Origin of the sequence: Paenibacillus sp. FSL R7-0331 (genome assembly GCF_000758645.1) — a bacterium.
Lineage (GTDB): Bacteria > Bacillota > Bacilli > Paenibacillales > Paenibacillaceae > Paenibacillus_AQ > Paenibacillus_AQ camerounensis.
On the sequence record NZ_CP009284.1, the window covers coordinates 6,886,716 to 6,931,967 of the forward strand.

The 45,252-nt window shown below is 49.4% G+C and carries 44 protein-coding genes and 1 tRNA gene (1 of these 45 cut by a window edge); 3 read left to right on the forward strand and 42 right to left on the reverse strand.

What is annotated here, in order from left to right:
• The 6 genes from cydD to R70331_RS29995 all read right to left on the reverse strand — a co-directional run.
• Positions 1–1,562, reverse strand: partial view of a thiol reductant ABC exporter subunit CydD gene (gene cydD / locus R70331_RS29970; protein ID WP_042181864.1) — the 5' portion only. 196 nt of this gene lie to the left of the window's left edge; the window shows 1,562 of its 1,758 coding nt (coding positions 1–1,562); its start codon is at positions 1,560–1,562; its stop codon lies off the left edge, out of view.
• Positions 1,562–2,578, reverse strand: a complete 1,017-nt coding sequence (gene cydB, locus R70331_RS29975) for a cytochrome d ubiquinol oxidase subunit II (RefSeq protein ID WP_042181869.1) — start codon at positions 2,576–2,578, stop codon at positions 1,562–1,564. Before cydB ends, cydD begins: the two co-directional genes overlap by 1 nt.
• Positions 2,565–3,971, reverse strand: a complete 1,407-nt coding sequence (locus R70331_RS29980) for a cytochrome ubiquinol oxidase subunit I (protein WP_042181871.1) — start codon at positions 3,969–3,971, stop codon at positions 2,565–2,567. Before R70331_RS29980 ends, cydB begins: the two co-directional genes overlap by 14 nt.
• 223 nt (positions 3,972–4,194) lie before the next feature.
• Positions 4,195–4,425: a cold-shock protein gene (locus R70331_RS29985; protein ID WP_042181873.1), complete on the reverse strand. Its 231-nt coding sequence runs from the start codon at positions 4,423–4,425 to the stop codon at positions 4,195–4,197.
• 219 nt (positions 4,426–4,644) lie between these two features.
• Entirely contained in the window at positions 4,645–4,845 is a 201-nt protein-coding gene (locus R70331_RS29990; protein ID WP_039878010.1) for a cold-shock protein, read from the reverse strand.
• A gap of 402 nt (positions 4,846–5,247) precedes the next feature.
• Positions 5,248–6,498, reverse strand: coding sequence for a S1C family serine protease (locus tag R70331_RS29995; protein WP_042181878.1), 1,251 nt, complete (start codon positions 6,496–6,498; stop codon positions 5,248–5,250).
• A gap of 375 nt (positions 6,499–6,873) precedes the next feature.
• Here R70331_RS29995 and R70331_RS30000 point away from each other — a divergent pair, with 375 nt between their 5' ends.
• The gene (locus R70331_RS30000; protein ID WP_042181880.1) at positions 6,874–7,080 is read left to right on the forward strand and encodes a hypothetical protein; all 207 of its coding nucleotides are present in this window, start codon (positions 6,874–6,876) and stop codon (positions 7,078–7,080) included.
• Here R70331_RS30000 and R70331_RS30005 read toward each other — a convergent pair.
• From R70331_RS30005 to rpsF, 20 genes are all read right to left on the reverse strand, one after another.
• Complete coding sequence (locus R70331_RS30005) at positions 7,049–7,855, reverse strand: MBL fold metallo-hydrolase (RefSeq protein ID WP_042181882.1); 807 nt, start codon at positions 7,853–7,855, stop codon at positions 7,049–7,051. The two genes, R70331_RS30000 and R70331_RS30005, sit on opposite strands and share 32 nt — an antisense overlap.
• Positions 7,856–7,869: 14 nt before the next feature.
• Positions 7,870–8,625 (reverse strand): two-component system regulatory protein YycI, encoded by a 756-nt coding sequence (gene yycI, locus R70331_RS30010; RefSeq protein WP_042181884.1) that lies wholly within the window; start codon positions 8,623–8,625, stop codon positions 7,870–7,872.
• A 41-nt stretch (positions 8,626–8,666) separates the two neighbouring features.
• Positions 8,667–9,944, reverse strand: coding sequence for a YycH family regulatory protein (locus tag R70331_RS30015; protein WP_042181886.1), 1,278 nt, complete (start codon positions 9,942–9,944; stop codon positions 8,667–8,669).
• On the reverse strand, positions 9,941–11,779 hold the full coding sequence (walK, locus tag R70331_RS30020) for a cell wall metabolism sensor histidine kinase WalK (RefSeq protein WP_042181888.1): 1,839 nt from the start codon (positions 11,777–11,779) through the stop codon (positions 9,941–9,943). Before walK ends, R70331_RS30015 begins: the two co-directional genes overlap by 4 nt.
• Entirely contained in the window at positions 11,779–12,510 is a 732-nt protein-coding gene (gene yycF, locus R70331_RS30025) for a response regulator YycF (RefSeq protein WP_042181889.1), read from the reverse strand. Before yycF ends, walK begins: the two co-directional genes overlap by 1 nt.
• Before the next feature lie 172 nt (positions 12,511–12,682).
• Positions 12,683–14,230, reverse strand: a complete 1,548-nt coding sequence (locus tag R70331_RS30030) for a M23 family metallopeptidase (RefSeq protein ID WP_052419274.1) — start codon at positions 14,228–14,230, stop codon at positions 12,683–12,685.
• 339 nt (positions 14,231–14,569) lie between these two features.
• The gene (locus R70331_RS30035; RefSeq protein WP_042181891.1) at positions 14,570–15,202 is read right to left on the reverse strand and encodes a hypothetical protein; all 633 of its coding nucleotides are present in this window, start codon (positions 15,200–15,202) and stop codon (positions 14,570–14,572) included.
• A 168-nt stretch (positions 15,203–15,370) separates the two neighbouring features.
• Complete coding sequence (locus R70331_RS30040; protein ID WP_042181893.1) at positions 15,371–16,657, reverse strand: adenylosuccinate synthase; 1,287 nt, start codon at positions 16,655–16,657, stop codon at positions 15,371–15,373.
• 214 nt (positions 16,658–16,871) lie between these two features.
• Positions 16,872–18,233, reverse strand: a complete 1,362-nt coding sequence (gene dnaB / locus R70331_RS30045) for a replicative DNA helicase (protein ID WP_039878022.1) — start codon at positions 18,231–18,233, stop codon at positions 16,872–16,874.
• Between the two features lies 1 nt (position 18,234).
• Entirely contained in the window at positions 18,235–18,681 is a 447-nt protein-coding gene (gene rplI / locus R70331_RS30050) for a 50S ribosomal protein L9 (protein WP_042181895.1), read from the reverse strand.
• Positions 18,678–20,687, reverse strand: a complete 2,010-nt coding sequence (locus tag R70331_RS30055) for a DHH family phosphoesterase (RefSeq protein WP_042181897.1) — start codon at positions 20,685–20,687, stop codon at positions 18,678–18,680. The genes rplI and R70331_RS30055 overlap by 4 nt, the downstream gene beginning before the upstream one ends.
• An 11-nt stretch (positions 20,688–20,698) precedes the next feature.
• Positions 20,699–21,616, reverse strand: coding sequence for a DUF2232 domain-containing protein (locus R70331_RS30060; protein ID WP_042181899.1), 918 nt, complete (start codon positions 21,614–21,616; stop codon positions 20,699–20,701).
• 6 nt (positions 21,617–21,622) lie between these two features.
• The gene (locus R70331_RS30065) at positions 21,623–21,925 is read right to left on the reverse strand and encodes a MazG-like family protein (RefSeq protein ID WP_197071551.1); all 303 of its coding nucleotides are present in this window, start codon (positions 21,923–21,925) and stop codon (positions 21,623–21,625) included.
• Between the two features lie 272 nt (positions 21,926–22,197).
• The gene (locus R70331_RS30070; protein ID WP_042181903.1) at positions 22,198–22,629 is read right to left on the reverse strand and encodes a CBS domain-containing protein; all 432 of its coding nucleotides are present in this window, start codon (positions 22,627–22,629) and stop codon (positions 22,198–22,200) included.
• A 176-nt stretch (positions 22,630–22,805) separates the two neighbouring features.
• Positions 22,806–23,843: an LCP family protein gene (locus R70331_RS30075; protein WP_042181905.1), complete on the reverse strand. Its 1,038-nt coding sequence runs from the start codon at positions 23,841–23,843 to the stop codon at positions 22,806–22,808.
• A gap of 399 nt (positions 23,844–24,242) precedes the next feature.
• The gene (gene opp4A, locus R70331_RS30080) at positions 24,243–25,961 is read right to left on the reverse strand and encodes an oligopeptide ABC transporter substrate-binding protein (RefSeq protein WP_042181907.1); all 1,719 of its coding nucleotides are present in this window, start codon (positions 25,959–25,961) and stop codon (positions 24,243–24,245) included.
• Between the two features lie 280 nt (positions 25,962–26,241).
• Positions 26,242–28,200 (reverse strand): endonuclease MutS2, encoded by a 1,959-nt coding sequence (locus tag R70331_RS30085; RefSeq protein ID WP_042181910.1) that lies wholly within the window; start codon positions 28,198–28,200, stop codon positions 26,242–26,244.
• 626 nt (positions 28,201–28,826) lie between these two features.
• Positions 28,827–29,099, reverse strand: a complete 273-nt coding sequence (gene rpsR, locus R70331_RS30090) for a 30S ribosomal protein S18 (RefSeq protein ID WP_019914552.1) — start codon at positions 29,097–29,099, stop codon at positions 28,827–28,829.
• Positions 29,100–29,120: 21 nt separating this feature from the next.
• On the reverse strand, positions 29,121–29,627 hold the full coding sequence (gene ssb, locus R70331_RS30095) for a single-stranded DNA-binding protein (protein WP_042181912.1): 507 nt from the start codon (positions 29,625–29,627) through the stop codon (positions 29,121–29,123).
• A 48-nt stretch (positions 29,628–29,675) separates the two neighbouring features.
• On the reverse strand, positions 29,676–29,960 hold the full coding sequence (gene rpsF, locus R70331_RS30100; protein ID WP_025706808.1) for a 30S ribosomal protein S6: 285 nt from the start codon (positions 29,958–29,960) through the stop codon (positions 29,676–29,678).
• A 219-nt stretch (positions 29,961–30,179) separates the two neighbouring features.
• Here rpsF and R70331_RS30105 point away from each other — a divergent pair, with 219 nt between their 5' ends.
• Positions 30,180–30,377, forward strand: a complete 198-nt coding sequence (locus tag R70331_RS30105; RefSeq protein WP_042181915.1) for a YjzC family protein — start codon at positions 30,180–30,182, stop codon at positions 30,375–30,377.
• Between the two features lie 488 nt (positions 30,378–30,865).
• Here R70331_RS30105 and R70331_RS30110 read toward each other — a convergent pair.
• The 4 genes from R70331_RS30110 to R70331_RS30125 all read right to left on the reverse strand — a co-directional run bounded on the left by R70331_RS30110 (position 30,866) and on the right by R70331_RS30125 (position 32,529).
• Positions 30,866–30,956, reverse strand: a tRNA-Ser gene (locus tag R70331_RS30110).
• A 43-nt stretch (positions 30,957–30,999) separates the two neighbouring features.
• Complete coding sequence (locus R70331_RS30115) at positions 31,000–31,224, reverse strand: DUF951 domain-containing protein (RefSeq protein ID WP_042181917.1); 225 nt, start codon at positions 31,222–31,224, stop codon at positions 31,000–31,002.
• Positions 31,224–32,252 (reverse strand): mechanosensitive ion channel family protein, encoded by a 1,029-nt coding sequence (locus R70331_RS30120; RefSeq protein WP_042181919.1) that lies wholly within the window; start codon positions 32,250–32,252, stop codon positions 31,224–31,226. Before R70331_RS30120 ends, R70331_RS30115 begins: the two co-directional genes overlap by 1 nt.
• A gap of 19 nt (positions 32,253–32,271) precedes the next feature.
• Positions 32,272–32,529 (reverse strand): putative Se/S carrier protein, encoded by a 258-nt coding sequence (locus R70331_RS30125; RefSeq protein WP_042181921.1) that lies wholly within the window; start codon positions 32,527–32,529, stop codon positions 32,272–32,274.
• A gap of 193 nt (positions 32,530–32,722) precedes the next feature.
• Here R70331_RS30125 and yyaC point away from each other — a divergent pair, with 193 nt between their 5' ends.
• Entirely contained in the window at positions 32,723–33,331 is a 609-nt protein-coding gene (gene yyaC, locus R70331_RS30130; protein WP_042181923.1) for a spore protease YyaC, read from the forward strand.
• Here yyaC and R70331_RS30135 read toward each other — a convergent pair.
• From R70331_RS30135 to rpmH, 12 genes are all read right to left on the reverse strand, one after another.
• A complete protein-coding gene (locus tag R70331_RS30135) occupies positions 33,303–33,803 on the reverse strand; it encodes a DUF4446 family protein (RefSeq protein WP_042181925.1) in 501 nt (166 codons plus the stop codon). The two genes, yyaC and R70331_RS30135, sit on opposite strands and share 29 nt — an antisense overlap.
• Positions 33,804–33,824: 21 nt before the next feature.
• The gene (locus R70331_RS30140; protein ID WP_042181928.1) at positions 33,825–34,991 is read right to left on the reverse strand and encodes an aminotransferase class V-fold PLP-dependent enzyme; all 1,167 of its coding nucleotides are present in this window, start codon (positions 34,989–34,991) and stop codon (positions 33,825–33,827) included.
• A 93-nt stretch (positions 34,992–35,084) separates the two neighbouring features.
• A complete protein-coding gene (locus R70331_RS30145; RefSeq protein ID WP_042181929.1) occupies positions 35,085–35,927 on the reverse strand; it encodes a ParB/RepB/Spo0J family partition protein in 843 nt (280 codons plus the stop codon).
• Entirely contained in the window at positions 35,920–36,681 is a 762-nt protein-coding gene (locus R70331_RS30150) for a ParA family protein (protein ID WP_042181931.1), read from the reverse strand. Before R70331_RS30150 ends, R70331_RS30145 begins: the two co-directional genes overlap by 8 nt.
• A gap of 196 nt (positions 36,682–36,877) precedes the next feature.
• A complete protein-coding gene (noc, locus tag R70331_RS30155) occupies positions 36,878–37,696 on the reverse strand; it encodes a nucleoid occlusion protein (protein ID WP_042183503.1) in 819 nt (272 codons plus the stop codon).
• Between the two features lie 270 nt (positions 37,697–37,966).
• The gene (gene rsmG, locus R70331_RS30160) at positions 37,967–38,689 is read right to left on the reverse strand and encodes a 16S rRNA (guanine(527)-N(7))-methyltransferase RsmG (protein ID WP_042181933.1); all 723 of its coding nucleotides are present in this window, start codon (positions 38,687–38,689) and stop codon (positions 37,967–37,969) included.
• Positions 38,690–38,692: 3 nt separating this feature from the next.
• Positions 38,693–40,579: a tRNA uridine-5-carboxymethylaminomethyl(34) synthesis enzyme MnmG gene (gene mnmG, locus R70331_RS30165; protein ID WP_042181935.1), complete on the reverse strand. Its 1,887-nt coding sequence runs from the start codon at positions 40,577–40,579 to the stop codon at positions 38,693–38,695.
• A gap of 55 nt (positions 40,580–40,634) precedes the next feature.
• Positions 40,635–42,011, reverse strand: coding sequence for a tRNA uridine-5-carboxymethylaminomethyl(34) synthesis GTPase MnmE (gene mnmE, locus R70331_RS30170; RefSeq protein ID WP_042181937.1), 1,377 nt, complete (start codon positions 42,009–42,011; stop codon positions 40,635–40,637).
• A 112-nt stretch (positions 42,012–42,123) separates the two neighbouring features.
• Entirely contained in the window at positions 42,124–42,858 is a 735-nt protein-coding gene (gene jag, locus R70331_RS30175) for an RNA-binding cell elongation regulator Jag/EloR (protein WP_042181939.1), read from the reverse strand.
• Entirely contained in the window at positions 42,855–43,757 is a 903-nt protein-coding gene (locus R70331_RS30180; RefSeq protein WP_042181941.1) for a YidC/Oxa1 family membrane protein insertase, read from the reverse strand. The genes jag and R70331_RS30180 overlap by 4 nt, the downstream gene beginning before the upstream one ends.
• Before the next feature lie 86 nt (positions 43,758–43,843).
• Positions 43,844–44,194: a ribonuclease P protein component gene (gene rnpA, locus R70331_RS30185; RefSeq protein ID WP_042181943.1), complete on the reverse strand. Its 351-nt coding sequence runs from the start codon at positions 44,192–44,194 to the stop codon at positions 43,844–43,846.
• Between the two features lie 337 nt (positions 44,195–44,531).
• Positions 44,532–44,666 (reverse strand): 50S ribosomal protein L34, encoded by a 135-nt coding sequence (gene rpmH / locus R70331_RS30190; protein WP_019914530.1) that lies wholly within the window; start codon positions 44,664–44,666, stop codon positions 44,532–44,534.
• Positions 44,667–45,252 lie beyond the last annotated feature (586 nt).

Sequence of the window (45,252 nt, forward strand, 5' to 3'; positions counted from 1 at the left end):
TTAAGCTCATATTCCGTCTCAATATCAAGATGGGCTGTAGGTTCATCGAGCAGCATAACCGGACGGCTGCTGAGCAGTGCCCGGGCAAGCGCAATGCGCTGCTCCTGCCCCCCGCTGACCGACCGTCCTCCGCTGCCGATCATTTCGTTTAATCCGCCCGGTAATGACGAGACAAGCTGTGATAACCCTGCAGCCTTAACAACTGCAGCTACATCCTCAAGCGTTGCCTCCGGGTAATAGAACCGCACATTATCAGCCAGCGTTCCGCTGAAGATGTAAGGCCGCTGCGGAATATATGCTGTCTGTTTACGCCACTCCTCGTCCGTAAGCGCACTGACACGGTTTCCGTTAATAACCAGACTCCCTGAGGTCGGGTGCAGGAACCCGCCCAGAATATCGACCAGCGTCGACTTACCGGCACCGCTCTCCCCGATAATTCCAATCTTTGCAGCACTAGCGAAGGCAAGGTTTACCTCTGCCAGTGACGAAATGCCGTCTGCTTCATACTGGACACCAATACCCTCAAGGACCAGAGTACTGCCAGGCTTCCAGTTAAATCCCCCCGTCTGGAGCGGCTTGTTTGCTGTATGCCCTTCAGCCGTGAGCGGCTCAGCCTTCACCGTCTCACGGTCAATGATGTCCTTCATCGCTTCACCGGCCTCCTTGCCGTCCAGCGTAGCATGGAAGTCAGCGCCCACCAGCCGGACCGGCAGGAAATATTCCGGTGCCAGAATCAGAATAGTCAGCCCGGTAACCAGGGTCATCTCTTCATTAATCAGCCGCAGGCCGAGGCTTACAGCGACTGAAGCGACAGATAACATAGTGAAGAAGTCAAGCGCAAACGATGACAGAAACGCGACACGAAGGGTGCGCATCGTTGCTGAGCGGTACCGGTCGCTGACTGTGGCAATACTTCCGCTGTGACTGCGGCTGCGCCCGAGGAACTTCAACGTCTCCAGCCCGCGCAGGGAATCGACGAAATGATTGGACAGTGTCCGGTAGGACTTCAGCTGGCGGTCCATCTGCTTGCGCGCCGTCATTCCGATCAGAATCATAAATATAATAATGATCGGCATTGTTAAGGTTAGAATGATCCCGCTCGATGTATCAAGCATGAAGATATAAGCCAGCAGCAGCCATGGTGTAACGCCCATGCCTACCATTCTTGGAATAATCAGCTCCAGATAGGTGCGGAACTTGGTCACACCCTCCAGCACGATCGTAACCAGCGTACCTGTTCCCCGGTCGCCCGCCAGCCTTGGTCCCAGCTGGAACAGCTTATCCATCATTTGTCTCCGCATGCTGCTGCCGGTAGTCTCCGCGAAGCGGTAGGAGACACGGCTCATCAGCATGGCGCAGGCATGGCGCACAAGAAACGCAAGAAGGAACAAGAGCATTCTTGCCCCTTGTTCCTTCAGCGGTTCTCCCGCAAACAGCGCCGAGACAGCTTCAGCCAGCGACTTAGCCAGCAGAAGAATGGACAGGCTTTGCACCAGGGTAAGGAAGCCTACGATCAGAAAGACCGGCTTAACTCCTTTATACCCAAGCAAATTTTTATCCATTAGTATTCAAGATGCTCCTTCTCGTGAACCCGTTTGTGGAAAATAAAGTAACTCCAGATCTGATAACCAAGCACGAACGGCAGCAGGGTCAGCGCGACAATGGTCATCACCTTCAGCGAATACTGGCCGGATGCGGCATTGGTGATCGTCAGGCTGAATGCTTCGTCAATAGAGCTGATCATCACACGCGGGAACAGTCCTACGAAGACGGACAGTACAGACAGTGCCATTACAGCACCCGTCATTCCGAACGCCCAGCCGTCTTTCTTCTTGCTCATGAAATAACCGGACAGTACAAAAGCGGCAACTCCTCCTACTACGAGAATCATCAGCAAGGTTCCGCGCTGCTCAAAGATATCGGTCATGAAATAAGTCATAACAACAAAAGCAGTCAGCAGTGCCGCCAGCGGAATCAGCAGTGTCCGGCCCAGCTTGCGGGCCCGCACCTGCAGATCGCCAACCGTGCGAAGTGTAGTGAACATCAGTCCGTGCACCAGGCAGAGCATAACGACTGTAAGTCCTGCTACTACTGTATAAGGATTAACGATATCGAAGAATCCGGCATACATCTGCATGTCGCCGTCAATCGGCAGCCCTTTGATGAAGCTCGCGAAGACCACTGCCAGCAGGAACGGCGGCAGGAAGCTGCCGAAGAAGATGCAGACATCCCAGGTTTTTTTCCAGACTTGCGAATCGCGTTTGCCTCTGAATTCAAAGGCGACACCGCGGGCGATCAGCGCCAGCAGAGCGAATACAAACGGAATATAGAATCCGCTGAACAGTGTTGCATACCAGTTCGGGAAGGCGGCGAACATGGCTCCGGCTCCCGTCAGCAGCCATACTTCATTCGCATCCCAGAAAGGGCCGATCGAGTTAATCAGCAGCCGGCGTTCTGTATCATTTTTAGCCAGAATCTGAGTTTCCATGCCGACGCCGAAGTCAAAGCCCTCAAGGAAGAAGAACCCGATAAACAGAACCGCAATCAGCACAAACCATAATTCATTAAGAGAAAGCATGCGTGGTTCCCTCCTTGCTATACGGGTCATGGTCTACGCCGTGATCGTTATCCATGTTATAAGGGCCCTTTTTAATTACTTTAATGAACAATCCAACCAGAACAATGCCCAGAATGGCATAAATAGCGTTAAACGTAATCACCGAGAACAGAACGGAGCCTGCAGAAACGTTAGGCGATACACTGTCTTCTGTCGTCATCAGGCCGAATACGGTCCATGGCTGACGTCCGATTTCTGTCATAATCCAGCCTGCCGTATTGGCGATAGGCGGAAGCAGCAGCCCCCAGAACATGAAGCGCAGGAACCAGGTGTTTGGACGCTCCATCTTTTTACGCCACATCAGGTACATCGCATACAGGCCAAACACTACCATCAGTGAGCCGGCGGCAACCATAATCCGGAAGCTCCAGAATGTAGTCCGTACAGGCGGAATATAATTGCCCGGTCCATACGCCTCTTCATATTCAGCCTGCAGCGTATTCATCCCTTTAACATCACCGGAGAATTTACTGTAGGACAGGAAGCTGAGCAGGTATGGAATTTTGATTTCGCCCGAGTTCACTTTATTGACCGGATCAATAAAAGCGGAAACCGTCCACGCCGCAGGATCACCGCTGTCCTCCCAAAGACCTTCGGAGGCCGCCATCTTCATTGGCTGTGTCTCTACCAGATATTGTGCCTGGGCATGACCGGCAACAGCAACACCTACAGAGGATACAATCCCGACGATGGCTGCAATTTCAAAGGATCTTCTGAAGAACGGCACATCCTGCTTCTTCAGCATTTTATAAGCACTGATCCCTGTTACCAGGAACGCACCTGTTGCATATGCAGCCAGCAGGGTATGCGGCAATTCAACAAGCAGTTGTCCGTTAGTAATCAGAGCCAGAAAATCATTCATCTCAGCCCGGCCGTTATTAATCTCGAACCCGACAGGGTGCTGCATAAACGAGTTAGCTGTGAGAATCCAGAACGCCGACAGCGTTGTTCCCAGTGCCACCATCCAGATGGACAGCAGGTGAATCTTCTTGGAAACCTTGTCCCAGCCGAAGATCCAGATTCCGATAAAGGTTGATTCCAGGAAGAAGGCAAGCAGTGCTTCAATTGCCAGCGGAGCTCCGAACACATCACCTACAAAGCGGGAATAGTCAGACCAGTTCATTCCGAACTGGAACTCCTGTAGAATTCCTGTTACTACACCTACTGCAAAGTTAATAAGGAAAAGCTTCCCCCAGAACTGTGCCATTCTTTTGTACTCTTCGTTGCCCTTTCTGACATACATCGTCTCCATGATCGCAATCATCAGAGCCAGGCCAATCGATACCGGTACAAAGAAATAATGAAAGATCGTCGTCGACGCAAATTGTATACGCGACAGCATTACTATATCCATATTTCTCCCCTTCCCTCTCCCCATTCAATACGTCTATTCTGTCAAAAATGAAGGGATTAAAGTGTGACATATATCACATTAAAGGCCGGGTTTTGCGCAAAACTTTAATAAATTTGTGACAAATATCACAATATTCGAGTTAGAAAGCAAAAAAAATAAGACGGTTTCACCGTCTTGGATTTGTTCATCATTCTATTTTAGATTGACTTATAAAAGGTGATGGTTAGGTAATGGAAATACCCTTCTTCAGTGATTTCAGATCGCCGTTGGAATTCACCAATTGCGGCAGCATCTTCATATTACGTGCCATCGGAGCATGACAGAGGGGGCAAGAAGGCGCATGTTCAAATGCGAAATTGTCCCTCATCCATCCATTACAGTCATCATTGGTGCAGGCCCAGATTGCGGTATTCTCTTCCGGTATTTCCTCGACAGGCTTTTTCCGGTAGTTCATTGCCATTCCTCCCTTCCTAATATGCCACATGCCTAGACAACAAGTAAAAAAGCATCTAACGATGCTCTTACAGGTTGCTGACTGACAAATCCTTTGTTACAGAACGTGTGCCCAGCATTATTCTGCTTAGATCAGGTGACTAGACAAGGATGAACTTACATCTGATCTTATAAAAAAAGACCGCCCCGACTTACGTAAGCAGGGACGGCGCTTCTATTATTACAGTTTTACAACGTTTTCGGCTTGTGGTCCACGGTTGCCTTGAACAACGTTGAATTCAACGCGTTGGCCTTCGTCCAAAGTTTTGAATCCTTCGCCAGTGATAGCGGAGAAGTGTACGAATACGTCGCTTCCGCCTTCAACTTCGATGAATCCGAATCCTTTTTCTGCGTTGAACCATTTAACTGTACCTGTTTGCATGTGTGTTACCTCCACAAATTTAAATTAATATGTTCTTTTTATCTTCAAACAAAGAAAAAATTCACACATTGAAAAGGGTTGTATTCCATTTGACAGCCCTTTTCAATACGAGAATTAGGTATCAGATGTATTAATATTTTCATGTTACCACACCCGCGAAACAAAGGCAAGCTGTTGTATCCGATTATCTCCGTATTTTCCCTTATAAGGTACACTTTCCAATGTAAGGGCTCCCAGAAGGGTTAAATTCTAACTTTTGAATCGGTATAGACCTTATTACCCCGGATATTTAGCTTTGAAACGAAAGAAACGGAGCCGTCCCAAAAAAAGTTTTGCTCAGGACGGCCGGGCCGCTTCGCTCTTTCATGACTGCCTCTTCATTATATACAGGCCTTGCTGATTTTATTCCTCCGGCTTCTCAAGAAGTTTCACAGTAGCCTGTTTCACTTCCCCGTTCCGGTAATAGGTAATCTTGAGCTCGTCACCGATCTTTGTCTGCTCATACAGATACCTGCGCAGCGATAAGGTCGAAGTAATAGACTGATCGTCAAACTTGGTAATCACGTCATTGAACTGGAGCCCCGCCGCCTCAGCCGGACCGACGGCATCAAGAACAACTACCCCTTCTTTGACCGAAGCAGGCAGATTAAGCTCCTTCACCTGATCTTCAGCAAGCGGAACATAAGGATTGTTCAAATCAACAGAATAGACGCCCAAGTAGGAACGGGATATCTTGCCCTTCGTTGCCAGCTCATCAGCTGTCTGGATCACATGGTTGGCCGGAATGGCAAATCCCAGCCCTTCCACGCCGGTATCAGAGATCTTCATTGTATTGATTCCAATGACCTTGCCGTTCAGATCAACAAGTGCCCCTCCGCTGTTGCCTTCGTTAATTGCAGCGTCAGTCTGAATAACCTCCTGCTCCCAGTCATAGACCCCGTCCTGATTGAGCGATACCGGAATAGTACGCTCCGTATAGCTGACAATCCCGGAGGTTAAGGTATCCCCGAGCCCGAGCGGGTTGCCGATTGCAATAACGGTTTCCCCGAGCCGCAGCTTGGAGGAATCGCCGATCTGGGCTACGGTTGTGACATCCTTGGCATCCATCGACAGCACGGCAATATCCGTAACCTTATCTGCGCCGACCAGGGATGCTTTGTGGGTCACACCGTCCACGGTAACCACTTCAAGCTTACCCGAGCCTTCAATAACATGGTTATTGGTAATAATAAAGGCCTTATTATCGTCTTTCTTATAGATAACTCCCGATCCGAGTGCGGATTCATCGAGAATATTTAGTTCCTCGTTATCTTCTTTATGGTTAATAATGCTCACGACTGCAGGACGCACCAGTGCGGCAGCCTGAACAATCCGTTCAAACGGATCACCGCTGCTTGCAGTAACGTTCTGTACTACCTGCGGGACATAAGCTTCCTTCTCGTCAGTGAACTGGCCTGTAACAAAGCTGAACAGAAGCACGGCAACTACTGCACTGACTGCTGAGCTGATTACGGACACCTGCCATGTCGCCATCGTACGGCGGGATTTGTGCACCGTCCATTTACGGCTGGTGAGAACCTTGCTCTCCTCCAGCTCTCTCCGTTTGCGGCGCGGCACTTTCGTTGAATAGAAATCATCATCAAACAATCCCACGGGTACATCCTCTCCCCTCTATTGCTACTGCATTCAAGACTGAACGCCAAGCAACTGCGACCGAGCTTCTCGCTTCTCTCTTAGACTCCGGAAAAGGCTAAAAGGTTTCACTTTATTTATATACCGCCAAAGATACGGTTTATAAGCGCATGGACAACCTGTTTCTTGCAACATACCACCAAAAATACCGCTAGTCTCAGGAATATTTTGCAGCTTAAAAGACTACAATAATAGAAGTACTGCATGAACGCAGCTCTATCTGTCTGCGCTTTATAATTGTATCATAAGCAGGCTTGCCGCCCGCATTTTTTCTGAAGCAATTTTCTAGAAATATTTAACTGTTGTTACCAGGAAATCCGGAAAGGAGTAGAATGTATGGAATCTTTTTCATCCAGTATGGATCTTGTCCAATTTATCGGTAAACTCGGTGATTTGAAGGACGAACACTATCATATACTGCTGGTGCAGAGCGCGCTTATTGAACTCATGATCGACAAGGGCTTATTCTCACGGCAGGAGCTTGACCGTAAAATGGCTGAGCTTGACCGGCTTATGGCTGGCTCACCTTATCCCATGGCGTAGGCCTGTCATAGTAAGTGTTGCATAGCTTAAATTCGCTGTCCTTGTAAAAGCAGCCCCGGTCCTCCATTGCCCCGCGCACCGACATTCTGGCCAGGTCTATCATATTATGATCCAGGCTGAGATGTGCCAGATATGTCCGCTTGGTCCGTCCGGTCAGAATCTCACTCAGAGCTGCACCGGCCGCCTCATTGGACAGATGGCCCATATCACCGAGAATCCGCCGCTTCGTATTCCACGGGTAACGCCCCATCCGCAGCATCTCGATATCATGATTGGCTTCAAGCACCAGCACGTCTGAGCCCTCGAGCGCCATCCTCACCTTATCGCTGACATACCCAAGGTCTGTTGCTACGCACAGCTTCTCATTCCCGTCATAAAAGTTATAGCCTACCGGCTCCGCTGCATCATGAGAGATTGCAAAGGATTCTACTCTCATACTGCCAAAATCACGGTGCGTACCGGTCTCCAGAATAATCCGGTTATGCTCGGCAATGTTGCCGATTCCCTTTTCTATTGCTCCCCAGGTCTTGGTATTGGCGTAGATCGGCAGATCATATTTACGCGCTACCGCCCCCAGCCCTTTGATATGGTCAGAATGCTCGTGTGTGACTAATATTCCGTCTATATCCCTGCCTGTAAGCTCACGCACCGCCAGCAGCTCATCGATCCGCTTGGCGCTGAACCCCGCATCTATCATCAGTGTTGTTTCCCCGTTGCGTACCACTGTCGCATTGCCGGTAGAACCGCTGGACAGCACTGTAAATGAAATTCCCATCTCTCCTGCTCCCTCTACTCTGTTGTCTTCGGACTGATTATGTCCGCGCTGATGGCGTCTACGTAGTACGCACTGCCATCCTCCAGCCAGAACCTCCACATGGGCGAAGCCACCTGGCTCTCGGAATTGAATACTTCCCCGTAATAGCCCAGTTCAATCTCCTTCACTACCGCATCCGCCGGAAAATATTTCTCGATCAGGCTGCTTAGCGCCTGGGATGCGGGAAGCACCTTCTGCACATCCCCGTTCCCGCTTTCGCCAACCGGCGGTGCTACAATTTCAATCTTCGAATAGCGGTAAGCAACGATTTTTTGGTTGCTGTTAATCAGCTCCAGCCTTACCCGGAACAAGGAGTACTTCTGGTCTACCAGCGGATGAAGGACGAACTTGCCGACCTCGCTCTCCTGGGAGTCAAAACGGTAATTCGCAATATCCGGAATCTGTCCCTGCAGCGCACTGCTGAGCTCAGAGAACGAGGAATACATCAGCCCGCTGTCCACCGGCTCAGTAAGCAGTACCGGCGGAGCGTCCTGCTCTTCACCGGAGTAGATATAGGTGATATCAGGCAGCTGCGGCGTAGCCGCCGGAATCGGGCTGAGCACCCGGATGCCCTTCTGCTCCATAACCGCCTGCGTCTCTGCCGAGAGGGAAGTAAAGTCCAGGCTGGCGCTGGCCTGATCGCGCAGATCCATCCACAGCTGATAGCACAGCAGCAGATTCAATACCAGAAAAGCGAATATCAGCACACTTTTTGCTCTGCCCCAGTCCATACTTTCCCTCCTTGTTGTTTCGCGAGACTCTATTATACCGCCTAGCTGACCGTAAGCACACTTCCATCATTTAGGGTTACCCGCCATACCGGCGTAAGGCGCAGGGTATCCCTCTGCAATACGGGAATATAGGCCGGAATAAGATCCTTAACTGCAGATCCGGAGCTGATCTGGGCAAGCTTGGCTTTAAGCTCGTCTCCGCCGGGAAGCTCTACGATTCGTTTTACTGCCTGCTCATCCTCCATATACATCAGCGAGCGCTCATAGGAGGAGACTGTACCCTGCTGCAGCTCCAGGTTAATAACCCCGTACTGCAGCTGCGGCCGGCTCATAATCGGGTAAGAGCCGTAATACTGCTGGAAGGATACCTTGCGTTCCTGCTTCTCCTCTTCCGTGGAGGCCAGCCGGTAGGTCCCGTTCCAGCCTCCATGCTCATTAACAAATTCAACGGCCTCCAGCGCATCCTTTGCAGGCGTGCTCTCTCCGGCCGGCAAGGCCGCAGGGTCGCTGTAGCTCATCCAGTTCAGCTCCTGATCCACCTGGAGGCTCCGCTTGCTGTCGGTATAGATTTTGGAGCCGTCTTTTTCCGGAATATACCGGGTGCTTCCCGCGTCAAAGAAAAGATTGCTCTGCATCTGTTCAATGGTATACATTCCCGAAGGGATTTCAGCCTCAACCGCGTCCAGCTTCTCTTCGGGCACATAGTAATCGCCGTTCACCACCGTATATGGCGTCCAGTTCACACCGAAATCAACATGCTGCTGCACGTCCTGTACGGTAAGATCCGCTTTGGCCGCCTCATACACAATGTCTCCTCTGGTGCTGAAAAAAACGGCATGCGCCTTGGAGTCATTTTTGACATTATAAATCCAGACCCGGTCGATACTCTCTCCCTCGAACAGCGAATCCGGTGACAGCTGCATCACCCGCTGCAGCAGGGTTACCGGAATGCCTGCACCGAAGCTTAGCTCAATGCCGGCATTCTCGCTGCGGATTTTGTCCCAGTCGAAGTCCTCTACCGGGCGCCGCTGAAAGCTTTCAAAGCTGCGGCCCTTGAGACGGTTAAAGATCAGCTCATAAAAGGTCGAGTCCGGATAGAACAGCGTGTGCCTGCCCCCGCCCATATGAATAATCATCCGGTCAGGATAGAGCAGGTTCTCGACTTTTTCCTTAGGGCCCATATTATCTGTTTTTACATAAAGGTCCTCAGACTTTACCGCAGAATCGCTGCCCGGCAGCCGGTAGATCAGATAATAGCTTTCTATCAGGCTTCCGGCTACCAGAATGGCAAGAATCCAAGTCTTTAGTTTCTCTTTCATCCTTCACTCCCCCCTTGCTGATGCAGCAGAGGCAGCGTAAATGTCACTAATGAGCCCTCGTTAAGCTCCGACTGCAGGGAAATAGAGCCGCCATGCGCTTTGACAATTTCCCGGGCAATGGACAGTCCGAGACCTGTCCCCCCCATGTTGCGTGAACGGGCCTTGTCCACCCGGTAGAAGCGTTCAAAGATACGCTCTATATCCTTCTTCGGAATCCCGATTCCGGAATCACGGACGGAGACGGCCAGCATTCCTTCTTCACTTTTGACAGCCTGCAGGCTGATTGTACCGCCCTCCGGCGTATATTTCAGCGCATTGGAGACCAGATTGCCCAGCACCTGATCTATCTGGTCACGGTCCAGCCAGGCCATGGCGACCTCCTTATGCACAATTGTGTTGATATGAATCCGCTTCTGGCGGATCTGAAACGAGAAGCGGTCAGCAACGTCCTCCAGCATCTCGGAGATATCAGTCTGCTGGATACGCAGGCTTGATTCCTTCGAGTCGAGCCGCGACAGATGCAGCAGATCGGTGACCAGCCGGATCATCCGCTCGGTCTCATTGCGGATGACGCCGACGAACCGTACAGCCAGCTGCTGGTCATCCAGCGCCCCGTCATCCAGTGCCTCCACGTAGCTCTTAATCGTCGTAAGCGGAGTCCGCAGCTCATGCGAGACGTTGGCTACGAACTCGCGCCGCGATTCCTCCAGATTCTCCTGCTCGGTAACATCCTGCAGTACGGCAATCGTTCCGGAAATCCCTCCGCCCTCCCGGCGGTGGATCGGGGTAAACGTCACCCGTACTATGTTCGGATCTCCGCCGCCCATCGGCGACAGATGAATCAGCGCTGACTGGGCATTGCCCTCGGCCAGTGCACCTGTCTGCTCATGATCCAGACCGAGCAGCTCGTCAAGCGGAGCGCCCTCCGGCAACGGTCCTTCCGCTCCCAGCATATCAGCAGCACGGGTGTTCATCAGAATAACCATGCCGCTCTCGTCGGTAGCTACTACACCGTCACTCATATTGGTCAGAATAGAGGCAAGCTTCTCCTTCTCTTCCTCATTCTGCGACAATGCCTCCCTTAACCGGCCTGTCATGTAGTTGAAGGCCTGGCTCAGCTGGCCGATCTCATCATTGCCGAATTCCGGCATCTTGCGGTGAAACTTGCCTTCGGCAAGCGCAGTCGCATGCCGGGTCATCTCCTTGATCGGATGGGTAATGGTATGGGCCAGAATGACGCATAATACCGCCGTCAGCGCCAGGGCAAGCAGCAGCCCCGAAAGAAATACGCTGTTGATCCGGCTCATCGTGGCATAGAGATCCTTCATATCAGCGGCAATATAAATCGCTCCAACAACCTTATCACCGGAGAGCACAGGCTTCGCTACTACTTTCTTGCGCACATTGTCATCGGCAATAATATATTCCTCGTTGTCACTGATACCCTGCAGTGCGCGGCTAACTACGGTCTGGGTATTGCGCTGCCCGACATAATCATTCTGGGAAGGAACCGAAGTTGTAATGATCTTTCCGCTCGCATCCAGCACCTGAATCTCCGCACCGTTAATATAGAGATTGTTGACCATGCCGCGCAGGCTCTCCACTGCGGTCTCTTCATCTGCCGTTCCGGTTTCGCTGCCAAGCTTGTCTGCTGTCAGTATAGACAGCATCTCAGCCCGTGCCTTCAGATCCTTGGTGAAATTATCGGTCAGGGAATTCTTCATTGAGCTGACAAAATAAACCCCGATCAGCTGCATCGCCACCAAGATCAGCAGGACATAGATGATAGTCAGCCTGGCCTGAATCGTCCGGAAAAAGGACAGCCCTTTTTTCATCACAGGCCCCCGCTTTTGGGGCTGTGCATCAAATAGCCGAGCCCACGCCGGGTGAAGATATATTCCGGCTTGCTTGGATTCTCCTCAATTTTCTCTCTCAGCCGCCGGATCGTGACATCCACGGTACGCACGTCGCCGAAATATTCAAATCCCCATACCGCCTGCAGAAGATGCTCCCGTGTCATCACTTTGCCCGCGTGACGGATCATATAATAGAGCAGCTCATATTCACGGTGGGTCAGATCCAGCGGCTCGCCGTCCTTATAAACCATGTACATATCGGTATCGACGAATAACCCGAAATGATGCACGCCCTGCTTGCTCTCCGCTGTATCGCTCAACGGACCTGAAGATACCGGCTTATGCTGCCGCCGCATCTGCGCCTTGACTCTGGCCAGCAGCTCACGCGTACTGAAGGGCTTGGTCACATAATCATCGGCACCAAGCTCCAGGCCCAGCACCTTATCAATCTCCCCGTCCTTGGCGGTCAGCATGATGATCGGAATATCAAGATGGGCCTGGCGCACCTCACGGCATACATCCATTCCGTCCTTGCCGGGAAGCATCAGATCGAGCAGCATCAGATCAGGGCGTTTAGATAGCGCAAGCTCCACTGCACTGTTGCCGTCAAAAGCGCAGATTACCTCATAGCCTTCTTTTTCTAGATTGAATTTCAAAATATCAGCAATAGGCTGTTCATCGTCAACTACCAGGATCGTTCCCATCTGCATATGCTCAGCTTCACCTTTCTCGCCATACTTTTCATTGATTCCTTTATTTTAACATAATAGTTGTCAGAACACTCCACTTCTAAAGTGTCATTATGTCCTGGTGCCACATCCTACTTCGGGTAAATATAAAGCCGCCCGAAAAGGTTTCGGACGGCTGGATAGTAAGAATGAATTATTTCAGATATTTCAACGGGTTAACAGCAGTACCATTCTTACGGATTTCAAAATGCAGGTGGGTACCGGTCGAACGCCCCGTGTTGCCCATAATCCCGATTTTGCCTCCCTGCTCAAGCCGCTGTCCCACAGATACAGAAATGCTGCGCAGATGCCCATAATAGGTTACGTACCCGTTCTTGTGATCAACAATAACGACATTGCCGTATCCGCTCTGCACACCGGCAAAGGTTACTGTACCGGCATCAGCAGCTTTAATCGTGCGGTTGCCGGATACAAGATCGACGCCTTTATGGGCACGTCCCCACCGTTCGCCGAAGCTGCTGGATAATGTTGCACCGCTGACCGGCCAGGCAAACATCCCTGTTCCCTCGCCGACAACCTTGGTACCCTGATAGACGACCTCCGGCAGCGAAGCCTGCAGCACCGTCTGTCCCAGCCACTCTTCCTTAACCACCAGGCCGTTCTCCTTTGTTAACCGGTACTGCATTTCTTTAAGTCCGGTCTGGCCCGGCCGTACAACCTTCCGCTTGCCTGCAGCCAGCTGATCGCTAGTACGCACAATAACCTCAGGCTCAGTAACCATCTGCTCAGTTACCTGCTCAACGGTTACAACGGTAAGCTCCGGCTGCGGCACAGTCAGCTGCAGCTCATCCCCGATCTGCAGGGTAAGCTCTTTGACCGAAGGGTTATTCCGGAAAATATCTGCCTGCGTAATACTGAAGCGCGTAGCAATTCCGGAAACAGTGTCACCTTCCTGAACGGTATAGACCAGCGGCTCTTCCTTTCCTTCAGTCAGCGCCTTAACCGCTTCCTCCACCGTGAGTACCTTATTCGGGTCTGCCTTAACGGGGACAATCGTTACGTCTTCCTCAATGGAAGCTGAATCTGCCTGTCCCGCACTAGTCGAAGCTGCTGCCTTACTGGTTGCTGCCGTTCTCTTCAGCTGTGCACCTGCCGGCTCTGCTGCCTCCGGCAGATAATGAGCCTTCACACCCTCCAGGACGGCAGCTGCCGTCTCCTGATCCTTCACAATACCGATAGATTTGCCGTCTACAGTCAATTGTACGCCAATCGCGTAGGCCTTGAGCATGCCGTCCAGCTTGTCCAGTGTGGCTGCACTATCCACCTCAGGCTTGTAAGCTGACTCCTCTTCGGTAGTAATACCGTCTGTCTGCAGGATCATGACCGAATCCGGATACTTGGTCTGATATTCCTCCTGTTTCTGATCAAACAGCTGATCCAGTTCGGCTTGCTGGCTGATCTTTCCGATCTCTTCGCCCTTCACCAGTACCTTGTAATAGGTTACCGTATTTCCAGCTACATACTTCTTCTCTGCCCCGATCAGGAAAGCAGACAAAAGCACAAGCCCGGCAGATGCCGTAATCCAGGAACGCCGTAATCTCCGTGGCTTGAGCTCCTGATGAAAGACATTAGCTTCGCCGGAGGCACGAATGCCCTGTTGACTCTCTGCACCAGATCCTGTGGAGGCTTCATCGCTGCCCCGCAGCTTCCCCATCCGGCGCATGAACTTAAATCCCTTCATGAAACTCTCCCTTTCAATCCGCCCATTCAGTCCGCTCATAGAAAGCGGCCAAGCTTGTTATGCGACCCCTTTTATATATTCTGCTGCATCCATGTCTCTATTTGCGTTAGTGTGAATGATCTATGTTGTCGGTTATAAATAATGCCTAAAAACTTAAGCTTTTTGTCCCTGAAAAGGTTACAAAAAATTAACCCCTTCTAGTCCTTTTTTACTGTAACATAGCCGGGAGAAAAATTTCAACTTTGTGTACATGGCAAAACCCGCGTTTATCGCGGGTTTTTATTGATAAAATGCGGTTTAAACATCTTCCCTGTGTCCAAAAAGTGACATTTTTTATTATTATGGATTGCTGTCCGTTTCCGGTGTAAGCATTTTCATTAGCAGCTCATATTCATCCTGATTTACGTATTTGGCAATAACCTCCTGTATTTCCTTAACCTCTGTTTCTGTTAAGCCATCCTCCATCGCTGTAGAGATTGCCTGCATCTCTTCCTGCGGCAGCTTGGTCATTAAGATATTAAAGATACCCACTTTATCCTCTTCCGGTATGTTATCCTTCATCTCACTCATGTCACCGGGAGTCATTACAAGCTGTCCGTCCCGTTTGCTTGTATCCGTATCCTCCTCAGCCGCCGGCTGTCCCATAACAGCTAACGCATCCTCAGGCACCTTCTCTTCTACCGGCTTGTCACTATCTTGAGCAGGATTGCCTTCCTTGTTCTCTCCGCCACCGTCTGCAGCAGGCTCCTTAGTCTTGTCAGCGGTACTGCCGGTGTCCGTTTTGGCATTCATTCCGGTCAGACTTTTGACAAACCCGCCGATGCCCGGTGCCGGGCTGTCCAGCTTAATATCAAAGCTTGCCAGAACAGACTGAATATAGGTATTCACTACAAAAGCAGTGGTTAATACCGAAAGTGCACTGGCCATTACAACGATTAGGCATACGCCGATTGCATATTTAACGATTTTCATTTTCATCTCTCCCTTGCAATCTGTCATTTCCAGTATTGACCATAAAGTGCACCGGGAAACATGCAGCAGACGGTCTGTGAAGGCTTAACTGGAGATGCAGCATCTGCAAAGAGCAGAGTCAATGTACGCAAAAAAGACCCCGGAGGGGTCTTTTAGTATATCAGCATATTAAATGTAGATCGGCAGCACCTGATTAGTCTGCTCGCGGTTACGTCCCACGGAGAAAATAGCAATTGGAATACCTGTCAGCTCAGCCACACGTTCAACATAACGGCGGGTGCTCTCCGGCAGATCGTCCAGCGTCTTGGCTGCAGTAATATCTTCGCTCCAGCCCGGAAGCTCTTCGTATACCGCTTCACATTCAGCCAGCATTTTGAGGCTTGCCGGATAGTGGGTAATGATCTCGCCGCGGAATTTATAGCCTGTGCAGATTTTGACGGTTTCCAGCCCGCTCAGCACGTCCAGAGAATTAAGCGACAAGCCGGTAATTCCGCTTACGCGGCGGGCATGACGTACAACTACACTGTCGAACCAGCCGACACGGCGCGGGCGTCCGGTTACTGTACCGTACTCATGACCGGTCTCACGGATGTAATCCCCGGTCGCATCCCCAAGCTCTGTAGGGAACGGGCCGTCTCCGACACGGGTAGTATAAGCTTTGGCAACACCGATAACCTGTTTGATCTTCGACGGGCCTACACCGGAGCCGATGCACACACCGCCTGCAGACGGATTAGATGAGGTTACATACGGATACGTTCCCTGATCGATATCAAGCATTACGCCCTGCGCGCCTTCGAACAATACTTTGGAATCTGCATCGATCGCATCATTCAGAATAACGGAGGTATCCGTTACATAACCGCGGAGAACCTCTGCATATTCCAGATACTTAGCCAGAATCTCTTCCACGTTCAGTGCTTCTGCCCCGTAGACCTGGGTAATTACCTGATTCTTCTCTTCCACCAGATGACGCAGTCTAAGCTCGAATTCCTCAGCGTCCATCAGATCAGCGATCCGGATGCCGTTGCGTGCAGCCTTGTCCATATAGGCTGGGCCGATCCCCTTGCGGGTTGTACCGATTTTGTTCGGGCCTTTACGGTCTTCTTCCAGCGCATCCAGCAGCATATGGTATGGCATGATGACATGGGCGCGGTCACTGATGACCAGATTCTTGGTGTCGAAGCCGTTCTCGTGAATATAATTAATTTCTTGGATCAAGGCTTCCGGATTAATAACCATTCCGTTGCCGATTACGCAAGTTTTCTCTTTATAAAATACACCAGATGGGATCAGGCTCAGCTTAAATTTCTTACCGTCAATCAGAATCGTGTGACCGGCATTGTTGCCCCCCTGATAACGGGCGACCACATCTGCGCTCTCTGCCAGAAAGTCTGTGATCTTCCCTTTGCCTTCGTCTCCCCATTGTGTTCCCACGACGACTACCGTTGACATATTCATTCCTCCGTTGGTGCCAGCTTTAGCACCATTATTTATAATAATATGGGCTCTGTACAGCTTTCTTATGTACGCTGCCCTCCGGACGCTATGCGGGTTTAACCCGCTAAAGCACAATAACCAGTGTAACAGCGGTACTTTTTAAAGTCAAATAAAAACGAACGATCACACAATGAAATGTATGATCGTTCGGATATTGTGCTTAATTTGCCTAACCTGCAAACGGTTCGGAGTGTGCCCGCTCGTAGTTGACGAACTTGTTAAAGTTCTTCAGGAATACAAGCTCTACCGTGCCTACCGGGCCGTTACGCTGCTTGGCAATAATAATTTCGATAATATTCTTCTTCTCCGTGTCCTGGTTATAGTAGTCATCACGGTACAGGAAGGCTACGATATCGGCATCCTGCTCGATCGAACCGGATTCACGAAGGTCACTCATCATCGGACGCTTATCCTGACGCTGCTCCACACCGCGGCTGAGCTGGGATAGGGCAATAACCGGAACATCCAGCTCACGGGCGATCTGCTTCAGGGTACGGGATATTTCGGAGACCTCCTGCTGGCGGTTCTCGCCTGCCTTACCGCGGCCCTGAATCAGCTGCAGGTAGTCGATGACGATCATACCAAGGCCTTTTTCCTTCTTTAGCCTGCGGCATTTAGCACGGATATCCGTAACTGTAATTCCGGGGGTATCGTCAATGTAAATTTCCGACTCACCCAGGGCCTGTATGCCCATCGTCAGCTTCGACCAGTCATCATCATTCTTGAACTCACCTGTACGCATAATATTAGCATCCAGATTAGCTTCAGCACAGATCATACGCTGGACCAGCTGCGCCGCCGACATTTCCAGACTGAAAATCGCAACAGTCTCTTTGGCCCGGACCGCTACATTCTGGCATATATTCAGTGCAAACGCCGTCTTGCCTACAGAAGGGCGCGCAGCAACGATAATCAGGTCATTGCGCTGAAAGCCGTTGGTCATATGGTCAAGATCAACGAAGCCGCTTGGAATCCCCGAGGTACCGCCTTTATTCTGATGGAGCAGCTCCACCCGGTCAAATACCTCCATTACTACATCGCGGATAGCAATGAAGCCGCTGCCGCTGCGCCGGTTGGAGATTTCCAGGATGCGCCGTTCGGCATCACTCAGCATGATGCCTACATCCTCGCCGCCGGTATAGCCCTCGCTGACAATCTGAGTAGCTGTGCGGATAAGCCGCCGCAGCATCGCCTTTTCTTCGATGATCTGTGCATAATAGTCCACATTGGCTGCAGTCGGCACTGCATGGGCCAGCTTAGCCAAATAGCTGACACCGCCGATATCCTCAAGCTCTCCCTTATCCTGGAGCCGGGAGGTCAGTGTAATCAGGTCAATCGGCTGGCTCTCTTCTCCGAGCTGCACCATCGCCTCAAAGATCATCTGATGCGGTTTGTCGTAGAAGTCTTCGGTGTTCACCCGCTCCATCGCCGTAATCAGCGCTTCATCATTCAGCAGAACAGCACCTAATACAGCCTGCTCCGCTTCCAGGTTCTGCGGGGGAATCCGATCGAAAAAGAGATCTCCGCCCATTCTACTCCTCCGTTACCTGAACCGTGAGGTTAGCCTTTACTTCAGTATGCAGCTTCACATGAATCTGGAATTTGCCGACATGGCGGATCGGATCATTCAGCTCAATTTTGCGTTTATCAATAACGATGCCCTGTGTAGCTGCCAGTGTCTCAGCAATCTGCTTGCTGGTAATTGCCCCGAACAGACGGCCGCCTTCACCTGATTTGGCTTTCAGCGTCAAGGTCAGCTCGTCCAGCTTCTTGCCCAGCTGTACAGCCTCCTCTTTCTCCTGCTCCTTCTTGCGCAGCTCAGCAGCAGCCTGGTTCTCCAGTGTCTTTACATTACCGTCCGTAGCCGGACGCACGAGTCCGCGCGGCAGCAGGAAGTTTGTTGCATAGCCTTCTGATACCTCTTTAACCTGTCCCTTTTTACCTTGACCCTTAACATCCTTTAAGAAAATGACCTTCATTCGAACAGCCCCTCTTTCGCTTCAATTTCAGCCAGTACTTCCAGCAGTCTGGCCTCTGCTTCCTTGCATGTTCCTTCAAGCTGCACAGCCGCGTTGGACAGATGCCCCCCGCCGCCCAGCTTTTCCATTACAACCTGCACATTCATTCTGCCGAGTGAACGGGCACTGATGCCGATCAGGCCGTCAGGCCGCTCGCTGATGACAAAGGATGCCACCACATTCGTCATGCCGAGCAGAGTATCTGCAGTCTGGGCAATAAGCAGCTGCGGAATTTTCATCCCGGGTGCAGTTACAACCAGCGCTATGTGATCATAGACCATCCGCGCATGCTTAATGATTTCGGCTTTGGAGATATACTCCTGAAGATCCTCCTTCAGCATACGCTGAATAAGAATCGTATCGGCACCGATCCGCCGCAGGAAGCCTGCCGCCTCAAAGGTGCGCGATCCGGTATGGAGGGCAAAATGCTTCGTATCGACTGTTATTCCAGCCAGCAGCATCGTCGCCTCCAGCGGGGTTAGCTTAATTTTGTCGTGGATATACTGCAGCAGCTCTGTTACCAGCTCACAGGTTGAAGAGGCGTAAGGCTCCAGATAGACCAGCACGGCATCATTGATAAATTCCTCACCCCGCCGGTGATGGTCCACCACAACGATCCGGCTGGCATACTGCACAAGACGGGGCTCCATTGTCATTGAAGCCTTATGGGTATCCACGACGATAAGCAGCGTGTGCTCCGTCATAATCTGCAGTGCCTGCTCTGTGCTGATAAAGCTCCGGTGCAGCTCCTCGTCCCGCTTGATCTGCTCCATCATCCGGGTAATGGAAGGATTGGGCCCTTCCATGACAATGCTTGCTTCCACATTGTACATCTGTGCTGCCTTAAGCAGCCCGATTGAAGCGCCTATAGCATCTATATCGGGCGTACGGTGGCCCATAATCAGCACTCTGTCGCTTTCCTGCATCAGGTCGCGCAGCGCATGGGCAATAACCCTGGCCCGGACTCTGGTCCGCTTCTCGGCAGCATTACTCTTGCCGCCGTAGAAGGACAGGCGTTGTCCGGCCTTCACGGCAGCCTGATCACCGCCGCGTCCCAGCGCCATGTCCAGGCTGGACTGCGCCAGCGCCCCCAGCTCACTGGCTGATTCGGAGCCGTACGCCAGCCCGATGCTCAGCGTCATCGGCACCTTAAGATCAGCTGTCATTTCGCGCACCTCATCAAGGATGACAAAACGGCTCTCCTCCAGCGCCTGCAGGCTGCGGTGATTGAGCAGCATCAGATAACGCTCTGAAGACAGCCTCCGCAGATATACCTCAAACTGTTTGCTCCACTCTGTAATCTCGCTGGCCACCTTGGCAATCAGCGAGGTGCGCTGCTGGTCATCCATGCCCTGGGCTGCCTCATCAAGATTGTCCATCATGACAATGCCGATGGCCAGCTTCTCTTCCTCATAACGTTCGCGAAGCACAACAAGCTCCGTAATATCGTACAAGTACAGCATTCGTTCACTGGGAATAATTACGGCCTGGTAATAGCGGTCATCTACGCTAATCTCCTGCCGGACATCCTTTAGTGTCCCGATATCCCTAGCAGCTTCACGTTTCACCGGTCCGCCGCTGGCCAGCGAAGGCACGATATCCGGCAACAGCTCCTGCAGCTCCCCGCCTACCAGCGTTTTGCGGCTGAAGATGTCACTGGCATTGCGGTTATGCCATTCCACAGTACGGTCTTCACTGTACAGGATGATACCGAGCGGAAGCAGGCTGACCGCCTCACCCTCCACCCGCTTGATCCGGAAGGACAACCCGTTAATATACTCCACCAGATTACGCCGGAACGAGAGCTCCGCCTGCAGCATCGAGAAGCACAGAGTGCCTGCCAGAAACAGGCTGGCTACACCCAGAACCCAGTTATAGATGCTGACGATGATAATAAGGACCAGCATCAGCAGGAACGCCCAAACGGTATGATAGCCGTGCCAGCGTCTTTGCAGAAATTTAGGCATGACCTCTCACCCTATCGTTTCGATTTCTTCACAAGCTCCCGCAGCGGGAACGCAATGTCGATCACACCGATAATCCAAAGTCCCGGCACCCAGAGCACCAGCAGTGACAGCACAATCGCCACAACCTTGCTCCACTTGAGCTTATGGACGATAAAGAACATGAACCCGATAGTCTGAATGATGAATACAGCCTGCAGCAGCGGAAGCAGGTTCGCGCTGATCATCGGCATAAAACCGCTGTCTGAATTCCCGAAAATAAAGGTGATTACAACACCAATCAGATAATACCAGATAAACGATCTTGAAAGTTTCCAATCCCGTGCAGGCTTCAGCCTTGGAACCGCATATTCCATACTGTTCAGAATAGGACGGACGATGGAATGGGTAATAACCGCCATTACGAAAGAGCTTATAATCAGCGTGATCGGAATGACCTGAATGGTCCGGAAGCTGATGTCACTTATATCCTTTGAGGTAAGGACAAACTCGCTTGCGAGCGGGTTGCCAGTGCCAAGGTCAGCAAACATGGCAGCAACCATTTCCACTGTGTCGGTTACGTAGCCGGACAGGTCAAAATTAAACAGGGCCGCCCCTACGACCAGAAGCAGCAAAAACTCTCCCAGAATCGTAATAGTGCCGGCAAGGATGGTTGACAGTGCCGAGGCGCGTTTCTTGTACCATCGCCCCATGACCAGCGCAGGAATCAGAAAATAGAGCGCTAACAGCACATAGATAGGTGTAATCAAGCCAACAATCAGCAAAACGGGCAGCAGATGCAGAATAAACTGTTTAGTGTTCAGGGTTGTGAACAGTACTACAGCCGGAATAGTCAGGAACAATGTAGTAATGATTAGCAGCGGAGTCGATAAGGATAGCAGCAGCAGTAAATATGCAACGCTCCATGCCACAGATGTCCAGCGGAATTTCAACAGTTTTCACCTCTTACGCATATGTTCTTCTAGTGCAGATATATCCTGGTACCATTCTTCAAGCTGATGTCCTTCCTGTTTATGCTTCTTCAGCTTCTCCAGCAGAAGATCATCAAGCTCACGGTAAGGGAGACCCAGCCGGCGCCCCAGTATATAAGAGCTCATAATCAGGCTGGCCAGACTGTCGCCGACCCGGGCGGTACTGCCTTCCCAGAGTGCCTTAAACAGCCGTGACACCTGGTCAATCACTTCGGTCTTCAACCACTCAATTACCTTGGCGCGTTTGGCCACATCCAGATCCTTAGGCACATTGGGCACGTCTCTCTACCTCCGGCAAAAAGCATTATTCTCCATTATAGCATAAATATTTCGCGGTCACACAAGGCCCCTGCCCCTTAAGGCTCACAGTCCCTTAGCCCTTCCGAATAACATCACAAAGCGGGCTTTAACATTGAAGCTGATTCAGGTAAATGGCGGGGGACCCGAAGCGTGTCTTCAAAAAAGGCCCGCATTCCGTTATACCGCCGGAAATACAGGCCTTGGTGTGCCGTCTGCTTCTAATCTGCCGGGCAGTCCATCGTTTACAATGATTCCTGTGTCTGCGACTGCCTGGAAACAACCTTCTCGCAGTATTCAATAATCTGGCTCCGGCGGACAATACCGATGAACCGGTTCATATCATCGACCACCGGCACAAAATTCTGCACCTTGGCCAGATTAATCAGATCTTCCATATCTGCATCAATCGAGACCGGCAGATTATTCATCCGCAGCGGAACATCCTTAAGCAGAAATTTGGAAGCATTCTCAAAAGTGACCGTCCCGCCTGAATCCTTCATATACCAGAGCAAGTCGCCTTCTGTAACTGTACCGGCATACTCTCCGTTCCTGTTCAGAATCGGTACTGCGGTATATCGGTGATATTCCATCCTCTCCAGAGTCTGGCGCAGCGTCGAATCCAGCGTAACGCAGGCCACCTCCTGCTTAGGAAGTAAAAAAAACGCAATATTCATCTCCTGATCCTCCTCAAAGAATTCCGAAGGAATTAACCCTGCTTCTAAGGGCACCCGTAATAATACGCTTTACCCGGCAAGTAGTTCCACCTCATTATACCACGAAGACAGTAAGCAGCAGCCACTAACATTACACATGGCTGCTGCTTTTATCATTCTATGGAATTTACGTGCCGTTACTCCGCTGTTGCTGTAGCCTTTGGCTTCAGCGCATTTTCGGCTTTTCCAGGCTCAATCAGCTGGCTGACCGGCGTGCCGGCATTCATCCAGTTGTCGATCATTGCCTGTGCCTCACTAAGATCTTCTTCATCAACAATGTCATAATACACACCGTCAATTTTTTTGCCTTCGCCCATGACTGTAAAGCTGGAGATATCCATGTCCTTACCGCCCATGAACTTCTTGGCCAGGCTGATAATCAGCGAAGGCTCCATGTCCGTCTTGAAATTCTCGCCCATAATATCAAGCAGCTCAGGAATTTTACCAATCTGGCTGATTGATAACATTTTATTCGCAACGACATCAATAAAGACCTGCTGCCGCTTGGTCCGGTTGAAATCACTGTCCTCCCGGTAGCGGGTATAATTAAGCGCTTCTTCACCGTTATAGCTCGACTTGCCGCCTACAATGGTGAATTTTTCATGATCAGCACCTTTATTGACGATATCCTTTTTGATCGGAAGCGGAACTCCGTCAATAGCATCGACAGCATCCTTCAGTCCCTGAAAGTTAATTGTGGCATAGTACTGGATATCATGCCCAAGCAGGGCCTCCAGCGTATCCTTTGCCATTTGCTGGCCGCCGAAAGCATACGCATGCGTAATTTTGTCCTTTTTGTTATCCCTGTGTCCGATGATCTCCGTATACGTATCACGCGGGATGGATATCAGCAGAAGCTTATAATCCTCGGGACGGACAACAGCATAGATCATCGTATCAGAACGGGCGGTTTCATTCCCGCGCTGGTCTGTACCGAGCAGCATCAGCGAGAACGGGTCACTTTTGAAGACGACGGGTTCAGGCTTAACTGCAGTTGTATTATCCTTAACGAGCGGTACATAAGATTCCTCTTCCAGCTTCGCCTCTACCTGATCCGACAGGAACAGGTCAAAAGCCAGCACCGCAAGCGGCTTCTGGAACAGAAAGCCTCCCAGCAGAATAACGGCAAGCGTTATAAGGGCTATATACCGTTTTTTTAATTTTTTCTTGTTCATAAATGAATTCCTTCTTTATGGTGGAATATAATGATGGCTTGATGGCTTGCGATCTATTTACAATGCCTGCCCGGGTCATACCGGGCACTCATGTCCGGACTTCTCTCAGCTGCTGTTACGTTCTGCCCCATTCGGTCTTAGCGTTCCCCCTTTCAGGAATTAGGGTCGTTCTAAAAATAGAATAAACCTGGAAATCGGCTTTGACACAGACAATATTTCTATTGTAATCACTTGGCCCTCAAAAAGAAATAACAAAAAACGACATTTTTAACGGGCAGCAGCCGGTTATTCCTAAAGTATATGACGCTGTAAATCCGGTTTTGATTCATTTTTCATAAAAAAAAAGAACCATTCAGCCCGCTGCGCTCCGCCGCCGCGACTTCAGGTTCTGCTCTATACTCAGTTAGTCTCCTTGATCCACCATTTTTCAGGCTCATTGATATTGCTGATTGAATTGACCTTCACGCCCTGCAGACGCTTGTTGACTGCTGTAATATTCGTCCGCTCCGCAAAAAAGAGCATCGGGACCTCCTCATTAACCAGCTGCTGCCATTCATAATAAATCTGCTTCCGGTATTCCTTGTCGTACGCCTTGGGTTCTACCCCTTCACGGATCAGCTCATCGCTCTGCTCAGAGAACCACCGGGAATAATTCCACAGATCGGATTGCCGCCACAGCCCCGAAGGATCAGGATCACTGCCCAGCCCCCAGACCCCGTTAAATAATTCAACCGTAGGATCATCGTTCTCCACCGCCTCATAAAAGAGATTCAGCTCCTTCAGCTGGCCGCCGTTAAGCCGTACATCAAGCCCGACATTCCGCCAGTCCTGCATAATGGCCTTCGTCCGTTCCTCAGCCGTTTTGCTGCCGCTCATCGCATCATAATGAATGATAAGCTGCTGCCCCTCTGGGTCCTCACGCCAGCCGTCACCATTAATATCAACATACCCGGCTTCCTCGAGCAGTGCTTCTGCCTTCTGCGGGTCAAAGGGATAGGTGTTGATCTCTGTATCAGGTATCTTCGCCCAGCTTGTACTGGGAACCGGCGTTTCAATCAGCTCACCCAGCCCGTATGAGAAGCGGTTAATGATGCCTTCTCTGTCCAGCGCATAATACATGGCCTGCCGCAGCCTTTTATCAGCAAACTTCGGGTTGTCCATTACATTCTGCTGTGCCGCTTCATCCCAGCGCCCGAATTTGAAGCCTATGTATTCGTATGACAATTCCGCCGACTGCATCAGCGTTATGTTATCAAGCTCTTTTAGCGCAGTGTAAGCATCCCTTGGCACTGTCCCGATATCCAGGCTGCCCGCTTCCAGTAACCCTGTCATTTCACCGTCGCCCACAACGGTATAATTCACTCCGTCCAGCAGCGCTTTGCCTTTGTAATAGTGATCGAACCGCTTCATCCGGACGAGCTGTCCGGGCTGAATTTCCTCCACCTCAAAAGGTCCAATGCCGATCGGCCGCTTACGTACCTGGTCACTGTCTGCCATATCCTTAACCGCGACGCCTTCAAAATACTTCTTATTCATCGGGTACGGCCACAGATTGTCAATCGTATTCACCCGCGCAGCGTTAACAGTAATCTTCAAGGTATAAGGGTCTACAACCTTAACTCCGGTTAATTCGTCCGTTTCCCCCCGGTGGTAGGCATCAGCGCCTTTTATCATCTCGACACTGTAATATCTGGGACCCGTATAGTCAGGGCTCGCAATAGTCTCAAGAGCAAACTTCCAGTCCTCAACCGTCAGCTCGTCACCGTTATGCCAGCGGACACCCGGCCTGATTTTGAAGGTAAACACGGTGTGGTCATCTGATTCCTTCCAGGATGCAATATTGGGCACGGTAGTCAGATCATCCTTAACTGTGAACATTCCTTCAGTAATGAAATCAAGCACATTGGAATCATCCTCCCCTTCAAAAAAAGCCGGATCAAACATCCCCTGAAACGGAGATGTATAAGCATAAGTAACGATTCCGCCCGGAGCAGCCTTTTCCTCAACCTTATTGTAGCGTACCGCGTAAGAATCGCTGCTGCTGCCTCCTGCACCATTGCATGCCGTTAGAATAAAAGTCACCGCCAGCAGCAGTGTGCCGATTTTGGTTTTATGCATGTAGTTCTTCCTTTCTGAGGTACAACCTACTAATGAAAGCGTTTTCTAATCTCTATTTTTGTAAAACACATTGTTTACCAAGCTCATATATATTCCATATTAAGTTATATATCATATAATGCGTAAATTTTTAAATCCTGAATTTGATCAGCTACAACATAGAGAATAACGAATTATCAGCAGAATGGGAAGGCAATAATTGGAGATAGCTGTTATGAAAATATTTCCTGCATCCTAAAAGACCTGCCTTTTCAGGCAGGTCTCAGTGTTTTTCTGGGAGCTATACCTCCTCTTCCGGATGGATAATGCTTAGCCCTTCGACATGCTTTTTCCGCATCAGCTTGCGCTTTTTCCGGTTTTCCTTACTCTCAAAAATGATGTCGAAATCGTAATCCTCCGGATACAGCTCCTCCTTCGATAAATACGGCTTCAGACGCTTATGATTAATCCGCAGTTTTTCCTTCTGGACCATTACGCCGACGATTCCCATGCTGTCCTGTCTGGCATATACAATTCCTGTCCTGTTGATTGAGCTGATATATACCGCATCTCCAATCTCAAAGCTGGAGCCTAGTCCCTTGCTGTCTTTAGCCGAAGCATCCTGCAGCTGATCTCCTTGAACAGACTCCTCTTCGCTGTCCAGAGAGTGCTTATGGCGGTTATGCGCCTTAATAGCCTTCTCTTTCCCCCGGAAGCTTATCATGCCCTCTGGCCTGCGCTGCTGTCCTGCAAGCTCGTGAGAACGCCGGATTACCTCCGGAGGAATACCCAGCTTTTCGGCAATCTGCAGGGCATAGCTTTCGCCTGCCTCGCCGATGGTGAGCTTGTAGAGCGGCTGAAGCGTGTGCTTATCGAACTCCATCCGCGCGTTTTCGAACCCGGGTGCTGCTGCTGCAAATGATTTTAACTCGTTAAAATGGGTGGTAACCACGATATTGGCGCCTTTGCGGCTCAATTCCTCCAGAATAGCAATAGAGAGCGCGAAGCCCTCACCGGGGTCTGTACCTGCAGCCAGCTCATCAATCAGCAGCAGCACGCCTCTTCCGGCAAAGCGCAGCATACCTTCAATACTCTTCATCTGGGCGGAGAAGGTGCTCAGCGACTGTGTCAGGCTCTGTCCGTCTCCAATTACACTGATAATATCAGAGAAGACGGTAAATTCGCTTTGCTCCTCCACAGGGATCAGCAGGCCGGACTGAACCATGGCACTCAGAAGGCCAAGTGTCTTGAGGACCACTGTCTTTCCCCCTGTATTCGGACCGGTGACAATCAGTGACTTGTAGCTTTGGCCGAAATTAAGGCTGACCGGTACCATATCCTTCAGCTCAGGATGTCTGCCCCCGTTCATGCGCAGCACCCCCCGGTCATTAAGGGCTACATTCCGTGCATTCAAAGAGCGTGCATACTTGGCCTTGGCGAAAATAAAATCATAGGCTCCCGTCACCTCAATATTGAGGCGCAGCGATTCCTGCTCCCGCTCCACAAGTCCGCTCAGCGTGCTCAGGATGATGCCCTCCTCCCTTGCCTCATCCGCTGCCAGCAGCTCCAGCTCACCCTGCAGAGCGGCAATTTCATACGGCTCCACGAATACTGTCTGTCCGCTTGTCGACTGGTCCAGCACAGCTCCCTTCACCTGCTTGTGATACTCCCGTTTCACCGGAATTACATACCGCCCGCCACGCATACTGACCAGATTCTCCTGAAGAATAGACTGATGCCTCGACATAATGCTGTCCAGCTTACGCTGCAGCCGGTCCTTGGCTACCGCCAATTGCTTGCGTACCCGTTCCAGCCCTCTGCTGGCCTGAGTCTCAATCACGCCGAACCGGATGCAGCGCCCGATCTCTTCCCGGAGCCCCGGCAGCTCCTGCAGTGAAGACCCGTAAGCGGCAATCCGCGGCGCACTCTGCTCTTTGGAGGCCATGTATTTGCGCAGCTGCCCGCAGCTGTTCAGGAAGACGGCAACCGCCGACAAATCCTGCTCGCTGAACAAATACCCCGTACCTATCAGAGACATAACCCATTCAATCCCCTCCAAGGATGGCAGAGGAACACTGGCACCGCGCTCAAGCAGCTCCTTAGCCTCCTCTGTCTCCTGCAGTGCACGGTGTATTGCCGTCATATAAATCATAGGCTCAAGCTCTTCTGCCAGCCTTTTCCCCTCGTAAGAGACTGTATACCGTACAACCTCCTGTTTTATTTCTTCATAACCAAGTGTGCGCAGGCTTTCAAGATTCACTGATAATCCTCCTCAAAAATAGTTATTTGATTAGGCGGTGTGCCTGTTTCCGGGTAACAAAAAAAGGGCAAAGACTGCACTATGCAGTCCTTGCCCTCACTAAAGCGGAAATGTCCTTTGTGTACTCCAGCCTCCGGCTGCACCCAATACATGCCCGGAAAACAGAAAAAACCATGCTCAAGAGCACGGTTTATCACAAAGGAACATTTGCCGTTCAAGAGGCAATGTTGACGCTTCGCGTGTTCTTAACTAAATCATCCACTCAAAATAAGGGATAGGCATGAATCGCGCATACCTAAACAGAGCAAGCCCTCAGCCTATGCTGGTCCTGCTGCCGCTTATCTTAAAGTGATATGAAATTGCTAGTTAAGAACGCTCACCGACATCAAAATTTCCCCTTTGTTATAGGATACCTGTAATTTACTACATTTTGTTAAGTACGTCAATTGCCGGAGAAACATTTAAATACCCAGGTGATTCCATTCTTATAGTCAGATACTTGTCCATGCAGCGCGCCAAAAAAGGTTGTTATAAGCAATTCAAGCGATTGCTATTAAGCGAACATTAATGTGCACAAGAATACAGCAAAAAAGCAGCCGGCTATGCCGGCTGCTTCATAAAACGTCCTATTCCGTTGTGTAAGGCAGCAGCGCGATTTGACGCGAGCGTTTTACAGCAATGGTCAGAGCGCGTTGGTATTTTGCACTTGTACCTGTTACACGACGCGGCAAAATCTTTCCGCGTTCGCTGATGAACTTCTTGAGAAGCTCAGTGTCTTTATAGTCAATGTGAGTAATTTTATTCACAGTGAAGTAGCACACTTTTTTGCGCTTGTTGCGTCCACCACGACGTGCCGGTCTTTTGTCGTTGTCTCCGCCTTCTCTTTGTTTAAAAGCCATGTTCTTTTCAGTCCTTCCTTATTAAAATGGCAAATCATCATCCGATATATCGATCGGTTTTCCATCGCCCGAAAAAGGATCTTGATTATTGTTGCTGCGCGAGAAATTATTGTTATTTCCGCGTGCACTGTTACCGCCGTTACCGCCGCCAAAGGCTGGCTCTTCAGGCATACTTCCGCCACTCGGTGCATTTCCGCCTTCACGGTTCTGCGAGGATTCCAGGAATCGGACATTATCAGCAATAACTTCAGTAACGTATACACGTTTACCTTCGTTATTCTCGTAATTCCGTACTTGGATGCGTCCTTCTACGGCTGCCAGACGTCCTTTGCGCAAATAATTGGCACAGGTCTCAGCCAGCTGTCTCCAGGTTACTACCGGGATGAAGTCCGCTTCGCGTTCACCGTTCTGGCCCGTAAAGTTACGGTCTACGGCAAGCGTAAACTGTGTTACGGCAACACCAGCAGGAGTATAACGAAGTTCCGGGTCACGGGTCAACCGACCGATCAGAATGATACGGTTCAACAATTCAATCCCCTCCTTATAACGCGATTTGTTACAAAGCTTGTCTCGATCTTAGGCAACGTCGTTCGTAATGAGATAACGAATAACTTCGTCAGAAATCTTCATGATACGCTCAAGCTCAGTAACTACTGCAGGTTCTGCAGTGAAGTTAACCAATACATAAACGCCATCACGGAATTTCTTGATCTCATACGCAAGACGGCGTTTACCCTGCACATCGTGCTTTGTAATTTCCCCGCCGTTGGAGATGATGCCTTGGAATTTTTCGACTGCTGCTTGAACGGCTTCTTGTTCAATATCAGGACGAATAATGTACATCACTTCATATTTGCGCATAAATTTCACCTCCTTATGGTCTTCGGCCCCTGATCATGTCAGGAGCAAGGAACGAGCACAAACATAGACTCGCACCAAATCAGTTTAACAAATTGCACTGCTGATTGCAAGCTATTTCATACACAACAGCGTACAGGTACTTTTTAGCTACATGAAGCCCGGCGGTGCTGCACACAATACATGCGTAATGATCATTCTACATGAAGGAGGATTATCATAATGGGCGAGCGTACAGAATACGAAAAGGGCGACAGGGCACCAAATCCCGGTGTCTATACAGAGGTAGGCGAGGCGCGCAGCTTCCATACCGAAATCCAGAACCCGATGCGGATTACAATGGAGAAGGGTGATATTTTCCCTGAGACCAGCAACAAGGACCGTAAGTGGAAAAAGGTCGAGAAGGCGCGTGTCCATTAATTTAGTGAGGACATGTATAAAAAGCTGACTCAGGCACATAATAAACTCAGGCAGTACAAAAGAGAGGTGTGGTTCCGTTGTACGTCGATGACGAACACAATCACTGGGATTCTGATACAGCAACTATTGTAACCCGGGAACCGTAAGGCTGGCCCATAGCAAGAAACCGGCTTCCCATTCCCTAAGGATGGTACCCGTTTTCTGCAGGAAAGGTAAGGCAAATGTATAGGGCAGCTTATACTTTCTTATCTTTTGAAGTGGGCATCAGCTTTTGCAATACCCATGCACTTTAGCGGCTTTAGACAGACTAATTCCGAACATCATTGATGTACTGCCTCTGGAGAGAGATCCTTGCGGATCTCTCTTTTTGTATTGATATGACGTTCTTGTGCTTAACCTATCTGTTCCTGAATACTTCACAAGTAACGCACAAAAAAAACCTCCGCAGCAGCGGAGGCCTGATTAACGTTATTGGTAAAAAGCTGTGGTGGCGGAGAGGGTGGGATTCGAACCCACGCACGCTTTGACACGCCTAACTGATTTCGAGTCAGCCCCCTTGGGCCTCTTGGGTACCTCTCCGCAGCAAGACCTATTGTATCACGGCGTTTTTACTTTTGCAAGTTTAATTATGGGTCCCCTCTGTTCCTGCCCCGGCACTCTTTGAACGGAGCACTTTCTTGAGGTTCTTCTCGAACTTAGTACGGGGGATTAACACGCTATGCTGGCAGCCGGTGCATTTAATGCGGATATCCATCCCCATCCTGATGATCTCCATCTCATTAGTTCCGCAGGGATGAGGCTTTTTCATCAGCACAATATCTCCCAGTTCAAAAACCTTCCGTTCCATCAGTTATCCCCCTCTTCTCCCTCTTGCGCTGCAGCAATCTGCCGCCTTGGAATTGCCCCTGCCGTCTCCTGGGCTTCTCTGGCCGTCTTTATAAGCTCCGCGTCCATTGCCGCCTGTGCTGCCTGCCCCTCTTGTTCTAGCGCCTTACGCGCAGTTTCAGCCTCTTCCAGTGCAGTCTGCCTCTCCAGCGCCTGTTTGATATCGCTATGGATCTGCCGCTGGGCTGCATCCCGGGCATTTGGCTGGCAGTTGGCAGCTATACGGATGACAAACTCCGATGTGCTCATCGACTGAACACCGAGTATAGTCGGATATGCGATAATGTTGTCACTCCGCTCTTCGATCCCCTTTAATGCCTCGCCGATCAGGGCAAGTGTGTTCTCCAGGCCCCGTTCAATCTTCACCGGCACATCTACAACAGCCATTGCATTAGCCAGCGAGTAGTTCGTTACATTGATAATCGATCCGTTAGGAATAATGTGAACCTCGCCTGTGAAGCTGAGCAGTCTGGTCGTTCTAAGCCCGATCATTTCCACAGTTCCTTTATAAGTACCGGTCTGAATCACATCACCAACTGCGAACTGATCCTCAAAAATAATAAAGAACCCTGTGATAACATCTTTGACCAAACTCTGTGCTCCAAAACCGATGGCCAGGCCGACAACGCCCGCTCCTGCCAGCAAAGGGCCGAGATCAAAATTAAACTCAGAAAGAATCAGCATAATCATGACAAAATTACAGATAACGGTGACTACATTTTTCAGCAGGCCGCCCACTGTAGAAAAGCGCCGGCTATTGGCCAGAATCCGGCTTCCGGTCATTTCTTTTTCCATCGACCGGTCAATGACCTTATACACCAATTTAATAATCAGCCGGGTTAAGAGAAAGATTGCAAGGATTCTCAGTCCCGAAAATAAAACACTTGCCCACATATCTGCATCTGTTACCCAGTTCCACACTTTGTCCTTGAACCGGACAGCTTCATCCAGAGCCTCTATCCCCGTAGTCTCCAACATCCAAACTTGCATCCCGTTTGTTCCTCCCTCACTAAGCGCTTATCTCTATATACCCGCTTCCCTCTTCATTCTTACTGAAGATACCACGAATTTCAACGTTTTGCCCGGTGATGATCTCCTTCACCCCTGAGAGGTCCTCACGAAAGAATTGAATGGACATTGCACAGCCTGCTGTAATTTCCTTAGGAGTCGGGAAGATATCAATTTCGATTTCGGCATATTCCAGCAGCATTTCAGCACGCAGCGCCTGCTGGGTGGAGTCAAATGCAATCAGCAGCTCTTCCTTCATCTCCTTACCTCCCTCTGGGCTTAAGGTCCTATCTCTCGCACCTGTAGTATAAAAAAATTTTTTCATCCATATACTAGGATCATCAACTCTCTCCCGCGGACAATGACTTTACGCTATCAGCACTCTTTGAAACAACAGCAATGCCTGCTGATATTTTTGTAGATGCTCCGCCTTTAAGAAAGGAAGATTAAATATGAATTTATCATCTCAAGCTGCGCCGCTTAAAGAGCCGTCCTGCCTTAAAGTATCACATGCTGATCCCAATATTTACTCTACGATTACTCATCGTTTGCTGTTTCACTTTTCACGGACCCGTCCGGATACACCCATTGTCATCGTCTGCGTCGGGACTGACCGTTCGACCGGTGACTCACTTGGCCCTCTGGTGGGTTCAGCCTTATCCCGTTACCACAGTCCATTATTCCACCTGTATGGTACTTTGGATGAGCCGGTGCATGCCGTTAACCTTGAAGAAACACTCACGCTCATTTATAACAAGCATAATGACCCTTTTATTATCGGGATCGATGCCTGTCTGGGCCATTCCGCCAGTGTCGGCTGCATTCAGGTCGTTGACGGTCCCCTGCGCCCCGGCGCCGGTGTCAACAAGCAGTTACCTCCTGTTGGAGATATCCATCTGACCGGAATTGTCAATGTCGGCGGATTCATGGAATACTTTGTGCTGCAGAATACCCGCCTCAGCCTTGTAATGCGTTTAGCCGATATTATTGCCGTCAGCCTTTTTTCTTCACTGAAGCAGTGGCATCTTCATGCTAACTCTGCTGCTGCGCTTGAGCAATGACTTCCTTTTCTTCCGGCGACAGCGCATACTGTGAGGCTCCGTTTTCAAGGGGTTTAGAATATATATAGGAATTATCCCGGTTATGCAGGCTAGTTAAAACTACACCATTGCTGTTGTCGTCAATTATGGCTATGGAGAAGCTCAGGTCACTCCCTCTTTCTCCAAAAGCATTATAACGCTTTACTGCAACTTTAGATTTCATACCGCGCATTTTATTCTGTGCCGCTTCAATCAGCGCCTTATGCTCACGCTGGCCTTCATCCAAACGCTCGCCCTGATTTTTCAGATCAATCAGCAGACTTTCAAGATCCTCTACACCATTTCCGCTCATCATCACTTCATATTTACGCCGCATCCGGCGCAGCTTGCTGCCTTGTACGATCTGCACAATAACCAGAATTACGATTATAATTACAGCCGCAAACATAACCAGTGAAATCTGTTCATTAATCATCTGATTCAACTCTAACATGTATGGACCATCCTTTTATCTTTATCTGCTGCTGCAGGCACCGCCGTATAATTCCTCCATGGCGTCCAGCATTCTTTTTATATCATGCTCAGTTGAGCTGACGCCTACACTTACTCTGACCGCCCCGCTCTCCAGGGTTGCAGCTGCTTTATGAGCCAGCGGTGTACAATGCATTCCGGCCCGCACTGCAATATTATATTCACGGTCCAGACGATGGGCAATTGCCGCTGACTCCTGTCCCTCAACTGTAAAAGAAACGATCCCGCTGCGCGGAGCCCCGGGTTTTGGACCAAGCATCCTCAGGCCGGGAATGCCAGATAATCCCCCCATCAGCTGCTGCGTCAGAAGCCACTCATGATGATGAATCTGGGCTATGCCTATTGATTTAATTTTACGCACACCAGCCAGCAGTCCGGCTATACCTACTGAGTTCTGAGTGCCTGCCTCATAGCGGTCAGGACGGACATCCGGCTGTTCGCTGCTTTCAGACTGGCTCCCGGTGCCTCCGTGCATCAGCGGCTCAAGCTCAAGCTCAGGAGAAATGTAAAGGCCTCCGGTTCCCTGCGGGCCCAGTAACCCCTTGTGCCCCGGAAAAGCAAGCAGGTCGATATTCATTTCCCGCACATTAATATCCAGCGCTCCCGCACTTTGGGCTGCATCAACCAGATAAACCGCATTATGCGCTTTTGCAATCATACCTATTTCGCTAACGGGAAGGATGCTTCCCAGCAGATTAGAGCTGTGATTACAAATCACCATTTTGGTCGATGACCTAAACAGCTGTTTCAATGCCGTCAGGCTAATTTGCCCCTCTTCATCCACTTGCAGATAATCAACCTCTATACCCATTGTCCGCCGCAGATACTCAAGCGGGCGGCGGACCGAATTATGTTCAGTCATTGTAGATATGACATGATCCCCTGCACGAAGTGTCCCCTTAATTGCCATATTGAGACCCATTGTCGTGTTATGGGTAAATGCAATATCCTGGGCGTTACTTATACCAAATAGCTCAGCAATTTCACTGCGTGCCCTCACAAGCACTCTTCCGGTTCCTATAGCAAGCGAGTGGCTTCCCCTTCCGGCATTGGCACCTGAACGTTCCAGCGCCTCCAGCATCGCTGCAGCCACCTCTGGCGGCTTTGGCCAGGAAGTGGCTGCGTGATCCAAGTAGACTAGTGTGTCCATTCTCTAACCTCACTTTTTAAGTGTAAAAAACATACCCCTCCATATCCGTATTAGGGATACCTCAGGATATGTTTTATCGCACAAGGTTGAAGATCAGTTTCCAAGCAGCTCCAGCAATCTTTCCAGGTCCTGAGCACTGTAGTAATTTATTTCGATCTTGCCTTTATCTTTGCCTTGTTTTATTTTCACTGTTGTTTTGAATCTTTCGCGTAATCCTTCCTCAACGTTGTCAATATACGGATCACGCTTCATTACTTTTGCTTTTTCGCCCGCAGCTGGCTTTCGGTCAAGGTTTTTGACTACCTCTTCCAATTGTCTTACACTCCACTGCTGTTCTACACATTGCTCTGCAAGCTGCTTTACTATTTCAGGATCTTTGAGACCGACAATTGCCCGGGCATGACCCATAGAAATTGTTCCACGTGAAACATAATCCTTTACTTCTTCCGGCAAGGTTAACAACCGCAAAAAGTTAGCAATGTGAGATCTTGATTTTCCTACCTTTAATGAAAGCTCTTCTTGGGTTAACGAGAATTGATCCATTAAACCTTGATAGGCTACAGCGATCTCCATGGCATTAAGATTCTCACGCTGCAGGTTCTCAATAAGAGCAATCTCCATTACCTGCTGATCACTCAAACTTCTTACAACAGCGGGAATGGTTGCTTTTCCACAATATTGCGATGCCCGGAATCTGCGTTCCCCGGCAATGATTTCATAACCCTTTAATACACTGCGGACAATAATCGGCTGGATGACTCCATGCTGTCTGATTGACTCTGCCAGCTCTTGAATCGCATCCTCATTGAAATCCTTACGCGGCTGATATGGATTGGCCCGCAGTTGGCCTAAAGGAATCTCAACAACCTTATCATCTTCATTAATAGATAAGGATGGAATCAGTGCATCTAGACCTTTCCCTAAACGCTTACTCATAAGAGATCACTTCCTTTGCCAGCTCTAAATACACTTCCGCTCCCTTTGAACGTGAATCATACGTAATAATGGACTGCCCGTGTGAAGGTGCTTCACTTAGGCGGATGTTACGCGGAATGATTGTGCGGTATACTTTTTCCTGAAAATACTTCTTAACCTCTTCAATAACCTGAATCCCTAAGTTTGTACGCGCATCCAGCATAGTCAGCAGAACACCCTCAATACTTAAATTAGGATTTAGATTTTTTTGAACCAGACGCACCGTGTTAAGCAATTGGCTTAACCCCTCAAGTGCATAGTATTCACATTGAATAGGTATAATCACCGAGTCAGCTGCAGTCAATGAGTTAATCGTTAAAATACCAAGCGACGGCGGGCAGTCAATAATGATGTAATCGTAATTGCTTTTAACTGCGTTGAGTGCCTTCTTCAGCTTCAATTCTCTGGAAATTGTCGATACTAACTCAATCTCGGCACCTGCCAGTTGAATGGTTGCAGGGATAATATCCAAACCGTCAATCTGGGTATGCTGAATAGTATCCTGTGGATTCACTTCATTAATAAGAATATCGTAAATGCAATTTGCTACATCCGCTTTGTTGACGCCAACGCCGCTTGTAGTGTTGCCTTGCGGGTCAATATCGACAAGAAGCACTCTCTTCCCCAGTGTAGCCATGCCGGCACCCAGGTTGACAGAGGTTGTCGTTTTTCCGACTCCGCCTTTTTGATTTGCTATGGCAATAATCTTGGACACTTATTTCACCTCGAATTGTTAGAAAGAATCATCTTGTAGTTCGTGAAGTTTAACGTTTTGAACGGCATCAATTTTGCGAGAAAATAGACAAATATACAAGTAAAGTTCAATTAACAGTCTACAGCGGTATATTCCGCCTATAGTCACAGAAAAGGCGGCCAATCACCTCAGGGCCGCCTTCAGCTTTTGAAACAATTTATCGTTTAGGGATCTGAATCACAATCTCATAATGGTCACCGCGGTCATTCTCCGAAGTCTTAATCTCCATTCCTGAGCCTGTTACCATATCAATCGATTGACGAATTGTATTAAGCGCTAGACGAACATCCTTGGTATAGGAAACCCGCTTTGATTTTTTGGTATTCTGGCTAAGTGCCTTGTAAAAGGCAATACGTGCTTCTGTCTGCTTAACATTCAGTTCCTTGGATATGATCTCTGCAAGTACCTTCAGTTGCATCTCGACACTATCCAAAGAAAGCAGTGAACGTGCATGCCGCTCAGTAATCTGCCGCTCCATAAGTGCGGTTTTCACTTCTTCCGGCAGCTGCAAAAGTCGAATCTTATTAGCGATTGTAGATTGGCTTTTACCTAGACGCTGTGCCAGGCTTTCCTGGGTCAATTGATGAAGATCGATAAGCTTCTGATAGGCAATGGCTTCCTCAATAGAAGTCAGACCCTCCCGTTGCAGGTTTTCAATCAAAGCGATAGAGGCAGCCTGAGAATCATTGAACTCGCGGACAATAGCCGGAACCGTATCCATACCGAGCTTCTTAACTGCACGCCAGCGGCGTTCCCCCGCAATAAGCTCATACTGGGAATCACGTACACGTACAACAATCGGCTGAATAACTCCGTGAGTTTTAATGGTCTGACATAGCTCATCTATCTTCTCATCATCAAAAATCGTCCGGGGCTGATAAGGACTGCTGATAACCTCATGAACCGGGATTTGTTTGACCTCTTCTCCGCTGCTCCGCTCACTAAATCCAAAAAGCTTGGTGAATTGTTCTTTCATTCCGTTCATAACCACCTAGTTTCAATATAGTACGATCCTCTTAACCTGGCCTGGCAAAAAGCTTATCGTACAGCCTTCACTACTAAACGATACTATATCATTCTATCACTTTTCCGCATATAATCCTATTCTCCATAAAGACCTATTTTTCCTGCCATTTAAAATAAATGAAATACAATTTCGTATCATTCATAAAAAAAAGCCCTTAGTAATTAAGGACTTTTATTAGCTCTGCTATTAAAATGGATAAAAATGTTTCACGTGAAACAATCAAATAAGCGGCGACTTGGCAGGCACTCCTGCTTTACGCGGATATTTGGCCGGTGTAGCACCTGTCTTGCGGATCATAACAATGTGCCTTGCAGATTCCTCTACCGGCAGACTGAACGATTCCACCTTTTTTAGCTCAGCACGCAATTCTTTAAGGCTGCGTCCTGCTTCTGATAATTCTTCGCCGGGATCATTTCCCTTCATAGCGGCAAAGATACCCTCTTTCCGGGTAAAGGGTAGACAGAATTCGTTCAGCAGTGACAGGCGGGCAACCGCCCGGGCAGTAACTACATCATACGCATCACGGTGCACAAACTGTCTGGAAATATCTTCTGCACGGCCATGAATCAGCTGTACTCCAGTTAACTCCAATGTATCGCAGATATGCTGAAGGAAGGAAATTCTTTTGCTGAGTGAGTCAATGATGGTCAGTTTAATATGCGGGAAACAAATTTTTAATGGTATACCCGGAAATCCTGCGCCTGATCCGATATCAGCGAGACTGTTCACTTCGTTCATATTAATATAGAAGGCAAGCGATAATGAGTCATAGAAATGCTTTGTATACACCTGATCACGCTCAGTAATACCTGTCAGATTCATTTTTTCATTCCAGGAGACCAGCTCCCGGTAGTAGAGCTCAAACTGCTCCAGCTGACGGGGGGAGAGCTCAATCCCCTTCTCCTGTAATAGATCAACATACTGTGTTATTGTGCTGTCCATAAGTTATCCTTTCGCCGCCGTTACCCGGTTGTAATGCTCTAAATGTACAAGCAGAATCGAAATATCAGCCGGTGTAACTCCGGCAATCCGTGATGCCTGACCAATTGAGATCGGAGCAATCTTGGTCAGCTTCTGGCGGGCTTCCATTGCAAGTCCATGAATGACATTATAGTCTATATCATCAGGTATCTTTTTCTTTTCCATCTTTTGCAGCTTCTCTACGTGAGCCAGCTGCTTCTCAATATAACCGGCATATTTAATCTGAATCTCAACCTGCTCTTTCATCTCTTCGTCCAGCGCTTCTGGTGAAGGTGAAATCTGATCAACAAAGCTGTAAGCAACCTCCGGGCGGCGCATCAGTACAAGCAGATTGGAGCCGTCAACAATAGGAGCTGATTCATAAGCTGCCAGAACTTCATTAACCTCTACAGGCTTCACCTTCGTTTCCTGAAGGCGGACAATTTCACGGTCGACTGTTTCTTTTTTATGCATAAAGGCATCATAGCGCTGCTGCGGAATAAGTCCGATATCATAACCGATAGGAGTAAGGCGCAGGTCGGCATTGTCATGGCGGAGAAGCAGGCGATACTCGGCGCGCGAGGTAAGCAGACGGTAGGGCTCATTCGTACCCTTAGTCACCAGGTCGTCGATCAATACACCGATATACCCCTGGGAACGGTCAAGCACTACAGGTTCTCTATCCTGTACTTTGCGGGCAGCATTAATACCGGCCATTACACCTTGCCCTGCAGCTTCCTCATATCCTGATGTACCGTTAATTTGCCCTGCGGTAAAAAGCCCTGGCAGACGCTTTGTCTCAAGTGAAGGCCACAGCTGGGTAGGTACCATGGCATCATATTCAATCGCATAACCATTGCGCATCATTTCAACCTTTTCCATTCCGGGAATAGAACGAAGCACAGCTAACTGCACATCCTCAGGCAGACTGGTAGAAAGTCCCTGTACATAATACTCGGAAGTGTTTTTTCCTTCCGGTTCAAGAAAAATCTGGTGCTGTGACTTGTCACTGAACCGAACTACCTTATCTTCAATGGAAGGACAATAACGCGGGCCTGTTCCTTCAATAATACCGGTAAACATCGGGGCACGATGAAGATTGTCATTAATGATCTGGTGCGTAGCCGGCTGTGTGTAAGTCAGCCAGCAAGGCAGCTGTTCGTTATCCGATGACTTGGTCTCAAAAGAGAAAAACTTAGGCTTATCATCGCCCGGCTGAATCTCAGTTTTGGAAAAATCAATGGTATCCCTGTGTACACGCGGCGGCGTACCTGTCTTAAAGCGGACCAGCTCAAAGCCCAGCTCACGCAGGTTTTCCGACAGGCGCACTGAAGGCTGCTGGTTGTTAGGACCGCTCTCATATGTCAGTTCACCCATAATCACTTTTCCGCGCAGGTAGGTTCCGGTCGTCAGTATAACTGTTTTGCTGCGGTAGACTGTACCGGTCTTGGTTATAACCCCGGCACATTTTCCATCCTCCACAATAAGCTCCTCTACCATTCCCTGGCGGAGCGTCAGATTAGGCGTCTTTTCCATGGTTTCTTTCATGGCATGCTGATAAAGAAATTTATCCGCCTGTGCGCGCAATGCGTGAACTGCCGGACCTTTGCCCGTATTAAGCATACGCAGCTGAATAAAGGTTTTATCAATATTGCGTCCCATTTCGCCGCCCAGCGCATCAATTTCACGCACGACATGTCCCTTAGCGGGGCCGCCGATCGAAGGATTACACGGCATAAATGCCACCATATCCAGGTTAATCGTAATCATCAAAGTATTGCAGCCCATCCGGGCCGCAGCCAGTGCAGCTTCGCAGCCGGCATGTCCGGCGCCTATGACCACTACGTCATAGCTGCCTCCTTCATAACCCATTTCTATTCCTCCTGACTGCTTATCTTAAAGCAGCTATTATATAATGTTAATCCGATTATTTGCCAAGACAGAATTGCGAAAAAATCTGGTCGAGCAGAGAATCGGCAGCCGTATCTCCGATAATCTCCCCAAGCTGTTCCCATGCCAGGCGTACATCAATCTGAATCATATCAATTGGCACCAGCATGTCTGCAGCCTCATAAGCATCCAGCAGTGATTTATGCGCCTTTTTAAGGAGGGCAATATGCCGTACATTGCTTACATAAGTCAGATCGCCGGATTCCAGCTTGCCGCCGAAGAAAAGCTCCGAAATGGCTTCCTCCAGCTTGTCGAGTCCCTCATCCTCCAGTACAGACATCGGCACAATGCTCGACTCTTCAAAAAAGGTACGCAGCTTAACTTTGTCGAGGTGCGGCGGTAAGTCCATTTTATTCATGATGACCAAAGCTTGTCTACCGTGTATTTGTTCCATCAGTGCCAGTTCATCCTCATGCAGCTCTTCGTTTGCATTCAGAACAAGCAAAATCAGGTCGGCATCGCTAAATGCAGCTTTGGACCGTTCCACGCCGATCCGTTCAACTACATCCATTGTTTCACGGATGCCGGCAGTATCAAGCAGCTTCAGCGGAATATTATTTATGGTCACATACTCTTCTATAACATCACGCGTTGTTCCCGGAATATCGGTTACTATCGCTTTATTGTCACGGGCAAGCGCATTAAGCAAAGAGGATTTGCCGACATTGGGCCGGCCTACAATTGCCGTCGTAATACCTTCGCGCAGAATTTTACCTTCATTGGCAGTCTTCAGCAGCTTATCAATGCCTGCCATAACCTCACTGCTCTTTTCTTTAATGAATTCTGCAGTCAATGCTTCAACATCATGCTCAGGATAATCGATGTTCACTTCGATATGAGCCAGCGTTTCAATCAGGGTATGCCGCAGTGACTTAATCCGCTCTGATAAAGAACCGCTCACCTGCTTCAGGGCAACTGAGAAAGCCCGGTCGGACTTGGAACGGATCAAATCGATGACCGCTTCCGCCTGAGAAAGATCGATCCGCCCGCCCAAAAAGGCACGCTTGGTGAATTCCCCCGGCTCAGCCAGACGGATATCCTGCTGCAGCAGCAGATCCATAACTCTTCTGACAGAGATAACCCCGCCATGGGCACTGATCTCTACTACATCCTCTGTAGTAAAAGAGCGCGGTCCCTTCATTACGGTTACCAGCACCTCTTCCATCCGTTCCCCGTCTGCGGGATTTATTATATGACCGTAGTGGACGGTATGGGAAGCAACCTCTGTAAGCGGCTTGGCACCGCGGAATAAAGAGGCAACCTCCGAGATCGCCTCCGGTCCGCTTACCCGGACAATCGCAATTCCTCCCTCACCCAGCGCCGTCGATACGGCAGCAATAGTATCACTAAGCATACTGTTTCTCACCTCAATATAATGTTTAATATCTCAAGAAAGAACTTATTATCTTTAAAAAAAGCAATGACCCCTCACATTGGACAAGGAGTCATTGCAGCCTATTTAGTCTCTACTTCAATGTTATAACGACACGCCGGTTGGGTTCTTCACCCTTACTGAGCGTACTGACCTGACGGTGATCCTGCAGCCTGGAGTGAATAATCTTACGCTCCTGCGGTGACATCGGTTCCAGTACAACCTCTTTACGGGTCCGGATTACCCGGCCGGCCAGACGGTCTGCCAGCTCCTCAAGCGTCTTCTTGCGGCGATCACGGAAGTTCTCCGCATCAAGCACCAGACGGACGAAGCTGTCAGAATAACGGTTGGCCACAATATTAGCCAAATACTGCAGAGCATCGAGAGTTTGTCCTCTTCTGCCAATCAGAAGTCCCAGATCCGGACCGGAAATTTGCAGAATGGTCGATTCCTTGGTATGAACGATTTCAACTTCCACCGTAAGCCCCATGCTCTTGGCGACATCGACAATGAAATGAACGGCCTGTTGGTAAGCTTCCTCTGCCGGTTGTCCGGAATCTTGGCGCGGCACACCGCCGCCAGCCTCCTGCTTGCTCTCTCGTGTTGACTGCTGAGGCAGTGACGGAGCACTCGCCGCTGATGCCGGTGCGGCTTCAGGAATCAAGGTAAGCTCCACCTTGGCGCCCTTCGCACCGATCAATCCCAGGAATCCTTTTGACGGCTGTTCTAGTACGCTGACCGTTACCCGGTCCTTTTGAACTCCAAGCTGGCTAAGGCCACGTTCTACAGCTTCTTCAATGGTTTTCCCTGTTGCGACGACTTTGCTCATTTTGACTTTTTGGCTCCCTTCGCTTTGCCGCTATTGCCTTTTGCAGCGGGAGTAACATCCTTGCGAGTGCTTGAATCCTTGCCCTTCACAAGATTGACTTCTTTGCTGGTACCGGCACCTGCGACAGCCAATTTGGTCTTATCGTTGTTGCGGTATAAGAAGTAGTTCTGAATGATAGTGTACACGTTACTGTAAACCCAGTATAGTGGCAGTGCCGCCGGGAAATTGTAAGACATGATGAAAATCAGAACCGGGTATACCATCATCATGAACTGCATAGGACCCTGCTGCTGAACCGGATTCATCTTCGTCATCATCCGGGTCTGAAGGAACGTTGTAGCCGCAGCTAGCAGCGGCAGAATGAACAGCTTATCCGGTTCCCCGAGCTGGAGCCACAGGAACGAATGCTCACGCAGATCCGGATTATAATAAATCGAGTTGTACAGGGCAATAAAAATCGGCATTTGCACGATCAGCGGCAGACAGCCGGCCATCGGATTAACTTTGTTCTCCTGGAAGAGACGCATAGTTTCCTGCTGCACCTTTTCAGGCTGATCTTTATATTTTTTCTGGATTTTCTGGAGCTCCGGTTGAATGGCCTGCATCGCACGCGAGCTTTTTACCTGTTTCATGGTGAGCGGCAGGATCAGCGTGCGGACGATGATTACCATTACAAGTACGGCTAGTCCATATTGTCCATTAAACCACTTGGCGAACGTATCGAGGGCGATGGCGAAATAATAAACTACGTTACTCTGCCAAAATCCTCCATTCTTCAAATCCTCCGTCGTATGCGTAACCGCTGATGATGGAGCGCATCCTGACAGAACAGCAATCATCAGTACCATTAACCCGAGGAGAAGAAACATTTTTCCCCGTTTAGTCTTCATTAGAGACACCTCAAAACCCCTCTCTTAAACATTCCACTGCACCGTAAATCATACCATAATTATGAAGACAAATAAACAAGCCTGTTCCGGGCCTGTTATTTGCGTGAAGCCTTGAGCAGCTTGGCTTTGCGGAGTACATGCAGCGCGCTTTTTTCGAGCTCCGCATAATCCTTATCCAGCGCTCCCTTTCTAACGATGAATACGATATCCAGCCCGCCGGCAATTTCCGGCTCATGATGGCGGACAATCTCCTTTACCAGCCGTCTCATACGGTTGCGGACGACGGCATTTCCGACTTTTTTACTGACCGATACACCAAGCCGGAACCGCTCTACCTCTTTTTTGCTGAACCAGTACACGACGAACTGATGATTCGCAAATGACTTCCCATGGCGGTATACGCGGCTGAAGTCCGCACGGTTTCGTAATCGTAGACTTTTGTGCACGGGAATCTCCTATTCAAATACCGGATACTCAGGTAAGCTCCGGAAAATGATCTTCTACTTAGTATAGTCATCCGGCTGCCGTCATAAACGGCTTCCCCCGGATCTGGCATGTTCTTCCCCCTGTTATGCATATACATAAAAAAACCCCGCAAAGTATAGCAAACAGCCTTTGCAGAGCCTCATCCAAATCCATATGCATCCGGCAGAAACAGCCCCGGTCCAATAAAATCACCGGTATCCGTTTCTGCCCTATATAAGGAAGCAAAATTTTCAGGACAGTCTGACGGCTTCCTTATATTTAAAAAAGGACCACCGCAGTGGTCCCTAAGTGCCTAACTTACGCACTCAAAACTTTTCTGCCTTTCAGGCGGCGGGCTGCCAGCACTTTACGGCCGTTTTTCGTGCTCATTCTTTTGCGGAAACCATGCACCTTCTTGCGTTTGCTCACATTCGGTTTGAACGTCGGTCTCATGTATTGCACCTCCCTTACAGGATCTTAATTACTGTCTTATTAGCAGAAACGGTCTAAGCCGTCCTTTTGAGTAGGGACAGTATCTACAAGTATCATCAATTCATTTGAAGACATATCCTCACAGAAAACACCTTTATATATTAAAGCATATTTTTGTCCCAAAAGTCAACCGTTTGTCTTTGCTTCCTTCCCCTCTCCAAAAAACGCTTATCCACAGTCCCTCCTCGTCTAAAAAGGTATCCACAAGCTTATTCAGTTATCCACCTGTGATTAAAAAAAATATCCACTGCCCGAATTTTGAGTACAACCTGTGTATAAAAAAAATAGGCTGCTGACAGAAACTGTCGAACGGTAAACAAATTATCAACAATATCTAGTGTTGTTCTTAAAAATTATACACAAGTGATTGAATTTGTGGATAAAATGGCTCGGCTCATTGAAAAACAAGGGACGTTTTGCTATGATGGTATTACTTTTGAATGTGAATAGATTTGTTTGTTCTATAAATTATCAACAAGCTGTGGATAAAGTTGTGAACAATTCAAGTTTATCCATATTTTTTTGTCTCTATATATTGCTTACTGGG

What these genes read in the sequence shown, in the direction of transcription:
- rsmG (WP_042181933.1), bottom strand. Translation starts at nt 38,689, where the DNA reads ATGGACAGCACAATAACACAGTATGTTGATCTATTACAGGAGAAGGGG.
- R70331_RS30105 (WP_042181915.1), top strand. Translation starts at nt 30,180, where the DNA reads ATGGGCGAGCGTACAGAATACGAAAAGGGCGACAGGGCACCAAATCCC.
- R70331_RS30035 (WP_042181891.1), bottom strand. Translation starts at nt 15,202, where the DNA reads ATGAAAATCGTTAAATATGCAATCGGCGTATGCCTAATCGTTGTAATG.
- R70331_RS29990 (WP_039878010.1), bottom strand. Translation starts at nt 4,845, where the DNA reads ATGCAAACAGGTACAGTTAAATGGTTCAACGCAGAAAAAGGATTCGGA.
- cydB (WP_042181869.1), bottom strand. Translation starts at nt 2,578, where the DNA reads ATGCTTTCTCTTAATGAATTATGGTTTGTGCTGATTGCGGTTCTGTTT.
- yyaC (WP_042181923.1), top strand. Translation starts at nt 32,723, where the DNA reads ATGAATTTATCATCTCAAGCTGCGCCGCTTAAAGAGCCGTCCTGCCTT.
- R70331_RS30000 (WP_042181880.1), top strand. Translation starts at nt 6,874, where the DNA reads ATGGAATCTTTTTCATCCAGTATGGATCTTGTCCAATTTATCGGTAAA.
- R70331_RS30030 (WP_052419274.1), bottom strand. Translation starts at nt 14,230, where the DNA reads ATGAAGGGATTTAAGTTCATGCGCCGGATGGGGAAGCTGCGGGGCAGC.
- yycI (WP_042181884.1), bottom strand. Translation starts at nt 8,625, where the DNA reads ATGGACTGGGGCAGAGCAAAAAGTGTGCTGATATTCGCTTTTCTGGTA.
- rplI (WP_042181895.1), bottom strand. Translation starts at nt 18,681, where the DNA reads ATGAAGGTCATTTTCTTAAAGGATGTTAAGGGTCAAGGTAAAAAGGGA.
- mnmG (WP_042181935.1), bottom strand. Translation starts at nt 40,579, where the DNA reads ATGGGTTATGAAGGAGGCAGCTATGACGTAGTGGTCATAGGCGCCGGA.
- R70331_RS29980 (WP_042181871.1), bottom strand. Translation starts at nt 3,971, where the DNA reads ATGGATATAGTAATGCTGTCGCGTATACAATTTGCGTCGACGACGATC.
- R70331_RS30070 (WP_042181903.1), bottom strand. Translation starts at nt 22,629, where the DNA reads ATGAATATTGCGTTTTTTTTACTTCCTAAGCAGGAGGTGGCCTGCGTT.
- R70331_RS30140 (WP_042181928.1), bottom strand. Translation starts at nt 34,991, where the DNA reads ATGGACACACTAGTCTACTTGGATCACGCAGCCACTTCCTGGCCAAAG.
- rpsF (WP_025706808.1), bottom strand. Translation starts at nt 29,960, where the DNA reads ATGCGCAAATATGAAGTGATGTACATTATTCGTCCTGATATTGAACAA.
- dnaB (WP_039878022.1), bottom strand. Translation starts at nt 18,233, where the DNA reads ATGGGCGGAGATCTCTTTTTCGATCGGATTCCCCCGCAGAACCTGGAA.
- rpmH (WP_019914530.1), bottom strand. Translation starts at nt 44,666, where the DNA reads ATGAGACCGACGTTCAAACCGAATGTGAGCAAACGCAAGAAGGTGCAT.
- mnmE (WP_042181937.1), bottom strand. Translation starts at nt 42,011, where the DNA reads ATGCTTAGTGATACTATTGCTGCCGTATCGACGGCGCTGGGTGAGGGA.
- R70331_RS29985 (WP_042181873.1), bottom strand. Translation starts at nt 4,425, where the DNA reads ATGAACTACCGGAAAAAGCCTGTCGAGGAAATACCGGAAGAGAATACC.
- R70331_RS30005 (WP_042181882.1), bottom strand. Translation starts at nt 7,855, where the DNA reads ATGGGAATTTCATTTACAGTGCTGTCCAGCGGTTCTACCGGCAATGCG.
- walK (WP_042181888.1), bottom strand. Translation starts at nt 11,779, where the DNA reads ATGAAAAAAGGGCTGTCCTTTTTCCGGACGATTCAGGCCAGGCTGACT.
- R70331_RS30015 (WP_042181886.1), bottom strand. Translation starts at nt 9,944, where the DNA reads ATGAAAGAGAAACTAAAGACTTGGATTCTTGCCATTCTGGTAGCCGGA.
- jag (WP_042181939.1), bottom strand. Translation starts at nt 42,858, where the DNA reads ATGAGCAAAGTCGTCGCAACAGGGAAAACCATTGAAGAAGCTGTAGAA.
- R70331_RS30135 (WP_042181925.1), bottom strand. Translation starts at nt 33,803, where the DNA reads ATGTTAGAGTTGAATCAGATGATTAATGAACAGATTTCACTGGTTATG.
- R70331_RS30120 (WP_042181919.1), bottom strand. Translation starts at nt 32,252, where the DNA reads ATGCAAGTTTGGATGTTGGAGACTACGGGGATAGAGGCTCTGGATGAA.
- rpsR (WP_019914552.1), bottom strand. Translation starts at nt 29,099, where the DNA reads ATGGCTTTTAAACAAAGAGAAGGCGGAGACAACGACAAAAGACCGGCA.
- R70331_RS30145 (WP_042181929.1), bottom strand. Translation starts at nt 35,927, where the DNA reads ATGAGTAAGCGTTTAGGGAAAGGTCTAGATGCACTGATTCCATCCTTA.
- R70331_RS30115 (WP_042181917.1), bottom strand. Translation starts at nt 31,224, where the DNA reads ATGGAACGGAAGGTTTTTGAACTGGGAGATATTGTGCTGATGAAAAAG.
- R70331_RS30040 (WP_042181893.1), bottom strand. Translation starts at nt 16,657, where the DNA reads ATGTCAACGGTAGTCGTCGTGGGAACACAATGGGGAGACGAAGGCAAA.
- R70331_RS30075 (WP_042181905.1), bottom strand. Translation starts at nt 23,843, where the DNA reads ATGAACAAGAAAAAATTAAAAAAACGGTATATAGCCCTTATAACGCTT.
- R70331_RS30055 (WP_042181897.1), bottom strand. Translation starts at nt 20,687, where the DNA reads ATGCCTAAATTTCTGCAAAGACGCTGGCACGGCTATCATACCGTTTGG.
- noc (WP_042183503.1), bottom strand. Translation starts at nt 37,696, where the DNA reads ATGAAAGAACAATTCACCAAGCTTTTTGGATTTAGTGAGCGGAGCAGC.
- R70331_RS30125 (WP_042181921.1), bottom strand. Translation starts at nt 32,529, where the DNA reads ATGAAGGAAGAGCTGCTGATTGCATTTGACTCCACCCAGCAGGCGCTG.
- opp4A (WP_042181907.1), bottom strand. Translation starts at nt 25,961, where the DNA reads ATGCATAAAACCAAAATCGGCACACTGCTGCTGGCGGTGACTTTTATT.
- yycF (WP_042181889.1), bottom strand. Translation starts at nt 12,510, where the DNA reads ATGCAGATGGGAACGATCCTGGTAGTTGACGATGAACAGCCTATTGCT.